This is a genomic window from Blastomonas sp. CCH9-A1, from assembly GCF_001557175.1.
Lineage (GTDB): Bacteria > Pseudomonadota > Alphaproteobacteria > Sphingomonadales > Sphingomonadaceae > Blastomonas > Blastomonas delafieldii_A.
In genome coordinates this window covers 1-56,223 of record NZ_LSHM01000025.1, presented here as the reverse complement: position 1 = coordinate 56,223, position 56,223 = coordinate 1, and the positions used below count along the sequence as shown (strand labels likewise).

Below are 56,223 nucleotides of genomic sequence, written 5' to 3'. Positions count from 1 at the left end.
CAGGCGCATCGCAAATGGGGGCGGGTGGCAACGCTCGCCTTTATCGGGGCAGGCATATTGGCCATCGCGATGGCGCTGCTGTCGCTTTACGGGCCGGAAAAGCGGCTGCCGATGATCACCGACCGCGTGCTGTTCGACGGGCTTTTCGGCTGGATGATGCTCTATCTCGGCATGTTGACCATCGGCTTTGCGGTCTATGGCCTTGCCGTCGTCCGCCATCGCGCCAACCGCGCGGCCTTGCGTGCGCCGCATTATCTCGCACTGTTCGGCGCGGTGATCGCCTCGGCTGCGTGGTGCGGCTATTACGGCCTGATGATCGGCCAGCCGCTGATGGCCGCGCTTGCCGTGGTCGGGCTGACCGCTGTGGCGACGCAGCTCTTCTATGTCTGGCGACCCAGCGCCCCGGCGCGCGCGCATGTGCCCGAACATTTCCGCGCGCTGCTCGGCATGGGCATATCGGCCTATACCGCGTTCCTGTCGGTCGGGCTCATCCGGCTGGTGCCCGATCATGTGTTCAATCCCCTGATCTGGGCAGTGCCCAGCGTGATCGGGGTGAGCCTGATCCTGCGCTATACGCTCGCCAACCGGCCGAAGGCGGGCAGCGCAACCAGGTCCGTGCAGCGGCGGCAAGCATAGGAGGCGCGGATGAAGGACTGGATCGTCAACAATCTGGGCATCATCGAGATGCTGATGTCGGGCGTGCTGGTACTCGGCTTCTGCGCCTGGCAGTATTGGAGCGTGAGCAGGCCCGACAAGGGGGAGTAGGGGGATCTACGCCTTCATCCCGCTGGTCGGTCCGGGGCTGCCCATCGCGGTCCGCTAACGTCATCCTGAACTTGTTTCAGGACCCATCGTGCCCGATCAAGCCGAAGCCGCGTGGGGAGAAATGGGTCCTGAAACGAGTTCAGGGTGACGGAGGTGACATCGCGACGTTCAGCGCGGGGCCTTCGACAAGCTCAGGCTGAGCGGAGTGGGGTGCGGGTGCCGGGCGGGCAGGGTGCAGGAGCTGGCCAAGTTGCGTGGAGCGCACCGAGCCCGCCTCGCCTCCTACCGCTCCTTCTTCTTGGTCGGCGCGTTGAAATCCGCCGGTTTGCCCGCGATCCAGGTCAGGAACTTGGCGATCTCGGGATGCTGGCGCAACGCTTCCACATCCTCGCCGATCCGCCCCAGTTCGGCATTGGTGAAATGCGCGTGGATCGTGCGGTGGCAGATCGGGTGCACCGCCACGCGCGCCTTGCCGCCCTTGGCCTTGGGCACCGGATGGTGCCACTCGATCAGCTCGCCAAGATCCCGACCGCACAACCAGCATGGCTCGGGCGGCGGCGCTTCGGCTTCGTCTTCCTCGTCTTCCCAGGCGCGGCGTTTGGGCATCAGCGCATCAATCCGCCGTCGGACCGTTGCCTGGGCCGAGCAGATCGATGACCGCGGTCACCATCGCCTCGGTCGCCAGCGTGATCGATTCGCGCGGGGCTACCTTGAAGAAAGGGCTGTGATGCGCCGGCAGCGTCAGCTTGCCCGCCCTGGCCACATCGATATCCGCCTGCGGCGTGCCGCCGACATTGAAATACAGGCCCGGCACATCGGTATTGGGCGCGACGAAATAGGCGAAATCCTCCGCGCCCATGCCCGTTTGCGGTTCATTGGTCAGTAGCGCGTCCTGGCCAAAACGTTTGGCGAAGATCTTCGTGATCCGCTCGGTCAGCGGCTTGTCGTTGACCGTCACCGGGGTCGATTCAAACCCGACCTTGACTTGCGGCAACCTGTCCTCGGGCAGGCCATTCAAGCGACCGACATTCTCGGCAATGCGCTTGATCCCGTCGAGCAGCTTCTTGCGCACCGCATTGTCGTTCGACCGCACGGTAATCTGCAGCTCCGCCTTGTCCGAGATGATGTTGTGCTTGAAGCCTGAATGGAACGAGCCAACCGTCACTACCCCGGCTTCGAGCGGCGAGATTTCGCGCGAGACCAGGGTCTGCAGCGCCATGACGATTTCCGCGCCCATCAGAATCGGGTCCTTGCCCATATGCGGATAGGCGCCGTGCGTGCCGACGCCGAAAATGGTGATGTCGACCGAGTCCGATGACGAGGCGGTGAGGCCCGGCTGAATCTCGATCTTGCCCGTGGGCGTCCCGGCGGAGACGTGGAAGGCGAGCGCGTAATCGGGCTTGGGGAAGCGGGTATAGAGGCCGTCCTGCATCATCTTGGCCGCGCCGCCGATGCGCTCTTCCGCCGGTTGCGCGACGAAAACCACGGTGCCCTTCCACTGGTCCTTCATCGCGGCAAGGCGGCGCGCGGTGCCGATCATCGAGGTGATGTGCGTGTCATGGCCGCAGGCGTGCATCACCGGCTTTTCGGTGCCGTCGATATCTACCTGTTTGACCTTGGAGGCATAGGGCAGGCCGCTATCCTCGGCGAGTGGCAGGCCGTCCATGTCGGCGCGCACCATGATCACCGGGCCGTCGCCATTCTTCAGGATGCCGACCACGCCTGTCACGCCGACGCCTTCGGTCACCGTGGCTCCGGCGGCGCGCAGCTCGGCCGCGATGATCTTCGCGGTGCGGGTTTCCTTGAACGACAGTTCGGGATTGGCGTGGAAATCGAGGAACAGCTTTTCGAGCTTCGTGTCATAATCGCTCGCCACCGCCTTGCCGAGCGCATCCTGTGCGTGCGCCGCAGATGCGCCGAGTGCGAGCGCCATGGCGCTGCCGATCAGGCCGATAGCCGTTGCTCTGTTCATCGATTTCCCCTTTTTCCCCAAGGCGTTCCTGCCCCATTTGCGCGACTATAGCGCCTGTCATCGCGGAATCTATCGTCATTCCCGCGAAAGCGGGAATCCCGCTTCTGTCCGATAGTTGAAGCGAAGCGGGACCCCCGCTTGCGCGGGGGTGACGATGTTGGGGGTCTCCAGAATTCAGCTCAATCCGCCGGACCTACCTTGAACGCGCAAAGCTTGTTGCCGTCAAGGTCGCGAAAATAGGCGCCGTAAAACGCCTGGTCACCCTCGGGGCCGCGCAGGCCGGGTTTGCCCTCGCAGGTGCCGCCGAGTTCGAGCGCCTTGGCGTGGAGCATGTCGACCTTGGACCGCGCATCCATGGCCAGTGCGATCATCATGCCGTTGCCCACCGTCGCCGGCTCGCCATTATAGGGCCGGGTGATCGCGATGCCCGGCGTGCCCCAGGCGGTGCCGAACAGCGTGAAGCCGTTCTCTTCCATCCGCATCAGCTCGCTGCCGCCCAGCGCGCCGACCAGCCCCGCATAAAAGCCGCGCGCCTTGTCGAGGTCGTTCGATCCGACGGTGACATATCCGATCATTTTTTTCTCCTGTCCGTCTGGCCCGACTCAGGCCAGTTGCAGAACGAAACTTATCACGGACATATGTCGAGGCAATGACCTATCGGGTAATCCTCCGCATTTCCGGTGCTGATCCGCACCACGCCCTCGCCGCTTGCACGGTTGACCCACAAACCTGCGCGCAGCCCATAGGCCTCGCCCGGATGGCCGATCCACACCGATCCGTCGGGTTTCTCGATCCGCTGCACGCCGAGCCCGAAGGCCTGGAAATAACCGCGATCGTCATCGCCATTGCTGCCGTCGAAGCGCCATTGGGCGCGGGTGAGCTCGGCGAAGGACTCGGGGGTGAGCAGCCCGTCGCCGCCGTTCAGCAGCATCTGGCCCAGCCGCGCGAGTCCTCCGGCAGAAATGCGCATGCCACCCTGCGGGCTGAACGCCGATCCGTTTTTGCCGGGTGCGTACAACTCAATATCGCAGCGGCCATCGCTGGCGGGCACATAGGCGCACTGATCGGGCGCGCCGATCCAGTCGTCGCGCGCGATCGTACCATCGGGATTGTAGAGCGTGATCGCGGTCTTCGCGCTGCCCGGCTTGCAGCCCGACCAGTTATAGCAGGCGGGAATGGCAAGCGGATCGAACACTTCCTCCGCCATGATCCGGTCGAACCTTTTGCCGCTCGCTGCCTCCATCACCGCCGCGATGACGGGAAAGTTGACATTGGCATAGCGGAAATAGCCGCCTGGGGCGTGGTCCGCATCCCAGGCCTCCGGCCTAGCGAGCAGATCGGCAAGGCTGGCATCGAGCGGAATGAAATAGCCCGCATCGTCCTTCAGCCCCGACTGGTGCGACAGCAGCAGCCTCAGCGTGATCTTCTGCGCCGGATATCGGGGGTGGGCAACGCGCCAGCCGAGATAGAGCGACACGTCGCGGTCGAGGTCGAGCACGGCCTTGTCGACCAGCCGCATCACCGCGACCCCGACCGCGAGCTTGGAGATCGAGGCGATGCGCACCGGATCGTCGAGCGTCGCCTCGCGCAGGCTCGGGCGGTGCGCAAGGCCGGTGACCTTGCCGCGATCGAGCCGGTCGGCGGTGAATTTCAGCTCGATGCGGACATTGTCATCGGTCTGGGCGTGGGCGGGGGTGTTGGGCGCCGCTGCCAACATCACCGCCAGCATCGTCATTCCCGCGAAGGCGGGAATCCCGCTTTTGCGCCACATCTGCTCTAAGAAGCGGGACCCCCGCCTGCGCGGGGGTGACGAGACAGGCTTCATTGGATCGGCAATCAGGCCTTGCATTCGCCGATGCGCTTGCCGCTGTTCTTCGCCTTCATCGTCATGCTGCCGAACTCCTTGGAGCTCATCACCATATCCATCTGCATGTCATAGCTGGTCGCGGTATACGTTCCGGTCAATTTGATGTCACCTTGCTGGCCCGGCTGCTTGCCCTTGCAGGCAATGACTGCATTGACCTTGCCGTCGGACAGATCGAGCGTCTTGTAGGCACATTCACCACTATCGGCTCCGGCGAGGAAGTCCGCGCCAGGCTTGCTGGCCTGTTCCTTGGTCAAGCAGTTCTTCACGGCTTGCGGTTTGCCGACCTGCTGCTTCATGGCGTCCTGAAGCTGGGGCGGCATCTTGCTCTTGGCAAAATCAACGTCGAGCATCTCGACCTTGTTCTCCCACTCGCCGGGGCTGAACTTGATCGATTCGGCTTCTCTGGCGACCTCTTCCTTGCTGATCTTGCCGTCGCCATCCTTGTCTGCGCCGCCGCCGCCGCTGCACGCGGCCAGCGCCAGCAGCGGCAGGGCCAGGATCGAAACAGTCTGCATCTTCATGGGGAATTCTCCGTTGGGGCCAGGTGCCATCAGGGGATGCGCGACCGCATGTCCGTGTTGGCAGGCGACCCTAAAGATGCACCCCGGCCAATGCAATCGCATCCCCGCCCTTGCACCGGTGGCCACTGGTCCGCATATCCTTGGCCATGGCTGAACTGGTAATCCGACGCGGGCTGGAAGAGCCGCAAACCGATGGCACCTTCGTGCCGCACAAGCCGCAGCGGCCCGAAAAGGCCGAGGGCGGGAAGCGCTTCAAGCTGGTCAGCGAATACACGCCTTCGGGCGACCAGCCGACCGCGATCAAGGAGCTGGTCGACGGCATCAAGGCGCAGGACCGCGACCAGGTGCTGCTCGGCGTCACCGGATCGGGCAAGACCTTCACCATGGCGCAGGTGATCGAACAGACCCAGCGGCCTGCCTTGATCCTTGCGCCGAACAAGATCCTCGCCGCGCAGCTTTATGGCGAGTTCAAGAGCTTCTTCCCCGAAAACGCGGTCGAATATTTCGTCAGCTATTACGATTATTACCAGCCCGAAGCCTATGTGCCGCGCTCGGACACCTATATCGAGAAGGAGTCGAGCGTAAACGAGGCGATCGACCGGATGCGGCATTCGGCGACGCGATCGCTGCTCGAGCGCGACGACGTGATCATCGTTGCCTCGGTGTCGTGCATCTACGGCATCGGCTCGGTCGAGACCTATTCGGCGATGATCTTCGACATCAAGGCGGGCGAAAGCGTCGACCAGCGCGAGCTGATCCGCAAGCTGGTCGCGCTGCAATACAAGCGCAACGATGCGAGCTTCACGCGCGGCAATTTCCGCGTGCGCGGCGATACGCTCGAGCTGTTCCCCTCGCATTACGAGGATGTCGCCTGGCGCATCTCGTTCTTCGGCGACGAGGTGGAATCGATCGCCGAGTTTGATCCCTTGACCGGCAAGCCCGGCGCGAAGCTCTCCCAAGTGCGCGTCTATGCGAACTCGCACTATGTCACGCCGGGTCCCACGATGCAGCAGGCCGCAGCCGCGATCCGCTTCGAGCTCACCGAGCGATTGAAGGAGCTCGAGGCCGAAGGGCGGCTGCTCGAGGCGCAGCGGCTCGAGCAGCGCACCAATTTCGATCTCGAGATGATCGCCGCGACCGGAAGCTGCGCAGGCATCGAGAACTATTCGCGCTTCCTCACCGGGCGCCTGCCGGGCGAGCCGCCGCCGACATTGTTCGAATATCTGCCCGAAAACGCGCTGCTGTTCATCGACGAGAGCCACCAGACCGTGCCGCAGATCGGCGCGATGGCGCGCGGCGACCATCGGCGCAAGCTGACGCTCGCCGAATATGGCTTCCGCCTGCCGAGCTGTATCGACAACCGCCCGCTGCGCTTCAACGAATGGGACGCGATGCGCCCGCAAACGGTCAGCGTTTCGGCCACGCCCGGCAATTGGGAGATGGAACAGACCGGCGGCGTGTTCGCCGAACAGGTCATCCGCCCCACGGGCCTGATCGACCCGCCGGTCGAGATCAAGCCGGTCGAGGAGCAGGTCGACGATCTGATCGCCGAGTGCAAGAAGGTCGCCGCCGCAGGATATCGCACGCTCGTCACCACGCTGACCAAGCGTATGGCCGAGGATCTCACCGAGTATATGCACGAGGCGGGGATCAAGGTCCGCTACATGCACTCGGACGTCGAGACGCTGGAGCGCATCGAGCTGATCCGCGATCTGCGCATGGGCGTGTATGACGTGCTGATCGGCATCAACCTGCTGCGCGAGGGACTCGATATTCCCGAATGCGGGCTGGTCGCGATCCTCGATGCCGACAAGGAAGGTTTTTTGCGCAGCGAAACCTCGCTGATCCAGACGATCGGTCGTGCTGCGCGCAATGTCGAGGGCCGCGTGATCCTCTATGCCGACCGCATCACTGGCAGCATGGAGCGCGCGCTCAACGAGACCAACCGCCGCCGCGAGAAGCAGATCGCCTATAACGAGGCGCACGGCATCACGCCTACGACGATCAAGCGCAATATCGGCGACATCATCGCGCATGTCGCGAGCAAGGACAGCGTGCTGGTCGACACCGGCGTCGACGACCGCCCGCACATGGTCGGCCACAACCTGCGCGCCTATATCGAGGACCTCGAAAAGAAGATGCGCGCCGCCGCCGCCGATTTGGAATTCGAGGAAGCCGGACGCCTGCGCGACGAAATCCGCAAGCTGGAGGCGGAGGAACTGGGGCTGCCGGTAGAGCAAAGGGTGGCCGCGCCCAAAGGCAGGGCGACCGAAGGCAAGCCGGGGACGCGCAAGATGCGATACGGGAAAACGCAACGGAAGTTTTGAGAGATAAGTTATCCACGAAAGCGGATCCACTATGACATAAGCTTGGCTTTACGGAGAAACACCGATGGTCAAGCCCAGCAAACTCTATCAGCAACTCGTCGCAGGCCGTGCAGGCATTATTTCGTTCCGAGATTTCGTGCGGTTGCTCGAAGCGTTCGGCTTTCGTCACCACCGCACCGATGGCAGCCACCATGTCTATGGGCATCCAAAGCTCGAACGGCCGCTGATCATCCAGCCGATCGGCAAGGATGCCAAAGCCTATCAAGCCGCCCAGTTTCTTGATATGGTTGAGCAGGCAGGCCTTGAGATGGATGAATGATGCAGCACCATTATCACATCAACGTATTCTGGTCGTCAGAGGACAATTGCTGGATCGCCGACGTTCCCGACCTCAAGCCTTGCTCCGCGCACGGAGACACGCCGGTCGAAGCGATTTCAGAGGCCGAAGTCGCTATCGGGATGTGGCTCGATTACGCCCGCGAAAAGGGGCACCCCATTCCCGAACCACGCTATCGCCCAGCGATATATGCGGTCAGGGCAGCCTGATTCTTGGATATTAATTCTCCAGCCTATCCAAACATGGCTTTGGCTTGCGCGCTACATGACGGCGGTAACCGCAGGTGCTGGAAAACTGCATAAGCTTGGCTTTACGGAGAAGCCAGGATGATACGTTCCAGAAACCGAGAAGGTCTGGCTCCGCTCACCCAGCCGCAAGCTGCCGCCGGACATTCAGCAAACTGCCTTGCGCAAGCTTTTGCAGATCGATTCCATCGAGCAGCTTCAGGAATTGCGCGTCCCACATGGCAACAGGTTTGAGCAGTTGAAAGGTTATCAACCGTTGCGATATCGTCTCCGGATCAACGACCAGTGGCCGATCACGTTCAACTGGTCTGACGGAGACGCGCATAATGTCCGGATCGAGGACTATCATTGAGGATGATGACCGGCTGGACAACGTCCATGTCGGCTCGATCCTGCGCGAGGATTTCCTGATCGGCAGCGAAATTCCAGCGGTTGAAGTGGCCGATGGGGCCGGCATCCCGCTGGAAACCATAGACGCCTTGCTTGCGGAAATCCGGCCGATCGATGCGGATATCGATCTGAGGCTGGCGCGCTATTTCGGGATGTCCGAGGGCTTTTTCCTCGGGCTTCAGATTGATTTCGACGTCGAGGAAGCCAAGCGGGCGATCGGCAGCGAGCTCGACCGCATCGTTCAGCGCGCCGCCTGAGGCTCTTGCCATCCGCCGCGAAAAGCGGCACCCCGTGATCCAGCGGGTCGCACCGTGGCTCCGTGCATTCCGGCGGGGCAAGACTGATCGGACGTCCTGCATGGCCTTGCAATTTTTCTCCCGTTTCGCCGTCGGCGCAGCCGCGCTGGCTTCGCTCGCTGCGCCCGCGCATGCTCAAAGTTTGTCGGACAAGGAAGGCTATGACGCCCTGCTCAGCTGCGCGGCGTTCTTTTCGGCGGCGGCCGCCATCACCGATGGCGACAAGAAGACCAGCGGCGAGGCGACCGAGCTGGCGACGGCGTTCATGACCGGCGCGATGCTGCTCGCACCGGGCGGCAATCAGGACCGCGCCGAAAAGGAATTGCAGGAGCAGACCGAGGTCTTCGCCGTTGCGATGGTGGCCGACGACAAGGGCATGACCCAGGATCTCGACGAGCTGGCGGATGGTTGCAGCACGTTGGGCGAGAACTATCTGCCCGAGGTCATCGCACGCGCCGGCGAGTAGTGTGCAGCCTCAGCCGACCAATGCGGTCAATGTATCGACGGTCAGCACCTGGGGCAGGATCACCGGCGCCTGGCCCGGCGCATACCAGACATAGAGCGGCACGCCCGAGCGGCCCTGTGCTTCCAGATAGCGGCTGATCTCGGCATCGCGCCGGGTCCAGTCGCCTTCGAGCACCACCACGCCCGCCTTTTTGAACGCCGCTGCGGTCGCCTCGCGCTGGATTGCGGCGGCCTCGTTCGCCTTGCAGGTGATGCACCAGTCGGCAGTGAAATAGGCGAAGACCGGCCTGTTGGCGGTTCGGAGCTCGGCGAGCTTCGCCTCGCTGAACGGCTGGGCGGGAAGAGTGGCACTCGCGGCGCGGGCCGATCCGTTCGGCGCGGCCTCGGTCGGCAAGGCGACGATGGCAGCGACGGCAACCGCCAGCGACGGGACAAGTGCGATCCAGCCACTCCTGCCCGCGCCCTGCCGCGCGCCCAGCCACCAAAGCAGCAGCGCCAGCGCCATCGCGGCGGCAAGGCCGAACAGCACGCCGTCATTGCCGGTCTGCTGGCCGAGCAGCCAGACCAGGGCCAGCGCGGTGAGGAACATCGGCACCGCCATGATCCGGCGGAAGGTGCCCATCCACGCGCCCGGACGCGGCATCATCCGGCGCAAGGCGGGAATGAAGCCGATCGCCAAAAAGGGTAGCGCGAGGCCGAGGCCCAACCCTGCGAACACGAGCAGCGCGGCGGGCACGGGCAGGATCAGCGCGGTGCCCATCGCGGCGGCCATGAACGGCGCGGTGCAGGGCGTCGCGACAAAGGCTGCGAGCGCGCCGGTCCAGAACGATCCCGCAGCGCCCTGTTTCTGCGTCAGGCTGCCCCCCGATGATACGGTCGCGAACTCGAACAGCCCAGCGAGGTTGAACGCTATGGCGGTGACCAGCAGGAGCAGCGCCAGAATGATGCGCGGGTCCTGCAGCTGGAACGCCCAGCCGATCTGCTCTCCGCCCGCGCGCAGGGCAAGCAGCAGTCCACCCAGCCCGAGGCACACCAGCACGATGCCTGCAGTATAGGCGAGTGCATCGCGCCGCGCCGCGCGTTCGTCGCCGCCCGCCTTGGCCAGGCTGATCGCCTTGAGGCTGAGGATCGGGAAGACACACGGCATGATGTTGAGCAGCAGCCCGCCGAGCAGTGCGCCGCCGAGTGCGGTGGCGAGCAGCACGAGCATGTCGCCCTCGGCCGGGGCGGCGCTGGCGGCGGTGTCGATCCGCGTCCCGCCGGGGATGACGGTCCCCGGTTTCGCTACCAGATCGAGCCCCATATGCTCGCCAATGCGCAGCACGCCGCCGATTTCAGCAGCATCGCTGCCCGCGACCTCGGTCTCGACGATCAGCCGGTCACCGTCGCGGAAAAAGGCCTGGGGTGCGCGATAGCTGAGCGCCTTGTCGGTGCGCGCGAAGAAATGCGGGGCGTCGATCGCACCGGCGGCGGGGAAGGGGATGGCGATGCGCAGGATCTTGCCGGCGCGGGCAAATGTCGCTTCGGAGCCAAGCGGGGCGGGCAGCCGCTGCCGCCAGGCGTCGAAGCGGGCCCGCGCAGCCTTGTCGATGCCGCCCTTGCCGACGGTCAGCCGAGTGGTCAGCGTCGCGCTTTCGGGCACGCAGATCTCGTCGGTGCACGCCAGCCAGTCGGCCTTGACGCTGATCGGCAGCACCGTGCCTGGCGCGAGCGCGGGATCGAGCTTCAGCGCGACCAGCGGCGCATAGGGACCTTCATAGACGTGGTTCATCAACCCCGCGATGATCAGCGTCTCCGGCACGGGATAGCGAAGCTCGCCAACCGTCACACCTTTCGGCAGCGTCCATTCGAGCGTCATGCCGAGCCCGGCATCGCCCGGATTTTCCCAATATCCGTGCCAGCCCTTTTTTGGCGTCATGGCAAAGGCGAGATCGACGGTGCTGCCGGGCGCAGGATCGGCGCTTTCGGCGACCAAGGACGCGGCGATATTGTTCGGCCCGCGCTGGAGCGGCTGGGCGGCAGCGGGCAGGGCAAGCGCCAGCAGGAAGATAGCCCAAAGGGTCCGGAAAACAGCCAGCATCATCGCCGCCATGTAGAAGGTTTGCGGGCCAAAACCAATGGCCGTTCGGTGAACGTTTCGCTTTGCGGAACCCGGTGGTTACCGCTGGTCGTAGGCGCTCAAACCCTTGCCCAACCGGTTCTCGCCCAGAGGGATGCGGTCACGGCTCCAGTTGGCGACGAACCAGGTGGCGCGATCGACGCCGGGGGCAAGGCTGGCGTCATTGCCGTAGATCTGCAGCCCTGCGGAGCTGTAGCTGCGACCTTCGGCCGCGACAGCGATGAACGCCGACCAGTTTTCCTTGTTCTGACCCTGGACGAAGATGTTGCGGGTGATCTCGCCGCTCGCGCCGCCGGGCAGGTCGATCATGTAGTTGGTGCCATTGCCCTGGCTGTCGTCGAAGCTCGAATCGGTAATCGATACCTGCGCAGCACGGCTCTTCACATAATGGCCGCCCTGGCCGCGTTCGAAGCGCGAGCGGGTGACGGTGAGCGATCCGTAATCGCCGATATAGATCGAATGCGCGCAATCCGACGCGCAGATGCCGAGGCCCGAAAAGCTCGACTTGTCTATGACGATCCGTCCGCCCGGATTCTGGGCCGTGAGAATGCCCTGCTGGCTGTTGCGGAACAGGCTGTTGAAGACGCTGAGATCGCCCCATTCCAGCCTGATGCCGGCACCGTTCTCATCGGGCACGCCGATATTCTGGAAGATCAGCCCCTCGACCCGCGCGCTGCGGCCACGCAGCACCAGCGTCGCCTTGCTTTCGCACACACCGCCGTCGAAGATCGCGGTGCCGGGGGTGGCGGCGCGATAGGTGATGTTGCCCGCCTCCTGCACCGCGCAATCGCGCCAGATGCCGGGCGCGACCTCGATCGTGCCGGTGCCGCCGCCGATCTTGTTCACGGCATCGGAAAGCGAGCGATAGGTCTTGCCGGTCTCGGCGATGCGATAGGGCATGGGACGCTGTTGCGCGAACAGGGGAAGGGCACTGATCAGGGCCAGCGCGGCGACAAGGATGATGCGAAGCGTGGTCATGCCCAATGTCATACCATGCTCGCTGGGAAATGCCGGACTTTAGAGGGTTAACGCGGGCGCCGTCCCGTCACGGCACAGGCGCGGGTTCATCGGTTACCGGCTCGGCCTCACCTTCCATCTTGTGCCTGCGCCCATAGACCAGATCGAACAGCGGCGAGGCCATGAACGTCGTCACGATTGCCATGATGACGAGCATCGAGAACAGCGCCGGGCCGATAATCCCGCGCTGCAGGCCGATATTGATGATGATCAGCTCCATCATCCCGCGCGCGTTCATCAGCGCGCCGATCGCCATGGCGGTGGCATTGTCCTGGCCCGTGATGCGCGCTGCGGCGTAGCAAGCGACGCCCTTGGCCAGGATCGAGGCCGCCAGAATGCCCATGGCGATAGCGAGCAGCTCGGCATTGTTGACCACGGTCAGCTGCGTGTTCAGCCCCGAATAGGCGAAGAACATCGGGATCAGCAGCACCATGATGATCGGTTCGAGCTGGCGCTGCAATTCGCTCGACAGCATCCCGCGCGGCATGCAGATGCCGAGCAGGAACCCGCCCAGCACCGCGTGGATGCCGATATAGTCCATGGCAAAGGCGGCGAGCATGAACAGCACGAGCACAGCGGCGAGCATCGAGTGCGTCACCTTGCCGTTGCGTTCGGTGATGCGGCCCAAAGGCGCGAGCAGCGTGCGCCCGAAAATCAGCATGAACGCGGCAAAGCTCGCACCGCCGACGATTGCCTTGATTGCGACGCCCGGCCCGTCGCCGAAGCTTGCCAGCACGATCGCGAGCACCGTCCAGGCGGCGGCATCGTCGATCGCGCCGGCAGAAAGGGTGAGGCTGCCGAGCTTGGTGTCGGTCAGTCCGCGCTCGTGGATGATGCGCGCGAGCATCGGGAAGGCGGTGATCGCGATGCACGCGCCCAGGAACAGCGTTGCCTGGAACTGGTTGACGTCGCTGGCGAACAGGCCGGGCACGTTCTGCAGCCGGGGTGCAAGCAGCATCGCGACGATGAACGGCACCGCCATGCCGGTGAAGGAAACAGCCGCCGCACTGCCGATCTGCGCGCGAAAATGGTCGGAGCGAAAGCCAAGGCCGACCAGGAACATGTACAGCCCGACGCCCAGCTGCGCGCAGACGAACAGCACGTTCTTGGTTTCGGGCGGAAAGATCGCGGCCTGCAGGTCGGGGAGGAAAAAGCCGAACAATGACGGGCCGAGCAGCACGCCCGCCATCATCTCGCCCACCACCTGGGGCTGGCCCAGCCAGCGCCGCACCGCATAGCCGACAAGCCGGCAGGTGCCGATGATCAGCGCCATCTGCACGAAGAAATATGCGCTGAGTTCAGACGGTGTCACGCGCCGATGCCCCTCCCGCAAACCCGTCGCAGCAGGGCTTGCGGCGGGAGTTTGCGGTTTAGCGGTCCAGAGTCAATCGCCTGCGATCAATCCAGATTGGGACGCAGCCAGCGCCGCGCGGTGTCGAGATCGACTCCGCGCCGTGTCGCATAGTCGGCAAGCTGGTCCTCGCCGATCCGCGCGACGCCGAAATAGGCACTTTCCGGATGGCCGAAATAGAAGCCGCTCACCGCTGCGGTGGGCAGCATCGCGAAGCTTTCGGTCAGCGTGATGCCGGTGGCGTCGGTCGCTTTCAGCAGATCGAACAAAACCGGCTTCTGGCTGTGATCGGGGCAGGCGGGATAGCCCGGCGCCGGACGGATGCCGCGATATTGTTCCTTGATCAGTGCCTCGTTGGTCAGCTGTTCGCCCGCCGCATAGCCCCACAGGGTGGTGCGGACATGCTGGTGCAGCCGCTCGGCAAAGGCTTCGGCCAGGCGGTCGGCCAGCGCTTTCAGCAGGATGTCGTTATAGTCGTCATGCGCTGCCTTGAAGCGTTCCAGATGCTCGTCGATGCCATGGCCCGCGGTGACCGCGAAACCGCCGATCCAGTCGCCCGCCGGATCGATGAAATCGGCGAGGCACATGTTCGCACGGCCCTCGCGCTTGGCGATCTGCTGGCGCAGGAAGGGCATGCGGATTTCCTGGCCATCGGCATGGATGAACACGTCGTCGCCGTCGCGCCGGCACGGCCACAGGCCGACGACGCCCTTGGCGGTCAGCCATTTCTCGGCGATGATCTTGTCGAGCATCGCATTGGCATCGGCAAACAGCGAGGTTGCGCTTTCGCCGACAATTTCGTCGGTCAGGATCGCGGGGAAATTGCCCGCCAGCTCCCAGGCGCGGAAGAACGGCGTCCAGTCGATGCATTCGCGCAGGTCCGCCAGGTCCCAGTCCTCAAAGACGTGCACGCCCGGCTGCGCCGGTGCCGGCGGCTTCTGGCTCATATCGGCGACGAACGCATTGGCACGCGCGACATCGATCGGCGACAGGTCGTTCTGCCCCTTGTTCGAACGTGCCAGGCGCACCGCCTCATATTCTTCCGCCACCTTGGCGATGAACGGTTCGGCGAGCGTGCCGCTGACGAGGTTGGAGGCGACGCCGACGGCGCGGCTCGCATCGAGCACATGCACCACCGGGCCTTCGTACGCCGGCGCGATGCGCAGTGCGGTATGCACCTTGGAGGTGGTCGCGCCGCCGATCAGTAGCGGAATGCGCATCCCGGCCTTCTGCATTTCCTCGGCCACGGTCACCATCTCGTCGAGCGAGGGGGTGATCAGGCCCGAGAGGCCGATGATGTCGGCCTGGTTGTCGTTCGCGGCCTTGAGGATGTCGTGCCAGGGCACCATCACGCCGAGATCCACGACCTCATAGCCGTTGCACTGCAGCACCACGCCGACAATGTTCTTGCCGATATCGTGCACGTCGCCCTTCACCGTGGCCATGATGATCCGGCCCTTGCCCTTGGCGTTCGGGTCCTTTTCTGCCTCGATATAGGGGAAGAGGTGCGCGACCGCCTTTTTCATCACGCGCGCGGACTTCACCACCTGCGGCAGGAACATCTTGCCCTCGCCGAACAGGTCGCCGACGACGTTCATGCCGTCCATCAGCGGCCCTTCGATCACCTCGATCGGGCGCGCGGCAGCGAGCCGGGCTTCCTCGGTATCCTCGACGATATGCGCGTCGATGCCCTTGACCAATGCGTGCTCCAGCCGCTTGACCACCGGCCAGCTGCGCCATTCGGCGGCTTCCTTCTCGGCCTTTTCGTCCTTGCCGCGGAAGGTCTCGGCGAGCGTGATCAGCTTTTCGGTCGCGTCATCGCTGCGGTCCCAGATCACGTCCTCGCAGGCTTCGCGCAATACGGGGTCGATATCGTCATAGATGTCGAGCTGGCCAGCATTGACGATGCCCATGTCCATGCCTGCCTTGATCGCGTGGTACAGGAACACGCTGTGCATCGCGCGGCGTACCGGTTCGTTGCCGCGGAAGCTGAACGACAGGTTGGATACACCGCCCGAGATATGGACGTGCGGGCAGCGCTGCTTGATGTCGCGGCAGGCCTCGATAAAGTCGATGGCATAGCGGCGATGCTCGTCGATGCCGGTGGCGACCGCGAAGATATTGGGGTCGAAGATGATGTCTTCGGGCGGGAAACCGATGCCGGTCAAGAGCTTGTAGGCGCGCTCGCAGATCTCGACCTTGCGTTCCCGGGTATCGGCCTGGCCGACCTCGTCGAACGCCATGACGACGACGGCGGCGCCATAGTCCATGCAGATGCGAGCGTGCTTGAGGAACTCTTCCTCGCCTTCCTTCATGCTGATCGAATTGACGATCGGCTTGCCCGATACGCATTTCAGCCCTGCCTCGATCACCGACCATTTGGACGAGTCGATCATGAACGGCACGCGCGCGATATCGGGCTCGGCGGCAATGAGCTTGAGATAGCGCGTCATCGCGGCATGCGCGTCGAGCAGGCCTTCGTCCATGTTGATGTCGATGATCTGCGCGCCGCTTTCGACCTGCTGGCGCGCGACCTCGACCGCCTCTTCATAGCGGTCTTCCATGATCAGCTTCTTGAACCTGGCCGATCCGGTAACGTTGGTGCGCTCGCCGATATTGACGAACTGGGCAGTAGACTGGGTCATCTTGTCACTTTCGCCCTCTCCCCTTCAGGGGAGAGGGTTGGGAGAGGGGAACATGCGGAAGAGGGTTGTGATGTGCCCCTCTCCCTTCGCCGCTACGCGGCTCTTCCCTCTCCCCTCAAGGAGAGAGGGCATATCGGACTCAAGCCGCCATCGTGAAAGGCTCCAGGCCGGAAAGGCGCGTCTGGACCGGCAGGGCCGGGATGGCGCGCGGCGGGGCGCTGGCGACGGCGCGCGCGATCGCGCCGATATGCGCAGGCGTTGTGCCGCAGCAGCCGCCGACGACGTTGATCAGGCCGTCTTCCAGCCACTGGCCGATCAGCTTGGCGGTATGCTCGGGCAGCTCGTCATACTGGCCGAGGTCATTGGGCAGCCCGGCATTGGGATAGGCCATGATCAGCGTATCGGCCTGGCGTGCCAGCGCGGCGAGATGCGGGCGCAGCAGATCCGCGCCGAACGAACAGTTGAGCCCGACGGTGAGCGGTTTGATGTGGCGAACGGCGTGCCAGAAGGCCTCGACGGTATGGCCCGAAAGATTGCGTCCGGCCATGTCGGTGATCGTCATGCTGAGCATGATCGGCACCTCGCGGCCTGCGGCCTCTGCGGCATCGCGCGCAGCCATCGCGGCGGCCTTGGCGTTCAATGTGTCGAAGATCGTCTCGATCAGGATGAAATCGACCCCGCCTTCGACCAGCGCGTCGCACTGTTCGCGGTAGACGTCGCGCATCGTGTCGAAATCGACCTCGCGAAAGCCCGGATCGTTGACGTCGGGCGAGAGCGAAAGCGTCTTGTTGGTCGGGCCGATCGCGCCTGCGACGAAGCGCGGCTTGCCGTCGCGCGCTTCTGCCGCATCGGCTTCCTCGCGCGCGACGCGGGCGGATTCGATATTGATCTCGCGCACCAGATGCTCCGCGCCGTAATCGGCCTGGCTGATGCGGTTGGCGCTGAAGGTGTTGGTCTCGATGATGTCCGATCCCGCGTCGAGATAGGCGCGGTGGATGCCGGCGATGACCGACGGGCAGGTCAGCGCGAGAATGTCGTTATTGCCCTTCTGGTCATGGGTGAATTCCATGCCCCCGCGAAAATCGGCTTCTTCCAGCCGATGCGCCTGGATCTGGGTGCCATAGCCGCCGTCGAGCATCATGATGCGCGTGGCGGCGATCGACTTGAGCTTTTCTGCGGGGCTCATGCGGCATTCTCCTGAAGCACCGGAGCGGCGGCGACCTTGGGCGCGCGCAGGCCCAGCAGATGGCAGATCGCAAAGCTCAGCTCGGCGCGATTGAGGGTGTAGAAATGGAAGTGGCGCACCCCGCCCGAATAGAGGCGGCGGCACATTTCGGCAGCGACGGTGGCTGCAACCAGCTGGCGCGTGGTCGGGTGATCGTCGAGTCCTTCGAACAGGTCGTTCATCCATTGCGGGATTTCGGTGCCGCAGGCCCCTGCGATCTTGCGCGTGGTCGCGACATTGCTCACCGGCAGGATGCCCGGCAGGATCGGCGCGGTGATGCCCGCGCGGGTGTAGGCATCGCGGAAGCGGAAGAAGGCTTCTGGCGAGAAGAAGAACTGGGTGATCGCCTGATCCGCCCCGGCATCGAGCTTGCGCTTGAGATTGTCGATATCGCTGTCGGCGCAATCGGCATCGGGATGCGTTTCGGGATAGGCCGCGACCGAAATCTCGAACGGCGCGACCTGCTTGAGACCCTTCACCAGTTCCGCCGCATTGGCATAGCCCTGGGGATGCGCGACAAACTTCTCGCCCATGCGCGGCGGGTCACCGCGCAGCGCGACGATGTGGCGCACGCCCGCATCCCAATAGCTCTGCGCGATCGAGTCGATCTCGTCGCGGCTGGCATCGACACAGGTGAGGTGTGCCGCGGCGGGGATCGCGGTCTCGGAGGCGATGCGCGCGACCGTGGCGTGCGTGCGTTCGCGCGTCGATCCGCCGGCACCATAAGTGACTGAGACGAATTTGGGGCCGAGCGGGGCAAGCGTGGTCAGCGTGTCCCACAGGGTCGCCTCCATCTTCTCGGTCTTGGGCGGAAAGAACTCGAAGCTCACTTCGACATCACCGGCCAGCCCCGCGAACAGTGGCGCGCCCAGCGCCTCGCGCGCTTCGGCCAGTTGTTTGAGAGAGAGGGTCATGCAGCGGCCTTTCTGGGCGTTACGTGTGTCTGATCATGGGGCTGGATGCGGGCCGGCTCGCCGCGATGCTGGCCGAGCCAGATCTTCACGGTCAGCGTGCCGCCAGAGAGACTGCGCGTATCGATCAGCGCGAAGCCGGCATGGCCGAGCAGCGCGGTCATGGTGTCGTCGCCAAAGCCCAGGCGCGCGTGCGCATCGCGCTCGCGCAATTCCTCGAGCGCATGCGGTGCGAAATCGACAATGGCGATGCGCGCGCCGGGCGCCGCGACCCGTCCGGCCTCATCGAGCACGGCCTGCGGGTTCTGTGCGTAATGCAGCACCTGGTGCAGCAGGATCGTGTCTGCTGCCGCATCGGCCAGCGGCAGCGCGTAGAAATCGCCCTGGACCAGATCGACCGAGCCGCTCTGCAGATGCTGCAGCTTCGCGCGCGCCAGGCGCAGCATTTCCGGGCTGCGGTCGATGGCCGTGCTGTGATCGGCGGTCGGGCCGAAAAGCTCGATCATGCGGCCCGTGCCTGTTCCGATATCGAGCAGACGGCCCAACGGGCGTTCGCCGATCATCGCGGCGAGCGCGGCCTCAACCTCGGCCTCGGGTAGATGGAGCGATCGGATCGCGTCCCATTCGCCGGCATGCTGCGCGAAGAAATCGGCGGCGCGCGCGTCGCGGACGCTGCGAATCGCCTGGAGCTGTTGGCGGTCGCTGGCATGCTGCGCGGCCAGCGCCTCGCCCACCGCGTCCTCGCGGCGCAGAAAGGCGTCGAGCAGCCTGGCGGCCTCGTGGTCGCGGCGCGGCAGCGCGGGGCGCAGGAAGACCCAGCTGCCTTCCTTGTGCCGCTCGGCCAGCCCCGCCTCTGCCAGGATGCGAACATGGCGCGACACGCGCGGCTGGCTCTGATCGAGCACCTGCGCGAGCTCGCCAACCGAAAGCTCCATCAGCTGCAGCAGCAGCATGATGCGCAATCGGCTGTCGTCGGCCAGTGCCCGGAAGAGCGTTCCCATGTCCATGAGGGGTCATATAAAGAAATCTTTATATGTGGTCAATCGGGCTTGGGAGACGGCGGTGCGCGGGCATCAGACTGGGCCAGACGTAAAGCCGTGTCTCGCTTTGTCGCTTATCCCAACCAAAAAGATTGCAAAGGCGGAATTTGGGCGCTAGATGCGCGCGTCCGACAGTGGGGGCTTGGCTGAAGCTTGTCGGCACGGTTGTGACGTGTTTAACTCCTTTTGGGCTGGTTATCAGCCATTTAGACAAGGACGGAAGTTCAAGATGAAGAGCATTATTTCGATCGCATCGGTTGCCGCACTCTCGCTGGCTCTGGCTGCTTGCGGCGCGGAAAAGACCGAAGAAGCTGCCACCACCGAAGCGACCGCTGAAGAAGCTGCCGACGCTGGCATGGAAGCTGCTGAAGCTGCTGGCGACGCCGCTGCTGAAGCCACCGAAGCTGCTGGCGAAGCCACCGAAGCTGCTGCTGAAGGCGCTGTCGACGCTGCCGAAGCTGGCGCCGACAAGGCTGCTGCTGCTGCTGGCGAAGCCAAGGACGCTGCCAAGGACGCCGCTGCCGCCGCTGGCGAAGCTGCCAAGAAGTAATGCCTCGCTTCTTCGGAAGCTTGGATAAGATACGGGCCGTCGGCGCTTTGGCGCCGGCGGCCTTGTCGTTTGGGATTATGGCGTTTGGGCTGGCCTCGTGCGGGCCTGCCGAGAACGACCCGGGCCCGGGTGGCGTGACCGTGGGCGAGGCCCGCGCGCTCGACGAGGCCGCCGAAATGCTCGACGAGCGTCAGGCCAATCCGGATGCGGCGACCGAGCCGAGGGGCGACGCTGCGCCGAACGAGAGCGACCGCTGAACGGTTCCGCTTTGGTCCGCCGGGCGCTATGACCCAGGCATGACCGATACGCCCCTTGATCCCCCCATGACCTATGCGCGCTATCTCGCGCTCGATTCGCTGCTGGCCTGCCAGCACCCCATCTCGTCGGAAGATGACGAGATGCTGTTCATCATCATCCACCAGACCAAGGAATTGTGGCTCAAGCAGATCATCCGCGAGCTGCAGCTGGCCAATGCGCAGGTCGCCTCCGGCGCGCTGATCCCTGCGTACAAGGGGCTGGCACGGGTAAGCCGCATCCAGGCGGTGATGACGCTGAGCTGGGATATCCTCTCGACCATGACGCCGAGCGACTATTCGCGCTTCCGCGGCGTGCTGGGGCCCAGTTCGGGCTTTCAGTCGGACCAGTTCCGCACGGTCGAATATCTGCTGGGCCTGAAGGACGGCGCTTTTCTCAGATATCAGCAAGACCGGCCAGAGGCGCTGGACGCCATGCAGCAGGCGCTGGCCGCGCCCAGCCTGTGGGATAATGCGATCGCCGCGCTGGCCCGCGCCGGCTTTGCCATTCCCGATTCGCTGCTGGAGCGCGATTTTGCAAAGCCGCACGCACCCGATCCGGCGGTGGAGGACGCCTTCCTCGAAGTGTATCGCCAGCCGGCACGCTATTGGGATCTCTATCAGCTCGCCGAAAAGCTGGTCGATCTCGACGACGCGATGGCGGCCTGGCGGCACAAGCACGTGCTGACGGTCGAGCGGATCATCGGCATGAAGCGCGGCACCGGCGGTACCGCCGGCGCGGCCTATTTGCACACAACGCTGCCCAAGCGCGCCTTTCCGGAATTGTGGTCGCTGAGGACGCGGCTGTAGTCACATGGCACCCCCTTCGTCATTCCCGCGAACGCGGAAATCCCGCTTTGATCAAGTCGTTGCGCCATAGCGGGACCCCCGTCTGCGCAGGGGTGACGATGAAAATGGGGCGGGGGAACTGGGGCAGGTTCCTTGCGCGACAAATCCCCGCTAAGCCTGGCTCCATGACCACCACGCCTCTCCCCGACACCGAAACGCGCGGCCTGCTCTCCATGCTGCCTGCCGCAGCGCGGCCTTATGCGCTGCTGGCGCGCTTCGATCGACCGATCGGCTGGTGGCTGCTCTACTGGCCCTGCGCCTATGCGCTTGCATTGGCGGGCGGTCTTCGCGCGCACTGGCCGCTTCTTTTGTGGATGCTGACGGGCGCGATCGCGATGCGCGGCGCGGGCTGCGTTTATAATGATATCGTCGACCGCGATCTCGATGCCCGGGTCGCCCGTACCCGCGGACGTCCGCTGGCAAGCGGGGCGGTGAGCCTGAAGGCCGCCTGGGCCTGGCTGATCGGCCTGTGCCTGATCGGGCTGGTCGTGCTCGTGCAATTGAACCTCACCGCCGCTCTGATCGCGATTGCCTCGCTCGCGCTGGTCGCCGCCTATCCGTTCATGAAGCGAATCACCTGGTGGCCGCAGGTCTGGCTGGGGCTGGTGTTCAGCTGGGGCGCGCTGGTCGCCTGGGCGGCGGTGACCGGTTCGGTCTCGCTTGCGGGCCTCTTGCTCTATGGCGGCTGCATCACCTGGGTGATCGGCTATGACACCATTTATGCGCTGCAGGATGTCGAGGATGATGCGCTGGTCGGCATCAAGTCGAGCGCGCGCGCGATGGGCAGCGCGGTGCGCCCCGGCGTCGCGCTGTGCTACGCGCTCGCGATTGCCGGATGGGGCGGCGCGATCTGGCTGGTGCGGCCCGATTGGGTCGCGCTCCTCGCCTTGCTGCCGGTGGCGGTGCATCTCGCCTGGCAGATTCTGACGCTGAAGCCTGCGGACCCTCAGGACCCGCTCGCCAAGTTCCGCAGCAACCGCAATGCCGGGCTGCTCGCCTTTCTTGCCTTTGCCGTGGTCGGGCTGGCGGGGTGATCCGATGACCTTCGAGGTAATGGCGGCGGTTCTCGCGCTCGGCTAGTTTCGTCCGCATGAAGAACGAGACCCGAACCCATGAACCCGCCGGAGCGCAATTGCGCCAGTGGCGCGAACGCCGCCGCCTCAGTCAGCTGCAACTCGCGCTCGAGGTCGAGATGTCGACCCGGCATCTGAGCTTCGTCGAAACCGGGCGCGCGCAGCCGAGCCGCGACCTGATCATCCGGCTGGCCGACTATCTCGATATCCCGCTGCGCGCGCAACCAGATCCTGCTTGCGGCGGGCCTGGCGCCCGAATTCGAGGAGACGGGGCTCACGGCGCCCGAAATGGCCGAGGCGCTGGCGGCGGTCGAGCATCTGCTGAAGGCGCACGAGCCGTTTCCGGCGCTGGCGGTCGATCGGCACTGGAACATGGTCGCGGCCAATGGTGCGCTAGCGGTGCTGACCGAACAGATCGCGCCGTACCTGCTCGAACCACCGGTCAACGTGCTGCGCCTCGCGCTGCACCCCGATGGCCTCGCGCCGCAGATCGTCAATTACGAACAATGGCGCAGCTATATCCTGCACCGGCTCGATCGCGATATCGAGCTGACCGCCGATTCGGGGCTGGCCGAGCTGCGCGACGAGCTGGCCGCCTATCCGGGTTCGGCCAATGACAACGCCCCGCCCGGGCGCGCGCCGATCGCGCTGCCGATGATCATCGATACCGTGGCGGGCAGACTGTCGTTCATGAGCACGGTGACGATCTTTGGCACCCCGCGCGACATCACCCTGTCCGAACTCGCGCTCGAGACCTTCTTCCCCGCCGATGCCCACACCATGCAGGTGCTGCGGTCGCTTGCCGGTTCGTGATGGAAGGGGAGGGGGACGGCAGGGGGTTCGCGAGACCTGTGAAGCGAACCACCCTGCCGGAAGTGAAGATGACTGTGCGCGTACCAGTGCACGCGCTATGCCAGAAAGCGGGAAGCGCGCTTTTACATGCACCTAAGTGGTTAACGCATCGCTACGAACACTGCGACTTGTAAAAACTTCCGACAATGCCGACACGCGCGCATCGGCACGTGCTGATCGCACGGTCTGTAGCGGCGTTAGCCTGATCCCATGTTTCCGTAGCGTCCATTCAATGAATGAATAAGAGTCTGTGCGAGGAATGTAAAACAGTTGGATCCATTTTCTTCCCAATAGACTCAAATTGCCCAGCGAACATGCCCACAAAATCTTGAGTCGGCTAAGTTATGTAGGATAGCCGAACTTGCCAATCTGATCCCGGCCACTAAACGGCGCGCCCTTCTGCAATCGATTGCCAAGTGTGGTGCGGTATGACTGTGGACGCTTTTCTCGATTACGTTGACTGGCTGGATGCGGATGCGGAACTATGGATCGATCCACCCCGTTCCAGCGGCTATCGACTGTGCTCTCTAATCTGGCCGTTTATCGATCAGTTGGGAGATATGGATCATGCAAACGGTATCGAGCCAGAATTCGAAGCACTGTTTGCAGAACGGCTCGACCACAAGCTGGTTCTGTGGTCCTGTTCTGATAGTGCCTGCCTGCCGCCCCTCACCACAGGCGAGCGGGTGCTGCTGATGGATCGGTTAAGCCAGTTCCTGGCCATTGCAATCACCAATTCGGCTTTCGGCCAGACCATGCCCAGTCCACCGCCGGGCTGGACCGAAATGCAGCAAACCATCGGAATCATGCTGCTCTACATCCATGGGATGAAGCTCGCTGCATGAAGACAGTGGCACCCCGAAAAACGCGAAACATGGTTAGCAAAACCCTAAAGTCGAAGGCCGCATTGCCGTTATTTCAGGCATCATGACAAGGCAGCAAGGAGACTCAGCGATGATCGGGATTCTGGCGCAAAAGGGCTTGAGCCTTTTCGGACGCATGCCGGTGAAACCCTCGCCCGAGCGCGAGAAGCTGATCGGGCTGCTCGACATGCTGGTCGACGAATGCGACCGCGAGGCCGAACTCGTCGATGATCTTGCCGGCGTTTCCGACGGCTATGGTCCGCTTGCCAGCGAGGCGGCGCGGCGCTTCTACCGCATCGAGCCCGACCGGATTGCGGAACGACTGCTGCGGCATTGAGCCGGAGCGGCCTCTCGCATTTTTCGCGCTTGGCAGGCTGCACGCGATAGGCAATGACATGCAGCATGGCCGACAGCGAACCGCAGCAAACCGATCCGCATATCCAGACCCATGATCCGCGCACCGGTGAACCGCTGGTGACTGCAACCCCGGCCGCGACCATCATCGTCTTTCGCGATTGTCCAGATGGCGGCGCGCCGGAACTGCTCATGGTCGAGCGTTCCTCGCACATGGTGTTCGCGGGCGGTGCGGTGGTGTTTCCCGGTGGCCGCGTCGATGCCGACGATCATGTGATCGCCTCCAGCCTGGACCACGGGCTCGATCCGCACGAAGCGGCCTCGCGCATTGCCGCGATCCGCGAGACGGTCGAGGAAACCGGGCTGGGGATCGGTTTTGCCGCCCCGCCCGAACGCGAGGCCCTGGCGCAGGCGCGCGCGGCTTTGCACGAAGGTGCCGTGTTTTCAGAGCTTTGCCGCGATGCCGGCTGGACGCTCGACCTGTCCGCGCTGACGCCATTTGCGCGCTGGCGTCCGCCCTTCAACGAGCGCCGGGTGTTCGATACGCGCTTCTATCTCGCGCGCTGCGACGAGCACGACCATATTGTCGAGGTCGATGCGACCGAGAACCACCATCTGTTCTGGGCCACGGCCGCTGACGCGCTGGCCATGGCGGACGAGGGCAAGGTCAAGCTGATCTTTCCGACGCGGCGCAACATGGAGCGACTGGCACAGTTCGGCTGCCATGCCGATGCGGTCGATCATGTGGCGCGGTTTCCGGTGCGGATGATCATGCCGTTCATCGAGGAGCGCGACGGCAGGCCGTTCCTGTGCATCCCGGAGAATATGGGATATCCGGTGACCAGCGAGCCGATGGGCAGCGCGATGCGCGGCTGAGCATTCCAGAAAATCGCGGCGCTCAGGGAACCTGAATCGAGCGCGCATCGTAAACGGTTCATCCCAACCGGAGATGAACCATGTTGCATTATGCCCTTATCTTTCTGATCGTGGCGATCGTGGCCGGCGTGCTGGGTTTCGGCGGTATCGCCGGCGCTTCGGCAGGTATTGCCAAGATCCTTTTCTTCCTCTTCCTGCTGTTCCTCGTCGCCAGCCTGGTGATGCATCTTGTGCGTGGTCGAGCGTAACTTCTTGCGCGCAGCATGAATGCACAAAAAAGGCCCGGATCGCTCCGGGCCTTTTTCTTTTTGTGGCAGGCGTTCGTCAGTCGATTGCGCGTTCGGCGGCACGGCCGACCGATTCGACATCGCGGCCCGCACCCTTGACCGTGTTGCAGGCGGAAAGCAGCGATGCGACGAGGCCTGCTGCGAGCACGATGCGGAAAGAGGCGTTGCGGTTCATGGGGATCATCCTTCTTCTTCAATGACTTTTCTTGGTTGTTCGGGGGCATGGCCCGGCCATCTACGCGATCACATGCAACCGGTTGCCGAAAATTCGGTTGGAACCATCCCACGAGCCACGGGTTGATGGGACACGGCGGTGCGGCCGTCGGGTTTGTGAGGACCAACAGCCGCATCGCTGGTTGAGGACCAATCCATGCTGCTTTGGGGGCAGCTAATGAGAGGCGAGTTTATGACGATCATTCAGGACCAATCGACCGAAGCGAATGCCGCCAGCGAGCGGAGCGAAGAGGCCGTGGTGCCGCTGGATGATGCGACGTTCAAGCAGCGGCTTGCTGCAACCATCCCGCACCTGCGCGCTTTCGCGTACAGCCTGTGTGGCAAGATGGATGTGGCCGACGATCTGGTGCAGGACACGATGCTCAAGGCTTGGGGCGCGCGTGCGCGTTTCCGGCCCGACACCTCGATGCGCGCCTGGACCTTCGTGATCCTGCGCAACTGCTATATCTCGCAGATGCGCCGCAACAAGTTTACCGCGCCCTATGACGAGGGCGTTGCCGAGCGCACGCTGACCGCCAATTCGGACCAGCAGGCCCCGCTGCACCTCGAGGACGTGCGCATGGCGCTGATGCAGCTTGGCGCGGACCAGCGCGAGGCGATCATTCTGGTCGGTGCGGGCGGCTTCTCCTACGAGGAAGCGGCGGAGATTTGCGATTGTGCCGTGGGCACGATGAAGAGCCGCGTCTCGCGTGCCCGCGCCGCGCTGGTTGCGATGCTGGATGGCGACTCGCCGATCGGTTCGCGCCGTCAACGCAACGCCGCAGACGAGGCGATGAGCGATATCCTTGGCACGCTCGACAAGCTGAGCGAGGGCGTGACCGCGCTCGCGGCGTGACCATTTCAACTCCGGCATGTGGCCGGGAGCCGCTTGCCGCATGGTCGGGGCGGTCGTGTTCAACCCGGGCGCGATGCTGCGCCCCGATCTTGCAAGCAGCCCTTGGGCTGGACGGGAAGTGAAGACAGTGCGCGGTGCCAGTTCCCTAGATCGTCTGGAGGCAAGTGCCATGCGTACCTCATGTTTCGATCCCATGCTGATGCGCCAGGCACGCATCGGTCGCAGCTTGCGCGAGGTGTATGACGGCGTGGCGGACAGCCCGATGCCCGACCAGTTCGACGCGCTGCTGAGCGAGCTCGACAAGATTGCGGTGCCCGAACGCCGCTGATTTCTATCGGTCTGCGACCTCCAAAGCCCGTCCGGCATTGTGCCGGGCGGGCTTTTTGCCGTCCCTGTTCTGGCTGACAGCGCACAGCAAAAGGGCCGCAATCCCGAGGGATCGCGGCCCTTGCAAGGTGCCTGGTGCGGCGTGCGATCAGCTGATCAGCGCGCGCAGCATCCAGGCATTTTCCTCGTGCTTGCCGATCCGGGCGGTCAGCAGGTCGGCGGTGAACACGTCATCGGCGTCCTCTGCGACCTCGACGAAATCGCGCATGCGCTTGGCAATCGCTTCGTTGTCGGTGATCAGGCCCTTGATCATCGCATCGGCCTGGCGCGGGGTTTCGCTCGAATCGACCACCGACAGCTTGGTATAGTCACCGAACGAGGCAGGGGCGATTTCGCCCAGCGCGCGGATGCGCTCGGCGATCACGTCGGCGGCAGCGTGCAGGTCCTCATACTGTTCTTCGGTCAGCTTGTGAACGCTGTAGAAGGCGGGGCCGACGATGTTCCAGTGGACGCCCAGTGTCTTGAGATAGAGCGAATAGGTGTCGGCCAAACCGTGCTGAAGCGCCTTGGCGACTTCCTTGCGGTCATTGGCTTCGATGCCGGTATCGACATTGTCGGGCTTGGTGGTGGTTTTGGCTGCAGTGGCCATGTCAATTCCTCCTGTTTTGTAACGGAAAGGGGGCCTTGCGGAATGGCAGGGCCTGCCAGGGTGCTTACGTTCAGCGCTCGCGCCGGTTCCCCGCCAGAAAGGCCATGCTGCGCCAGACAGCACCAAATCTGGGATAGTCTTGACAGAAGGTTACAAATGTCGGCTAATCGCAGCAGGAGTGGGGCCATGAATGACGAACTGCAACCATCTGCCGTAGAACGGAAATATACGGATAGCGCGCCCAAGGCACTGGTCGGCTGGACGCATGTCGACATGCCCAACGGCATCGATCTGAGGATCGAATGCGCGCGGTCGCGGATCGCGCTCGAGAATGACGTGATCGAACAGCGCGATATCGTGATGACGCGCAACCAGGCGCTGCTGCTCGCGCGCTACCTGCTCAAGGTGACCGGCCAGACCCTGCCCGAAGAACCGCGTCCGACCTTCTGGGCGCGGCTGCGCAGTGCCTTCGGGGGATCGCGGGCGCCCGTGCGCCGCCAGGCGCGCAAGTTCGCGTCCTGACGCATCCTGCCCCGTTTTTGGGGGTTGATTGGTCCCGTGATCGGCTCTACCCGCCGCAGCGATGGGGCATTTTCGCAGATTGACCAGACATGCCTTGCCGGTGCTGCTGCTGGCGATGCTGTTCGGTGCGTTTGCGCCACGCGGGTTCATGCCGCATTTCGGGCCTGCAGGCCTGACCATCGAGCTGTGCTCGGGCCTGGGCAACAAGGCGGCCACGATTTCCGTCGATGACCCGCGCTACCAGGATTATCAGAAGCTTGCTGCCGCCAGATCCGGCCAGCAGGACCATGACCAGGGCGACGATGCGGACAATCCGATGCCGCCTTGCGCCTTTGCCGGCACGGCGATGCTCGCGATTCCTGCCGATGGCGTGATCGTGCCGCCGATGCTGGCGATCACCGCCATTGCGCCCGCACTGCACCACCAGTTGCTGCGCGCGCGGCACCATGCCGCTACCCCTCCCGCGACCGGGCCCCCGCTGTTTTCCTGAACCATTGACGCCATAGCAGGCCGCCCCTCTGCGCGCAGCACGCGTGCAGGCCCGGCGTGCCCTGCGCATCTGTGAATCCCGCGTTCAGGGACCGAATATTCATGACAAATCCCCTATTTCTGCGCGCCGCCCTGCTGGGTGGTGTCGCCCTTGCCTGTGTTTCCCCCGCTCTGGCCCAGGGAGTCGGCCAGCGCACCGACCCGGTCATCGTCGTTACCGCCAGCGCGACCGGTTCGCCCACCGCGCCCAGCATCGAGGAAGCGCGCAAGCGACTCGAACAGGTGCCCGGCGGGGTCGGGCTGGTCGAGGACACCGTGTTCGCCGAGGATTTCGCGCAGAGCATCGGCGACGTGCTGATCTTCACCCCCGGCGTGTTCGCCGATACCAGCGCACAGCGCGAATCGCGCATCTCGATCCGTGGATCGGGGCTCAATTCGGGCTTCGAGCGGCGCGGCCTCACCGTGCTGCGCGATGGCGTGCCGATCAGCCGGGCGAGCGGATCGACCGAATTCCAGGAGATCGACCCGCTCACCATCCGCTATCTCGAGGTGTTCAAGGGCGCCAACGGCCTGCAGTTCGGCGCGGCTTCGCTGGGCGGCGCGGTCAACATCGTCTCGCCCACCGGACGCACCGCGCATTCGCGTTTTTCGGGACGGATCGAGGGCGGCAGCTTCAACACCCTGCGCGGCAACCTGAGCGCTTCGGGCGTTTCGGGCGATACCGATTATTTTATCGGGCTGACCGGGCTTCGCGATGACGGCTTTCGCGAGCATAGCGACGTGCGCAGCCTTTATGGCCATGGCAATATCGGCTTCAAGCTGGGTGAGAATGTCGAGACGCGTTTCTATGTCACCGCGCTCAGCGACAATTTTGAGCTGAACGGTTCGCTGCGCCTCGCCGATGCGCTGGCCAATCCGCGCGCGGCAGGTCGCCCCGTCACGGTCGGCCCGTTCCGCCCGGGCGGCCAGGTGACGGTGCTCGATCCCTGTCCGGTCGCCGATGACTGGGACCGCAATCTCGATGTGTTCCGCCTGTCGAACCTGACGGCGATCACGCTGGGCAGCAGCACGGTCGAGATCGGCGGCTGGTATGCGCGGCGGAAACTGGACCATGCGATCACGCGCTTTGCCGGCATTATCGACCAGAAGGAAGACGAGTTCGGCGTTTCGCTGCGCGGGTTTGGTGAGTTCGCGCTGATCGGCGATGCGGTGAGCCGGTGGACGCTGGGCGGCTATTACGCCAATGGCGACAACCGCGCGCGGCGGCACCGCAATGTGAACGGCAAACGCGCCGGTCTGGTCAGCGAATCCGACCAGGATTCGACCAGCCTGACGACCTTCGGTCAGCTCGATGTCGGCCTTTCCAGCCGCTTCACTGCAATCCTTGGCGGCCAATTTGTCAGCGTGGTGCGCGATGTGGCGGCGAGGCTGGGCGACGTGTCCGGTCGCGGCGAGTACGAACAGTTCAGCCCGCGCTTCGGCCTGCTCTATAAGCTGTCCGACACCGCGCAGCTCTATGGCAATATCAACCGCAGCTTCGAACCGCCGAGCCTTGCCGACCTGACCTCGGGCGGTGCGCGGCCCTTCGCCCCGCTCAAGGAGCAGCGCGCGACCACGTTCGAGATCGGCAGCCGCGGCCAGGCAAGCTTTATCGCCTGGGACGTCTCGCTCTATCGTAGCGAGGTGGAGAACGAGTTTCTCGACTTTGGCGTGCCGGGCGCGAACGGCTTCGTCTCGTTCACCGACAATGCCGACAAGACCATCCACCAGGGGCTGGAACTGGGTCTCGACGTCTATGTCGCGCGCGAGGCGCTGGCGGCGCGCGGTCAGGCCTTCACCCTGCGCGGGGCCTATACGTTCAACGATTTCCGCTTCGACAATGATCGGGTCTATGGCGACAACCAGCTTGCCGGCGTCCCGCGCCATGTCTTCGTTTCCGAAGCCCGGTTCGAACAGAAGGACAGCTGGTACGTCTCGGCGAACCTGCGCTGGGTGTTCGATGGCCCCTGGGCGGACTTTGCCAACACCGAACGGGCACCAGGCTATGAACTGGTCGGCCTGACCGCAGGCGTCGATGTCATCCCCGGCGTGCGCCTGTTCGGATCGGTCGAGAACCTGTTCGACACGGTGTTCATCTCGAACGTCGCCACCAACGCCAACCAGTCGCTCGAGCGCGCCGCGATCTACACCCCGGGTGTCGGCCGGGCGATCTATGGCGGCATCCAGGCGCGCTTCTGAGCCGCAAGAGAGAGGGAGAACAGCATCATGGCAAACCGTCCCTGGCTCGCGCGCTGGTCGATGAGCAAGCACCAATGGCTGGCGCTGATCGGCGGCATCAGCCTGTTCATCTGGGGGCTGTCGGGCATGGCGCATATCGCCATGGTGCTGTTCGGCCCGCAGCAGCTCGAATTCATGCCGCCGATGCGGCCCATCGACATGGCGGGCGCCGCGCCGGTGGAAAAGGTTCTGGCCGATGCCGGAATCGACAAGGCGCGCGCGGTCAAGGTGGTGGTGGCCGAGGACCGCAATCTGTTGCAGGTGACCGTCACGCCGATGGCCCCGCGCCGCTATTTCCGGCTCGATACGGGCGCGGAACTGGCGAACCAGGATGCGCGCCAGGCCGAGTTCATCGCGCGGCATTTCCTGAAAGAGCAGCGCCCGGTGGCCGAGATCGTGCAGCAGACCGCGTTCGATGCCGATTATCCCTGGGTCAACCGGCTGCTGCCGGTCTGGCGCATCCGCTTTGCCGGGGATGACCGGCTGACCGCCTATGTGCATACCGAAACCAGCAGCCTCGCGGCGGTGAACAACCTCGCCAAGACCCGTTTGCAGAACGTGTTCCGCGCGCTGCACAGCTGGGAATGGGTACCGGAAGGGCTCGACTGGCTGCGCGTCATCGTCATCACGCTGATGGTTGGCAGTCTTGCCGCGCTGGCGGTGACCGGCATTCTGCTGCTGGTCGCCATCCGGCGCGGCAAAAGGCTGGCGGGGTCGAAGGGCTGGCACCGCGCAATGGGCTATGTGCTGGCGCTGCCGCTGCTGATGTTCTCGATCAGCGGTATCGTGCATCTGGTGCAGTCCGCGCTGGAGCAACCGAGCAGCAAGCTGCGCCTCTCACCGCTGGTCGATGTGGCCAATGCACGCTATCCGGTCGAGCGCGACTGGGCCGAGATCGCGCATGGGCTGGACGTCAACGCGCTGTCGCTGGTCGAGGGGCCGCAGGGCCGCGCGCTCTATCGCCTGGGGCTCGCGCAACCGGGCGGTGCAATGCCCAAGGGCGAGCACGATCACAGCGCGCATGAGGGCCACAAGATGCCGATGGGCGATGCTGCGATCCGCAATGCGCGGTTCGAAGGCGTCAGCCCCACTGGTCCTGCGCTCTATATCGATGCTGCCACCGGCAAGCCCTGGGCCGATGGCGACAAGGCGCTGGCGCGCGACCTCGGCCGCCGGTTCAGCGGCGCGCCCGACAGCGCGATCAGGTCGATGGAACTCGTTACCCGGTTCGGCCCGGATTATGATTTCCGCAACAAGCGGCTGCCGGTCTGGCGCATCGATTACGGCGCGCCCGTCAATGCGACGCTGTTCGTCGATACCGCGACTGGCGTGCTCGCCGACCGCACCGAGAACTGGCAGAAGCCCGAGCGTTATCTGTTCAGCTTCATCCACAAATGGAACTTCCTGTTCCCGATCGGCAAGGTCGGGCTGAACGCCGTGGTGGGCAGCTTCATGCTCGCGCTGCTTGGCTTCATGGCCGGTATCGGGCTGTATTGGGACTGGCGGCGCAGGCGCGGGCGTGCACAAAAGCCGCTTGCCCGTTGATATCATTGGCCCCTAGTCTGGCTGGAACAGACTGGGGGTCCGATGAACCGTTCGCTTGCACTCGCCCTGGGGCTCGCTGCCCTGGCCGTTCCGCTTCACGCTCAGGCCGCGCCGCCCGCATCCGCCTCCGCCAGCCCGCTCGCCGGGACCGAAAAGCTCGATGGCCTCTATCCGGTGCATGTCGACAGAAAGGGCGGACGCATCCTGCTCTCGCTGCCCGCCGCCGGGGGCGATGGCGTGGTGGCGCGGATGCTCTATGCGACTGCGCTGCGCACGGGTCTCGGTTCCGCGCCGATCGGGCTGGACCGCGCGGCCCCCGGCCCGGCGCAGATGCTGCTCGTCCGCCGCATGGGCAAGAAGATCGCTTTCGAGCTGGAAAATCCGCGCTTCCGCGCCAGCGCCGGAACACCGGCGGAACAGGCCGCCGCCGCCAATGCCTTTGCCACCTCGCTGATCTGGATGGGCGATGCCGTGGACGGCCCCGATGGCCGGTTGCTGGTCGATATCGCGCCGTTCCTGGCGCGCGACACGCGCAACGTCACCGCCCAGCTCAATTCGAGCGGCGAAAAGGGCTGGAAGCTGGTTGATGGCTTGAGCGCGGCCGATCCCAATGCCGTACGCGCCTTCCCGCTGAATCTCGAATTCGAGGCGCGCCAAACCTATGCCAGTGACACGCCGGGGCCGGAGGTGCGCAACATCGCGCCCGACGCCCGCCAGGTGACCCTTGTCGTCCGCCACAGCCTGATCGCCATGCCCGAAGCCGGCTATGTACCCCGCCAGTTCGATCCGCGCGGAGGCAGTTTCGCGACGCAGATCCTCGATTTCTCCGCGCCACTGGGCGGCCAGATCGTGCAGAATCTCGCCAACCGCTTCCGGCTTGAGCGGCTCGATCCTGCCGCGCCGCGCTCGCGGGTGCGCAAGCCTATCGTCTTCTATATCGACAATGCCGCGCCCGAGCCGATCCGCACGGCGTTGCTCGAAGGCGCATCGTGGTGGAAACAGGCGTTCGAAGCCGCGGGCTATATCGATGCCTATCGCGTCGAGATTTTGCCCGAAGGGGCCGATCCGCTCGATATCCGCTACAATGTCGTCAACTGGGTCAACCGCGCGACGCGCGGCTGGTCCTATGGCTATGCCGTCACCGACCCGCGTACGGGCGAAATCCTCAAAGGGGCGGTGCTGCTGGGCTCGCTGCGCGTGCGGCAGGACATGCTGATCTATGAAGGGCTGGTCGGCGCCGACAGGACGGGCAAGGGTGGCCCCAACGATCCCGCTGAGGTCGCGCTGGCGCGCATCCGCCAGCTCGCCGCGCACGAGGTCGGCCATGCACTGGGGCTGATGCACAATTTTGCGGGCAGTACGCAGGACCGCGCCTCGGTGATGGACTATCCCGCGCCGCGCATCGGGCTGAAGGACGGCGCGCCAGACCTCAGCGATGCCTATGGCGTCGGCATGGGGCGCTGGGATGTGCATGCGATCGACTGGCTCTATGGCGATCCGGTGAGCGGCGATCCCGATGCCGCCGCGCGTGCCAAGGCGGAAGCCGCCGAACGCGAAGGCTTGCGCTTCGTCTCGGACGAAAATGCGCGGAGCGTTTCGGCGAGCCAGCCCTGGGGCAGCCTGTGGGATGACGGTGCTGATCCGGTGGCCGAGCTCGACCGGATGATGCAGGTGCGTGCCGCTGCGGTGGCGCGCTTCGGCCCGGCGGCGCTGGCCCCCGGCGAGCCGGTCGCCAGCCTTCGGCGCAAGTTCGTGCCGATCTGGCTGGTCCACCGCTATCAGGTCGAGGCGGCGGCCAAGCTATTGGGCGGGCTGACTTCCGAATATGCGGTCGGTCCCGCTGCGGCGGCGCAGGGCGCGCCGGTCGCGCCTGCCGAGCAGAAGCGCGCGCTCGATTCGCTGCTGGCGACGCTGCAACCGGCGGTGCTCGACGTGCCGCCTGCGCTGGTTCCGCAGCTTTCCGCCGGGTTCTCGGGCGATTATGATCGCCAGACCGAGATCGAGATCATGCCGATGGCGGGCACCGCCGCATTCGATCCGCTGGTTGCGGGGCAAGTCGCAGCCCAGCAGACCTTGAACGCCCTGCTCGCGCCCGAGCGGCTCGCGCGCATGGGCGAGCAGCATCGCGCCAACCCGGACAGCCCCGGCGTCGATGCGGTTGCCGGGCGGCTGCTTGCGCTGACCGATGCGCCCCAGCCTAGCACGCGGCTTGCCGCTGTGCGCCGGGCTTTGGGCACCCGGATTATCGTGTCGCTGGCCAAGGCGGCGATGTCGGCCGAGGCGGGTGTCGATGCGACGACCCGGATCGACCAGGCGCTGCACGACTGGGCCGAGGCGCAGACGGGCAAGCGCTTTGCCGATCCGGCGGACCGCGCCTGGGCACTCTCGACCGCGCGGCTGCTCAAGGATCGCGATGCGCTCAAGGCGCTGCTCGCCAGCGACAAGGCCGAGCTGCCGATTCCGCCCGGCATGCCGATCGGCGACATGCAAGATTAGGCCTGGCTTTTCAGCCGCACCAGCGCCTCGTCGAGCGATTGCAGGAAGCGCGATCGGTCAGCCTTGCCGAACGGCGGTGGGCCACCAATGCAGTCGCCGCCGGCGCGCAGGTCCGCCATGATCGCGCGCGTGGCGATCGCACCTCCGATCGAGCTGGTGGTGAACGGCTTGCCGGTGGGTGCGATGACGCTCGCGCCCTGTTTCAGGCAGCGGTCGGCGAGCAAGATATCGGCGGTGATGACGATCGAGCGCGCATCGGCATGGTCGGCGATCCAGTCGTCGGCGGCGTCGAAGCGATCGCTTACCAGCTTGCGCGCGATCAGCGGATGCAAAGGGACCCGGATCGGGCTGTTGCTGACGATGGTGACCGGAACGGCATGACGCAGCGCGACACGATAGACCTCGTCCTTGACCGGACAGGCATCGGCATCGACCCAGATCATCATGATTTCATCATTTCCCCAGGGGCAGCCTCGCCGTTCGGTCGGAACTGCCGCGAAGGAATTGGAGGCCCGAGCCGGAATCGAACCGGCGTGCAAGGATTTGCAGTCCTCTGCGTCACCACTCCGCCATCGGGCCACCGTGGGGAAGGAGCGCGCATTGTGCCGGATCGCGGCGAAAGTCAAGACACAAGCGTGCGGAGGAGCCGGATGCGCGATATGTCCAAAGTGGCGCATTTGCTGTATTGCCATGCTAATACAGCCATGCCATAAGCATGGATACGGCGATGTCGATTGCATTTTGCAACCGGAAGGCTATCAAAGCGGAGCGTGCTGTTCCGTTAGCGCTTGCATCGCCGTCCGCATATTCTAGGGCGCTTGGACATGACCGATACACAGACTCTTGCTCCGACCGATTTTGCCGCTGCCCGCAGGCACATGATCGAAAGCCAGCTGCGTCCCAGCGACGTCAGCGATCCCGTCGTCATCGCCGCGATGGCCGTGACCCCGCGCGAGGATTTCGTCCCCGCCAGCCACCGTGCCATCGCTTATATCGACCGGGCGGTGCCGTTGGCCGGCGGCCGCGTGCTCAATCCGGCGCTGTCGACCGGCCTGCTGCTGACCCGCGCCGAACTGTCGGGCAACGACAAGGTGCTGCTGATCGGCTCGGGAACCGGCTATATGGCCGCCTTGCTCGCCGGCATCGTCTCGCACGTGGTTGCGGTCGAACAGGATCGTGCCTTGGTCGAACAGGCCGGCACCGGACTTGCAGGACTTGCCAATGTCACCACCGTCGAATCGGCGCTGGTCGAGGGCCACGCTGCAGGGGCACCCTATAGTCTCGTGATCATCGACGGCGCGGTCGAGCAGGTACCCGATGCCATCGTGGCGCAGCTCGCCGATGGCGGGCGATTGCTGACCGGGCTGGATGAAGCGGGCGTAACCCGGCTGGCCGCAGGTCGCCGTCAGGGTGGTGCCTTTGCTCTGGTCCCCTTTGCCGATACCGACATCGCACCGCTTGCGGCCTTCGCCCGGCCAAAGAGCTATACCTTCTGAAGCACAGGGCCTCGCCATTGGCACCGGCGGTGGACGACAAGAGAACCGGATAGATGAAGACTTCGCTTTGGATGGCCGGTTGTGGTGCGGCGCTGGTTCTGGGCAGCGCGCCCGCTCAGGCGGATACGCTGCGTGATGCGCTGATCGCCGCTTATCAGACGAACCCGACGCTTAACGCGGCACGCGCCCAGCAGCGCGCGACCGACGAAGGCGTGCCGATCGCGCTGGCCGATGGGCGTCCCAGTTCGCAGATCCAGGCGCAATATTCGGAGAATTTCCTCAACCCCGCCAACGCGTTCACCGCACCGGCGCGATCGGTCGCGGGCACGATCAGCATGGATGTGCCGATCTATTCGGGCGGCACCGTGCGCAATGCGATCAAGGCGTCGAAGGTGCGGGTCGAGGCCGGTCAGGCCGATCTGCGCGGTACTGAGGCGACCGTGTTCAGCAACGTGGTCGCCGCCTATATGGACGTGATTCGCGACGAGGCGATCGTCGGGCTGCAGCGCCAGAATGTCGAGGTGCTCGACGTCAACCTCCAGGCCTCGTCCGACCGGTTCGAGATCGGCGATCTGACCCGCACCGATGTCGCCCAGTCCGAGGCGCGGCTCGCGATCGCGCGCAGCGACCTGCAGACGGCGGAAGCGAACCTGATCCGCAGCAAGGAAACCTATATCCAGCTCGTCGGCCGGGCGCCGGAAGCGCTCGAACCGCCGCCACCGCTGCCCAACCTGCCCGATGCGCCCGAGGCTGCGGTGGCGACCGCGCTCGACAGCAATCCCGATCTGGAAGCGGCGCGCGAGCGGGTGAAGGCGGCGGAATTCGACGTGAAATCGGCGCGCGGTGCCCGCATGCCGCGCATCGGGCTGTTCAGCCAGGGCAATTACCAGAATTTCCTCGGCACGCTGGGCAGTACGCTGATCCAGGGCAATTTCGTGCAGCAGCAGTCGAGCGCGTCGGCCGGCGTGCAGCTGACCGTCCCGGTCTATCAGGGCGGCCGTCCCGGCGCACAGATCCGCCGCGCTCAGGCCGTGACCGGTCAGGCGATGGAACAGGAAATCGCCGTCGAGCGCGGTGTGATTGCGCAGGTGCGCGCGGCTTATGCGAGCTTCAACGCCTCGCTTCAGGTGATCGAATCGTCGCAGCGCGCGGTCGATGCGAACACCCTGGCACTGGAAGGCGTGCGCGCCGAAAACAGCGTCGGCAACCGCACCATTCTCGACATTCTCGATGCCGAGCGCGAACTGCTCAACGCGCAGGTGCAGCTGGTGACTGCGCGGCGCAACGCCTATGTCGCGGGCTTCACGCTGCTCGCGGCGATGGGCCGGGCCGAGGCGCGCGATCTGGGGCTCGATGGCGGACTGCTCTACGACCCCGAGATCAATTACGAGCGCGTCCGCGACAAGATCATGGACTTCGATTCGGACAAGGACCCGGTCGCCCAATCGACGCGCACCGTTGACAGCCCTGCGCAAAATGCCGCACTGATCGGCCCGCCCAACCAGTAAGGCTAGGGCAGGGGCGAATCGGATCAGGGGCTTCAGGAATGACACGCGATATCGGCGAGCCGAGCCTTGAGGAAATCCTCGCCTCGATCAAGAAGGTGATCGCGGAGGACAACCGCAAGCCGCGCCGCGCGCCGCCGCAACGTCCTGCGCCTGCGCCCGCCCGGCAGGCGGCACCGGTCGACGACATTCTCGAACTGACCGACAGCGTCGAGCCCGAACCGGCAGCCGAACCCGAAGAGGCGCCGCTGATCAGCCGCGCGGGCGAGCAGTCGATGCGCGAATCGCTTGCCGTGCTCGCAACGCTGACCGAACCGGGCGTCAGCCCGCAGATCGTCCGCTCGGGCGAGACCTCGCTCGAGGGCATGGTGCGCGCGATGCTGCGCCCGATGCTTGCCGAATGGCTCGACAAGAACCTGCCGCCGATCGTCGAGGCGATGGTGGCGAAGGAAATCGGGCGGATCACCGGCCGCAAGGGCTGAGCTTCCCCTTTGCACCCGGCGTGCCCGATGGTAACGCCTGCAACCATGAAGAAGATGCTCCTCGTCGCGCTGGTTGCCAGCGCGCTTTCGCCCGTTCTCCTCGCCAGCCCTGCCGCCGCCCGGCCGATGACGGAAACGGACCTTGCGACCTTCAACCGGCTTGGCGCGCCTGCTGCCTCGCCCGACGGCAAATGGGTGGCGTATCAGCTGACCACGACCGATCTCCCCGCGAACAAGCGCAGCACCGGGCTGTTCGTGCTCGACCTCGCGGACAGCAAGGCCCAGCCGATCGCGGTCGCCGATTCTCCCGGCCATAACGAAAGCGCGCCGGTGTTCGCGCGCGATGGCAAGCATCTGTTCTTCCTGTCGAACCGCTCCGGGACTGCCCAAGTCTGGCGCGTCGCGCTGCCGGGTGGCGAGCCGGTGCAGGTGACGCAATCGGCGGTCGACCTGAGCGGCTTCAGCCTCTCGCCCGATGGCAACAGCCTCGCGGTCTGGGCGGACGTGGCCGAGGGATGCTCGGTCGATGCGTGCGATGCCAGGGCCAAGCCACAGGGCACGGGGCGTGAATATGACCGGCTGTTCGTGCGGCACTGGGATACCTGGCGCGAGCCCGGCACCTATTCGCGCATCTATGCCTATGCGCTGGCGACCGATGGCAAGGTCGCCGGTCCCGCGCGCCCGGTGAGCGGTGGAATCGAAGGCGATGCGCCGAGCAAGCCGTTTGGCGGCGGCGAGGAAATCGCGTGGAGCGCCGACAGCAGCGCGATCGCCTTTGCCATTCGCAAGTCCGATGGCGACGAGCCGCGCTCGACCAATCTCGACATTGTCTGGCAGCCGCTCGCCGATGGCACGGCCGCACAGAATCTGACCGAGACCAACCAGGGCACCGATTCGCTCCCCGCCGCCTCGCCCGATGGCCGCTGGCTCGCCTGGGCGGCGATGGCGCGGCCCGGTTACGAGGCTGATCGCATGGTCGTGCACCTGCGCGACATGAAGACCGGCAAGATCACCAAGCTTACCGAAGGCTGGGACCGCTCGGTCGGTTCGATCGCCTGGGCTGCGGATTCGAAGAGCCTGCTGGTCACCGCGCAGGACCTGCTCGAGCATCCGGTGTTCCGCGTCGATGTGCCCAGCGGCAAGGTCACCCGGCTCACCGAGCGCGGCAATGTGGGCAATGTCGTGCCGCTGGCGGGTGGCGGGATGATCTACACGATCAACTCGGTCTCCGCGCCCGACGATCTGGTGCTGATGGATGCGAAGGGCCAGACGCGCCGCCTGACCAATGTCAACGCGGACAAGCTCGCCGGGCTCGACCCGGTGATGTATGAACAGTTCACGTTCAAGGGCGCGAACGGCGATCTCGTCCATGGCCAGATCCTCAAGCCGCAGGGCGTAAAGGGCAAGCTGCCGGTCGCGCTGCTGGTGCATGGCGGGCCGCAGGGCAGCTTCTCGAACAGCTGGTCCTATCGCTGGAACCCGGCAGTGATGGCGTCGCAGGGCTATGCCGTGGTGACGATCGATTTCCACGGCTCGACCGGATACGGCCAGGCTTTCACCGACAGCATCAACAAGGACTGGGGCGGCAAGCCGCTCGAGGATCTGAAGCTCGGCATGGCGGCCTTGCCGGGCATCGACGCCTCGCTCGACACGGCCAATGCCTGCGCGCTGGGCGGCAGCTATGGCGGGTACATGATGAACTGGATCGCCGGCCAGTGGCCCGACGGCTTCAAGTGCCTGGTGACGCATGCCGGCGTATTCGACCTGCGCGCCATGGCGTTCGAGACCGAGGAACTGTGGTTCGACGAATGGGACCATGGCGGCCCGTGGTGGCAGCGGCAGGACGCGGAAAAGTGGAACCCGGTCAACCACGTGACCAAGTGGAAGACGCCGACGCTGGTCATCCACGGCGAAAAGGATTTCCGCATCCCCTATTCGCAATCGCTCGCCGCGTTCACCGCGCTGCAGCGGCAGGGGATCGAATCCAAGCTGCTGATCTTCCCCGATGAGAACCACTGGGTGCTGAAGGCGCAGAACAGCGTGCAATGGCACCGCAACGTCTTCGACTGGCTGGCGAAGCACCTGAAGGGGCGCGAGGTGAAATAGCATTGGTCCGTACGGCCATGATTGCTATATTCGGGGTCTGGAGGCTTTATGGCTGTAGAGATTGTTGACGGACCGCTGACTGTCAAAGCAGTATCCAAACCGCGGTACAGGACGGTTCGGAAGGATGGCAAATCCTTCCGCGTGCGTGTGGTTTCGGCGGACAGCCCCAGCTTCGGGTCAGAGTTTCAGTCCGCGTTTGCAGCCAATGTGCGGCGTGCAAGGGCAGAAAATCGGCAACTGGACTCCGACGATTGACGATCTCGACCCGCAGCCTGCCCCAACCAAGATTCTGGATCGTGGCGGGACCGAATGGCTGCGGGAAAAGTACTGCTTATGATCGCAGCGATGTCGACGAGTTCGGCGGAACCGTCTGGATCATCAATCCCGATCTGCTGACCAGCAAGATCATGGATGTCGAGCACCTCTCCAGGCAGGATGCCAATCTCGCGTCGGTCGTGCGGATCGAGAAATGGCTGGAAGCCTCTATCGATGCCCACCAGACGATCGGCGTCGAAACCGTTCTTTCCACTGGAAAGTATCGGAGGCTTGTCGAACATGCCACAGCGCGCGGCTTTGAAGTCCGCCTGATCTATGTGTTCATCGCCGATCCGCAACAGCAGCTGGAGCGGATACGGCTACGGGTGGCCAAGGGCGGACATGACGTGCCCAAAGACAAGGTACTCGAACGTCGCTCCAAATCGCTGCGCCAACTCGGATGGTTTTTCGATCGTGCGGATGAGGCCTGGATTTTCGACAATGGCAGTGCGGAGCCGAAGCTGATCGGTCGCAAACAGGGCAACAAGATCTCGCTCAGTTCGTCCGTTCCGCCAGAAATGATGCAGAACTTGCTGAATCCGCTGCCCTGACCCTTACACCAACCTTGCGATGAATGGGCAGGCTTGGCAAAGGCTGGACCCATGACCGACAAGACCGAATTGCCCAAGACCTTCGACCCCGCCGCGATCGAGGCGAAATGGTATCCGCATTGGGAGGCGACGAACGCGTTTCGCCCTGAGCGGCCCGGTGCCGAGCCGTATACCATCGTCAACCCGCCGCCGAACGTCACCGGCTCGCTGCATATCGGCCATGCGCTCGACAACACGCTGCAGGACATCATGATCCGCTACGAGCGGCTGCGCGGCAAGGATGCGCTGTGGGTGGTCGGCACCGACCATGCGGGCATCGCGACGCAGATGGTGGTCGAGCGTCAGCTCGAAGCGGCGCAGGACAAGCGCACCAACTATTCGCGCGAGGATTTCGTCAGCAAGGTCTGGCAGTGGAAGGAGGAGAGCGGCGGCGCGATCACCCGCCAGCTGCGCCGTCTGGGCTGTTCGATGGACTGGTCGCGCGAGCAGTTCACCATGGACCCGCATTTCAGCAAGGCGGTGCTCAAGGTGTTCGTCGACCTGTACAATCAGGGGCTGATCTACCGCGACAAGCGCCTGGTCAACTGGGACCCCAAGCTCAAGACCGCGATCAGCGATCTCGAGGTCGAGACGCGCGAGGTGCAGGGTCATTTCTGGCATTTCCGCTATCCGCTCGCCGATGGCGTGACCCTCGATGATGGCCGCGACCATATCGTCGTCGCGACGACGCGGCCCGAGACGATGCTGGCGGATATGGCGGTCGCTGTGAACGGCACGGACCCGCGCTATGCCAGCGTCATCGGCAAGTATGTCGAACTGCCGATCACCGGACGGCGCATCCCGATCGTCGCCGACGACCATGCCGATCCCGAGCTGGGCTCGGGCGCGGTGAAGATCACGCCTGGGCATGATTTCAACGATTTCGAGGTCGGTCGGCGCGCAGGCATCGCGGCGAGCGAGATGCTCAACATGTTCGATGCCGAGGCGCGGGTGGTGCAGACCGCCGATGGCCTGATCCCGGCGGAATTCATCGGCGTGGACCGGTTCGATGCGCGCAAGCTCGTCGTCGAGCGGATGAAGGCGCTGGGCCGCCTGGTGCCGCATGTCGTCACCGCCAAGGACGGCGAAGCCACCGAGCACGACGCCGAACCGCGCACCATCCAGACGCCTTATGGCGATCGCGGCGGCGTGGTGATCGAACCCTGGCTGACGGATCAGTGGTATGTCGATGCCAAGACCCTCGCCCAGCCGGCGATCGAGGCGGTGAAGACCGGCGTTATCGAGATCGTGCCCAAGAGCTGGGAGAAGACCTATTTCCACTGGATGGACAACATCCAGCCCTGGTGCGTGAGCCGCCAATTGTGGTGGGGGCACCGGATTCCGGCCTGGTATGGCTCGGACGGCCAGTGTTATGTCGCCGAGACCGAGGAGGAAGCGCAGGCGCTTGTCGGCGAAGGCGTGACGCTCGAACGCGATGCCGACGTGCTCGACACCTGGTTCTCCTCCGCGCTTTGGCCCTTTGCGACGCTGGGCTGGCCGCAGGATGGCGCGGACGCGCCGCTGGTTGGCAAGCACTATCCCAACGACCTTCTCATCTCCGGCTTCGACATCCTGTTCTTCTGGGATGCGCGCATGGCGATGATGGGGACGCATTTCATGGGGCAAGCCCCGTGGAAGCGGCTGTATCTGCACGGCCTGGTCCGCGCCGCCGATGGCGCTAAAATGTCCAAGTCCAAGGGCAATACCGTCGATCCGCTCGGCCTGATCGACAGCTATGGCGCGGACGCGCTGCGCTTCTTCATGGCGGCGATGGAAAGCCAGGGCCGCGACATCAAGATGGATGAGCGCCGCGTCGAGGGCTATCGCAATTTCGCGACCAAGCTGTGGAACGCGGCGCGCTTCTGCCAGGCGAACGGCATCGGGGCGAGCGCATCGGTCGCCGCACCGGCGGCGACGCTCGCGGTCAACCGCTGGATCATCGGCGAGGTGGTGGAAACGGTCGCAGCATTGGACAAGGCCCTCGCCGACCTGCGCTTCGATGCGGCGGCGAACGCGATCTATCACTTCGTCTGGGACCAGTTCTGCGACTGGTATCTCGAACTGATCAAACCGGTGCTTTCCGCTGAGGGCGATGCGAACGAAGCCGCCGAAACTCGCGCGGTCGCGGGCTGGGTGCTCGACCAGATCCTGGTGATGCTGCACCCGTTCATGCCCTTTATCACCGAAGAGCTGTGGCACGCCTTGTCTGGACCCGCCCACCCCCGGTCGAACGACCTGATCGTCGCGCAATGGCCCGCGCCGCAGGCCGAGGTGGATGCTGCAGCCAAGGCGGAGACCGAATGGCGCATCGATCTGGTCGGCAGCATCCGTTCGGCCAAGAACGAACTCGGTATCGCGCCGGGTACGCGATTGAAGGCGTTCGTGCAGGACGCCAACGAGCAGACCATGGCCTGGGTCAACGGCTTCTCGACCGGTGCACAGCGTCTGGCGCGGATCGATTTCGCGCCGCTGGATGAGGCTGCACCCCAAGGGGCTAACCTGCAGATCGTGGTCAACGAGGCAACCTTCGTGCTGCCGCTTGAAGGCATTATCGACATCGCCGCCGAAAAGGCGCGCCTGACCAAGGCGCTGGAAGCGGTGAGCAAGGAAGCGAAGTCGCTCGAAGGCCGCCTGTCCAATCCGGCCTTTGTCGAAAAGGCCAAGCCCGAAGCGGTGGAAAAGGCGCGCGCCGACCATGCGGAGAAATCCGCCGAGGCCGAGCGGCTGGCGGCGGCGCTCGCGCGGCTTGGCTGATCGGCGCGCCCCGATCGCCCCCATGGCGACCGGCGCATGAGCCTGTCCTACGCCCGGTTGCTCGCGCGGCGGATCTATCGCTCCTTGTGGTTCACGCCGGCGGCTTATGCGGTGCTGGCGGTGCTGGCGCTGCTGCTTGCCCCGGCGCTGGGCGTGCTGCTGCCGAACGAATTCCACAAGCTGATCGGGCTCGATGGGGTCGACGATCTGCTCGGCGTCCTTGCCAACACGCTGCTGGCGGTCGCGATCTTCTCGCTGGGCATCATGGTGTCCTCGCTCCAGGCCGCGGCATCGGCGGCGACCCCGCGCGCCCGCCCGCTGCTGATGCAGGACCGCACCGCGCAGAACGCGATCTCGGTGTTCATCGGCGGGTTCATCTACGCGATCGTCGGCACCGTCGGGCTGTCGACCAGCTATTTCGGTCAGCCTGCCCGGGTGGTCCTGTTCCTGACCACCTGCCTCGTCATCCTGTCGGTCATCTATGCGCTGATCCGCTGGATCGCACGGCTGAGCAATCTGGGCGATGTGTCCGAGGTCATCGATCTGCTCGAAGACGCTGCCGAAAAGGCCTTTGCCGACCTCGCCGAGCGGCCCCTGTTGGGCGGGGTCGAACTGGTCGCGATGCCCGATAGCGGCGTGCCGCTCTATGCCGAGCGCTTCGGCTTCGTGCAGGCGATAGACGATCAGCTTTTTGCCACCCTGTGCGCCGAGCAGGACCTCGACGTCTGGCTGGCGGTGCGTCCCGGCACCTATGTCGATTCGCGCACGATCCTGCTCAAGACATCGCGCGCGCTGGATGAGCAGAGCGCGCGCGATGCCCGCCGCGCCTTCGTGATCGATGGCGATCGCACCTTCGAAGCGGACCCGCGCTTTGGCCTGATCGTGCTGTCTGAAACTGCGTCCAAGGCGCTGTCTCCGGGGGTCAACGATCCGGGCACCGCGATCGACGTGCTGGGCACCTCGCTGCGCATTCTGGCGGGATGGAGCACGGCGGCGCGCGCCATCCCGGCGCGGGTCACCTGCCCGCGACTGCATGTGCCACCGATCGCCGTCGAAGATCTGGTGTGCGATGCGTTCCGCTGGATCGCGCGCGATGGCGCAGGGCAGCTCGAGGTGCAGATCCGGCTGCAAAAGGCGCTGCGCTCGCTCGCCGCGCATGATCCGGTACATTTCGGCGCGGCAGCACAGGCGATGTCGCACGAAGCGTTTGCGCGCGCGAAGATCGGGCTGGCGCTGCCGGGCGATGTCGAGATTCTGGAGCGGTTCGTGCTGGATTGAGGTTTGCCGAAGGTGGGGCGAGCGTCCTTCCAAAATCCTCCCCGAGCTTGTCTCGGGGAGGGGGACCGCTGACCGCAGGTCAGTGGTGGAGGGGAAGCGGGATGGCACGATGGCGGATCCGAAACGCGCACCCGCTGCCCCTCCACCACCCGCTGCGCGGGCGGTCCCCCTCCCCCAGCGAGCTGGGGGAGGATTTTTCCATGTCGCGCCAAGCCTGCCGCCCACCGCATCTTCCGCACCTCCCCCTTGCCCCGGCGCCCCACGTTCCCTAAACGTTCGACGGTGAACGATCTCGCCCCCGCATCCGAATTCCCGCCGCCCTCGGCCAATGACCCCGCCTATCTGCAGGGGCTGAACACGCCGCAGCGCGAGGCGGTGCTGTCGTCCGACGGCCCAGTGCTGGTGCTGGCGGGGGCAGGGACGGGCAAGACCGCCGCTTTGACCGCGCGCCTTGCGCATCTGATCGCGACGCGGCGCGCCTGGCCATCAGAGATTCTCGCGGTCACCTTTACCAACAAGGCCGCGCGTGAGATGCGCGAGCGCGTCGGCAAGATCATTGGCGAGGCGGTCGAGGGCATGCCCTGGCTCGGCACCTTCCATTCGATCGGCGCGAAGATGCTGCGCCGCCACGCCGAGCTGGTCGGTCTGCAGAGCAATTTCACCATCATTGATACCGACGACCAGTTGCGCCTGCTCAAGCAATTGATCCAGGCGGCGGATATCGACGACAAGCGCTGGCCCGCGCGCCAGCTCGCCGGGTGCATCGACCGGTGGAAGAACAAGGGGCTGAACCCGCACGAACTCGACGCGGCGGAAAGCGAGCTCTACGCCAATGGGCGCGGACAGGAGCTCTACACCGCCTATCAGGACCGGCTGAAGGCGCTCAACGGCTGCGATTTCGGCGATCTGCTGCTGCACATGCTGACGCTGCTGCGCACCGACCGCGCGGTGCTCGAGCAATATCAGCAGAAATTCAAATATATCCTGGTCGACGAATATCAGGACACCAATTCGAGCCAGTATCTCTGGCTGCGGCTGCTCGCCCAGGCGCGCAAGAATATCTGCTGCGTCGGCGATGACGACCAGTCGATCTATTCGTGGCGCGGGGCGGAGGTCGCCAATATCCTGCGCTTCGAAAAGGATTTTCCCGGCGCGCGGATCATAAGGCTGGAGCAGAACTACCGCTCCACCCCGCACATCCTGGGCGCGGCATCGGGGCTGATCGCGTCGAACAGCGATCGGCTCGGCAAGACGCTGTGGACCGAGGTCGATGCGGGCGAGAAGGTGCGCGTGCTTGGCGTCTGGGATGGCCCGGAAGAGGCGCGGCGGGTCGGCGAGGAGCTGGAAAGCCTGTCGCGGCGCGGGATCAGCCTGGACCGGACCGCGATCCTGGTGCGCGCCCAGTTCCAGACGCGCGAGTTCGAGGACCGGTTCATCGCCATCGGCATGCCCTATCGCATCATCGGGGGTTTTCGCTTCTACGAGCGCGCCGAAATCCGCGATGCACTCGCGTACTTGCGCGTCGTCAACCAGCCGGCGGACGATCTGGCGTTCGAGCGGATCTTCAACACGCCCAAGCGCGGCCTGGGCGACAAGGCGCTGGAAAAGGTGCACCGGCTGGCGCGCGCGACCGGGCTGCCGCTCAGCGCCGCCGCTTTCCAGATCCTCGACAGCGACGAACTGCCGGCGCGGGCGCGTACCGCATTGACTGCGTTGATGCGCGGCATCGCGCGCTGGCGCGACCTGCTCTCGACCATGAACCCTGCGGATCTGGCGCGGCAGATTCTCGACGAATCGGGCTATACCCAGGTCTTGCAGGCCGAACGCTCGGTCGAGGCGTCGGGACGGCTCGAAAACCTGTCCGAACTCGCGCGGGCGATGGAAGAGTATGAAAGCCTCGGTGACTTTCTCGAGCATGTCAGCCTGGTGATGGACAACGAGGCTTCGGCGGAAGAGGCCAAGGTCACGATGATGACCATCCACGGCGCCAAGGGCCTGGAGTTCGAGCATGTGTTTCTCGCCGGATGGGAGGAGGGCGTCTTCCCTTCGCAGCGCGCGCTCGACGAAGGCGGGATGGCCAGCCTCGAGGAGGAGCGCCGCCTTGCCTATGTCGCGATCACGCGCGCACGAGCGAGCTGCACGATCGTGCATGCGGCGAACCGGCGCATCTATGGCCAGTGGACCAGCTCTATCCCCTCGCGCTTCATCGGCGAGCTGCCGCCCGAGCATGTCGAGGAGGAAAGCTCGATGACCGGCGGCGCGTCGCTATGGCGCGCTGGCCTTTCCGAGCGCGACGATCCGTTCGCGCATCTGGCGCGCGATCCCGAGCGCGCGGCGCGGCGCGGCCCCGGCTGGCAGCGCGCGGCGCAGGTGCCCGGAGGGTTCAACGCGACGCCGCAGCGCGTCGCCGAGGCCCGGTCGAGCGCGATCAGCTTAGGAAACGCAGGGCGCAGCGATGTCGAGATCGGCACCCGCGTGTTCCACCAGAAATTCGGTTACGGGCTCGTCGCCGAGAAGGAAGGCAACAAGCTGGAGATCGACTTCGAGAATTCGGGGCGCAAGCGGGTGATCGACAGCTTCGTCAGCCTCGCCTGAGGGGCTCGCGGGTCAGATACGCTCTGCCCGCGCCACCGATTCCGAAGCGCGCAGCGCCATGATGATCTGCATCAGATGGCCGACATCGTGCACTTCCAGGTCCGATTCGTAAGTATGGAACGGCTGGTCGCGGTTGGTCAGCTTGAGGTTGACGATGTTCGCCTTGTGATGGCTGAAAATGCCCGCCATGTCGGCGAGCGTACCGGGGCGGTTGTACAGGATCGCGCGGATGCGTGCGGTCGCGCCGTCCGAATCGCCGCCCCATGACAGGTCGATCCAGTCGGCATCCACGCCGCTGACCAGATTGAGGCAATCGATGGTGTGCACCTCGATATGCTGACCCTGGCGGCGCAAGCCGACGATGCGGTCGCCCGGCACCGGGTGGCAGCATTCGGCAAGCTGGAAGGCGACGCCCGGGGTCAGCCCCTGGATCGAGATCGCCCGGTCCTGGCGCGGGAATTCGCGCAGGGCCGTCTGCTCGCTGCTGCTGCCGGGGACCAGCGCGTCCATCAGCGCGACATCCTTGATCTGGTTCTTGCCGATGGCGAGCATCAGATCGTTCTCGTCCTCCATGCCGAGCCGTTCAAGCGCCTGTTTGAGCGCCTTCTTGCCGATCTTGACCGGTAGGCGCCCGGCGATCTCGTCATAGATCACCCGGCCCATGGCGATGGTCTCGTCGCGCTCCTTGTCGCGGACATAGCGGCGGATCGCGGCGCGTGCCTTGCCGGTGGTGACGAAGCCGAGCCAGCTGGTCTGTGGTTCCTGCCCTTCGGATTTCAGGATCTCGACGATATCGCCATTGGCGAGCGGGGTGCGCAGCGGCAGGTTGCGTCCGTTGATGAGCACGCCGACCGCCTTGTTGCCGAGATTGGTGTGCACCGCATAGGCAAAGTCGATCGCGGTCGCGCCTTTGGGCATCTGGTGCAGCGCGCCCTTGGGGGTGAAAGCGAAGATGCGGTCCTGATACATCGCCATGCGGGTATGCTCGAGCAGCTCGTCGGCATCCTGCGCCGTGTCGAGAATCTCGATCAGGTCGCGAATCCATCCCGCCTGGCCGTCCGGCCGGGTGCCGCCCTGCTTGTACGCCCAGTGCGCGGCAAGACCGAATTCGCTCTGCCGGTGCATCTCGTGCGTGCGGATCTGGATCTCGACGCGCATCGACTGGCCGTGAATGATCGCGGTGTGCAGCGAGCGATAGCCGTTGCGCTTCGGCGTCGAGATATAGTCCTTGAACCGGCCGGGGATCATCTTCCACTTGCGGTGGATATGACCCAAGGCGGCATAGCAATCATCGATGCTGTCGACGATGACGCGAAAGGCGATGATGTCGGTCATCTGCTCGAACGACACGTGCCGCTCGGCCATCTTGCGCCAGATCGAATAGGGGTGCTTTTCGCGCCCGCTGATCTCGGCGGTCAGGCCATGCGCGGCGAGTTCCGCTTTGAGCGATTCGGCGATGGTTTCGACCTGGTTCTCGCCGCTCGCCTTGATCTGGTCGAGCCGCCCGCAGATCGTGTCATAGGCCTCGGGCTCGAGCTCGCGAAAGGCGAGCATCTGCATCTCGCGCATATATTCGTACATGCCGACGCGCTCGGCGAGCGGCGCGAAGATGTCCATCGTCTCGCGCGCGATGCGCTTGCGCTTGTCGGCGCTGGAGATGAACTTCAAGGTGCGCATGTTGTGCAGCCGGTCGGCCAGCTTGACCAGCAGCACACGCAGGTCGTTCGACATGGCGAGCAGGAACTTGCGCAGGTTCTCCGCCGCGCGCTCGTTTTCGGTCTGCGCCTCGATCTTGGAAAGCTTGGTCACGCCATCGACCATCTCGGCCACCTTGGGGCCGAACAGCCGCTCGACCTCCTCGATCGTGGTCAGCGTGTCCTCGACCGTATCGTGCAGCAATGCGGTGATGATGGTCTCGACGTCCATCTTCAGGTCGGTCATCAGACCTGCCACCTCGATCGGATGGCTGAAATAGGGGTCGCCGCTGGCGCGCTTCTGGCTGCCATGCTTCTGCACGGAAAACACATAGGCGCGGTTGATCAGCGCCTCGTCCGCATCGGGGTCGTATTCCTTGACCCGCTCTACCAGTTCATATTGTCTAAGCACCTGCTGAATGTCGGTGCTTTGCAAGCAATTGCAACAGAAAAACGCGCCTGTGCGAGGGGCCATGGTCGGGGTCGCCCGGGGCAAGGGACCAGGGCATCAAGGGGGTTCTCGCACAGGCGCGGCAGGTTTGCCGGGCGGCAGGGGCATGCGATGTGGGAGTATCGCAGGTCCTGGTCACCCGACCGGAAGCGGTTCGATCAATCAGCCCTTGGCGTTGCAGGTGGCGAGCTCTTCGCTGGCCATCGCCTCGTTGCGGGTTGTAAAGGCGGTGACATCGCCCATCTTGCGGGACAGACGCGTGCAGGCGTTGATCGGGCGCGAGGTCGCTTTCGATCCGGTGCAGACGGTGCCTTCGCATTGCCACACGACGCCCTGGATGATCTTGGTGGTCTTTTCGACGGGTGCGGCCAGTTCCGCAGTGAAATAGCTGCTGCCCGGGGACTGGGCGCTGGCGGTGCTCGCCTGCATCATCACCATGCTCGAAAGCGAAGCGGCGGCGACAAAAGCGATCTGGGTCAGGGTCTTGGTGAAGCGGGGCATGGCGTGTCCTTTCTAACGGTTTTCCCGGGGAGGAAATCGGGGGGTGCAATTTCAGTTGCGAATCACTACCTATACGAATAGGTTTTGAGTTGCAACTAGAAACTGAATTTTCATTGGCAAGGCCGCATTTTTCGATAAGATGGCGGTTTGAAACTGGATTTGATGATCATGACCCACGGCAACCCCAACAAATTGCGCGAACCGCTCGCCGAGATTGCAGCCTGTTGCAGCCTGCCTCAGGCGCTCGAGACGATGGGTGAGCGCTGGTCGTTCATGATCCTGCGCGCCTCGTTCAACGGGCTGCACCATTTCGAGGAATTTCTGGAAGAGCTCGGTATTGCCCGTAACATCCTGTCCAACCGGCTGACCCGGCTGGTCGAAAGTGGCATCCTCAAGCGCGCGCCCTGTGTCGATGATCGGCGCAAGATCGAATATCGTCTCACCGACAAGGGTCTCGACCTGTTGCCGACGATGATCGCGCTGCGCCAATGGGGCGAGAAATGGGAAAGCGGCGTGCCGTCCAACCCGGTGCTGGTCGACGAGCGCGATCGCCGTCCGATCCAGCCGATCTCGATCCGCGCGCATGATGGCCGCGTGCTGACGCACCACGACCTGTGCTGGATCGATCTGGCCGATCTGAACGCCGCCGATGGCGACGACAATGACCACGATGGCGTGGTCAAGCGCATCGCGAGCATCTGACGCCGCGCACCGGCGCCGATGGCCCGCCCGATTTAGCTCGTCGCGCGGACGATCAGTTCGGGCTCCAGCTGCACCGGTTCGCAGATTTCGCCATCGATCTGGCGGAACACCATGTCGACCAGCATCCGCGCGCCGGCCTGCAGGTCCTGGCGGATCGTCGTCAGCGGCGGATTGGTGTGCGCCGCCAGCATGATGTCGTCATAGCCGACGACAGCAACATCGCCGGGCACCGACAGGCCATGTTCGGACAGCGCCCTCAGCGCGCTCATCGCCACCACATCCGAGGATGCGAAGATGCCGTCGATGCCGGGATTTTCGTCAAGAAACGCGCTCGCCGCGCTATAGGCAGCCTCGGACGTGAGATGGATCGGCAGCGTATGCGCGCTGTGCGACAGCCCTGCCTCGGCACAGGCCTGCAAAAAGCCCTGCTGGCGCTGGCCGAATTCGGGCGGGCTCGGATTGCCCAGGAACAGCAGCTTGCGCTTGCCGCGCTCGATGAGGTGCCGCCCGGCGATATATCCGCCGCGGACATTGTCCGACCCCACGGTGACATGCCGCTGGCCCTCGATCCGTGCGCCCCAGACCATCAGCGCGCGGTGCCGCTCGGCGGCCGCCTCGAGCACCTTCATCTGGTCCGACTGGCCGATGACGATCGCGCCATCGACTCGCCCCGAATCGAGCAGATCGTCCAGCCAGTGATCGCCAGACGGAATGACGCGCGAGAGCAGCAGGTCGAAATTGCGCTCGGTCAGCGCATCGGCGAGATAGCCGAGCATGGTCATGAAGAACGGATCGGACGGGTGCTGATCGACCTCATGGCCCATCGGCATGACCACGCCGATCGCCTGCGCGCGACGCAGGCGGAGATTCTGGGCGACCTGATTCGGCTTGAAGCCGTGCAGGCGCGCCAGTTCGACCACGCGTTCGCGCGTCTTGGCGTTGATGATCGTCTTTCCTGCCAGCGCCCGCGACACCGTGGACACCGACACTCCAGCGAGCTCCGCGAGCTCCTGCATCCCGATCTTGCTGATGGTACGCGCCTTTCCCCAAAGATGCTGCGCCGCCCCCCGCCAATGGTTCTAGACACTTGGCGACGAACCGTCGAGCGTCTTGTCAGCTTCAGCTTGCGTTTTCGCTACTCTCCCTGTATTAATACAGCAACACACGCAAGGAGTATCGTCATGGCCGTCACTTGGAAACACGCTCTGGTTGCGGCTGCCGCCGCTGTCGCGGTCGCAGGCTGCAATATGGTTGACGGTGCCGAGGTGCTGATCGAGGACGAATCGGGCGGTTCGGATGAAGGCTGGTCGTCCAAATGGTCGGGCGAACCTTTCGACCGGATCACGCTGGCCGGGCCGGACAATATCACCTTCACCACCCAGGGCGAGCATGCGGTCAGCGCTTCGGGCGACGACAAGGCTCTGGAAAAGCTGCAATTTCGCGTTCGCGACGGCGAACTGCGCATCCGCCGCAAGAAATCGGCCTTCAGCTTCAGCGATTCGGGCGAGGCCGATATCAAGATCAGCGCGCCTGCGCTTCGCGCGCTGGTGCTGGCCGGCTCGGGCTCGGCAAAGGTCGACCGGATGGAAGGCGACGAGATCGAGCTGAGCGTCGCCGGATCGGGCACGGCCGATATCGCACAGCTGACCGCCAAGAAGCTCGACGGCGCAGTCGCCGGCAGCGGCTCGCTCAAGCTCGCGGGCAGTGCCGACAATACCGACATCTCGATCGCCGGATCGGGCAGCGTGCTCGGCGAACGCTTTTCCAGCCCGACTGTCGATATCTCGATCGCCGGATCGGGCGATGTGACCATGGCTTCGGATGGCTCGGTCGATGCGGCGCTGATGGGCTCGGGCGATGTCACCATCAAGGGCAAGGCCAAATGCAAGAGCAGCTCGATGGGTTCGGGCACGATCACCTGCGGCTGATTCGCCGGCGCGCGCGAGGCGCAAAAGCGGTTGCATGGTCGCCAGCCATGCTAGACACTCGCCCCCGTTCCTGGCTTTGCCGGGGCGGGGGAGAGCGCATTGACTAACAGCGACAATCCGGTGAAGGCCGCCGACCAGCCCGGTTTCTGGGACAGGCACATGATGCCGCGCCTCATCACCTTCTGCTGCGGCCAGCCCGCCATCGCCAAGGCGCGCAGCCGCATCGTGCCGCGCGCCCAGGGCCGGGTGCTGGAACTCGGCTGCGGCGGCGGCATCAACCTCGATCATTATGACCGCGCCCGGGTCACGGCGCTCGCCGGGGTCGATCCTTCGCCGCAACTGCTCGACACCGCGCGCGGCAAGGCGAAGGCGCGCGGCTTCGATTCCGATTTCCGCGCCGGTTTTGCCGAAAGCCTGCCCTTTGCAGATGGCAGCTTCGATACGGTGCTCACCACCTTCACCCTGTGCTCGGTGCGCGATCCTGCGGCCGTTCTGCGCGAAATGCGCCGCGTGCTGGCGCCCGGTGGAACGATCCTGTTCCTCGAACATGGTGCTGCGCCCGATCCCGGCCCGGCACGCTGGCAACAGCGGATCGAACCCGTGTGGAAGCGCATCGCCGGCGGATGCCATCTGACCCGCCCGGTCAGCAGCGCCCTTGCCGGTCAGGGCTTCCGGCTGAGCGGCTGTGACAGCCGCTACATGCCCAAGACGCCGCGCTTTCTCGGCTGGATCGAGATGGGCGAGGCGCGCGCATGAAGCGGTACGTTCCGATTCTCGCTCTGGCACTGCTGTTGCCGCAATCGGCGCAGGCAGCGGACAGGCGCTTCACCCTCTCGCCGTTCGACAAGGTCCGGATCGAGGGCGATGTCGCGGTGGAGATACGCTCTGGCGCGGCGCCCTTTGCGGTGGCCAGCGGCGATCCGCGCGCGCTCGAATCGCTGTCGATGCGGGTCCAGGGCGGCACGCTTTACATCCGCCGGGCGCGCACCAGCCTGCCTACCGAGCGCCGCTATCGCCCGAAGGCCCCCGAGGCGCTGCCGCTGGTGCGGCTCGATGCGCGCAGCGTCCAGTCGCTCACCCTGCTGGGCCATGGCAGTGCGAAGATCGATGCGCTGAGCGGCGCGCGGCCCAGCGCGACCATGGATGGCAACGGCTCGGTCGAGGTCGGCGCGGTCGCGGCCGAGGCGCTGGCGCTCAACGTCAACGGCAGCGGCAGCCTGAAGATCGGCGGCAAGGCGGCCAGCGCACGCGCGGTGATGCTCGGCGACGGATTGATCGAAGGGATGGGGCTTGCCCTGGGCGCGCTCGAACTGATCGGCGAGGGGCCGGTGCGCGCGAAGCTCAGCGTCGCTGGCCCGGCGCAGATCGCAGTGAAGGGCGGGGCGGACATCGCGATCGGCGGCACGCCGCAATGCACGGTGCGCCAGACCGGCGCCAATGCCATCCTGTGCGGCGCAGCCGAGATTGCCGCTGCTGCCCGCTGACAGGGGGCGATCAGCCCTTGCGGCGGTCCATGTACCAGATCACGCCGTGCAGCGCTGCGCCGCCGCCCAGGCCCGCGAGAAAGCCGATCGAGGGCTGGCCCATGAACCCGCCGATGACGGTGCCTGCCAGCGTGCCCAAAGCCATGAATACGCCGCCTGCGCGGGCCGGGGGCTGACGGTTGCCTGATGTCTGATTGACCATGACCGCGCCCTTGCCATGCGCGCGCGGCTTTTGCCACCGCCAATCGCTGCTGACACCGGTTGCAAAGCCTAACGCCCAATTTACCATGCCGGTTGAACCTTCCTGCACGGCCTGCCTGTATCCCCATCCGGACGCGGCGCCGGCAGCTTTGCCGGCACGAGGAAAGAGGACCCGAACGCGCCCATGAACCCGCCCTATATTGGAAGCCGCGAAGCCTATGAGGACGCCTGCAAGCTGCTCTCGCATTATGGCGAGACGGCAGGCATCGAGGCCTCCGACCGGGCCGAGGCAGCGCGGGCGCGCGGCAATCACATCCATTTCTGCCACTGGCGGCAGATCGAGCGGCTGTTGGTGATCCTATCGCTCGATCAGTGCATCGGCACCATTCACTGAGGCGAAACCACCCCGCCGCTAACACACCAGTCGGCGCGGCCCGATAGCGGCACGGCGTCGAACAGCGACGCATCGGTGCCCGTCATCCAGACCTGGCCTGAGCGGTCGGCGAGCTGTTCGTAGAGCGCCGCGCGCCGCGCCGGGTCGAGATGCGCGGCGACCTCGTCGAGCAGCAGGATAAGACGGCTGCCGCGCCGCTCGGCGACCAGATCGGCATGCGCCAGGATGATCGCGATCAGCATCGCCTTCTGCTCGCCGGTCGAACACAGTGCCGCCGCCTGGCCCTTCTGGCGCATGGTGACGATCAGGTCGTCGCGATGCGGCCCTGCGAGCGCGCGGCCTGCTCCGGCATCGCGCGACCGCCCAGATCGCAATGCGGCGATCAGCGCATCGGCCTCGACCGGTCCCTTGCGTTCGAGCGCCAGCGCGGGCTGGGCAAAGGGCCCCACCTCTAACGTCGCGATCTGCGCATCGAGCGCTTCCAGCGTATCGGCCCGGGCGAGCGCGATCGCCGCGCCATGCTCTGCCATCCGCGCTTCCAGCGCGTCGATCCAGCCGGGATCAGCGGGGCGATCGGCGGCGAGCAGCCGGTTGCGCTCGCGCATCGCCGCCTCGTAGCGCGCGGCGTGCCGGGCATGCGCGGGATGCAGCGCCAGCACCAGCCGGTCGAGAAACCGCCGCCTGCCGCCTGCGCTCTCGAGGAACAGCCGGTCCATTGCCGGGGTCAGCCAGACGACGGCGAGCCAGTCGGCCAGGCTGTTTGCTGCTGCCGCAGCGCCGTTGACGCGCACCTGCCGCCGCGAGGGCGCGTCGGCGGCGGTGCCGGTGCCGATGCGCACCTCTTCTTCGGCCAGCGCGGCTGCGACGGTGAACCCGCCCGGCC

General features: G+C 64.8%; 56 protein-coding genes, 1 tRNA gene and 1 pseudogene (1 of these 58 only partly in view). 37 read left to right on the top strand and 21 right to left on the bottom strand.

Translation table 11 applies throughout. The features are described from left to right. Nucleotides 1–636, top strand: partial view of a hypothetical protein gene (locus AX725_RS07130; RefSeq protein ID WP_060978483.1) — the 3' portion only. It extends 96 nt beyond the left edge of the window; 636 of the gene's 732 nt are visible here — the last part of the coding sequence; its start codon lies off the left edge, out of view; its stop codon occupies nt 634–636. A gap of 411 nt (nt 637–1,047) precedes the next feature. On the opposite strand, the gene AX725_RS07125 is transcribed toward AX725_RS07130, so the two are convergent. The 5 genes from AX725_RS07125 to AX725_RS07105 form a co-directional block, all read right to left on the bottom strand. Further along, on the bottom strand, nt 1,048–1,371 hold the full coding sequence (locus tag AX725_RS07125; protein ID WP_060977801.1) for a hypothetical protein: 324 nt from the start codon (nt 1,369–1,371) through the stop codon (nt 1,048–1,050). Nucleotides 1,372–1,378: 7 nt separating this feature from the next. Next, nucleotides 1,379–2,737, bottom strand: a complete 1,359-nt coding sequence (locus AX725_RS07120) for an amidohydrolase (protein WP_060977800.1) — start codon at nt 2,735–2,737, stop codon at nt 1,379–1,381. A 179-nt stretch (nt 2,738–2,916) separates the two neighbouring features. Beyond that, nucleotides 2,917–3,312 (bottom strand): VOC family protein, encoded by a 396-nt coding sequence (locus tag AX725_RS07115; protein ID WP_060977799.1) that lies wholly within the window; start codon nt 3,310–3,312, stop codon nt 2,917–2,919. 53 nt (nt 3,313–3,365) lie between these two features. After that, nucleotides 3,366–4,508, bottom strand: a complete 1,143-nt coding sequence (locus tag AX725_RS07110; RefSeq protein WP_060977798.1) for a serine hydrolase domain-containing protein — start codon at nt 4,506–4,508, stop codon at nt 3,366–3,368. Nucleotides 4,509–4,573: 65 nt separating this feature from the next. Beyond that, nucleotides 4,574–5,251: a DUF3617 domain-containing protein gene (locus tag AX725_RS07105; protein WP_155646021.1), complete on the bottom strand. Its 678-nt coding sequence runs from the start codon at nt 5,249–5,251 to the stop codon at nt 4,574–4,576. A gap of 20 nt (nt 5,252–5,271) precedes the next feature. On the opposite strand from AX725_RS07105, the gene uvrB reads away from it, so the two are divergent. From uvrB to AX725_RS07080, 6 genes are all read left to right on the top strand, one after another. Next, the gene (gene uvrB, locus AX725_RS07100; RefSeq protein WP_060977796.1) at nt 5,272–7,452 is read left to right on the top strand and encodes an excinuclease ABC subunit UvrB; all 2,181 of its coding nucleotides are present in this window, start codon (nt 5,272–5,274) and stop codon (nt 7,450–7,452) included. 64 nt (nt 7,453–7,516) lie between these two features. Beyond that, a complete protein-coding gene (locus AX725_RS07095; protein ID WP_060977795.1) occupies nt 7,517–7,771 on the top strand; it encodes a type II toxin-antitoxin system HicA family toxin in 255 nt (84 codons plus the stop codon). Next, on the top strand, nt 7,771–7,998 hold the full coding sequence (locus AX725_RS07090) for a type II toxin-antitoxin system HicB family antitoxin (protein WP_081097170.1): 228 nt from the start codon (nt 7,771–7,773) through the stop codon (nt 7,996–7,998). Before AX725_RS07095 ends, AX725_RS07090 begins: the two co-directional genes overlap by 1 nt. Before the next feature lie 196 nt (nt 7,999–8,194). Beyond that, on the top strand, nt 8,195–8,386 hold the full coding sequence (locus tag AX725_RS20465) for a type II toxin-antitoxin system RelE/ParE family toxin (RefSeq protein ID WP_208597873.1): 192 nt from the start codon (nt 8,195–8,197) through the stop codon (nt 8,384–8,386). Further along, a complete protein-coding gene (locus tag AX725_RS07085; RefSeq protein ID WP_060977793.1) occupies nt 8,361–8,681 on the top strand; it encodes a HigA family addiction module antitoxin in 321 nt (106 codons plus the stop codon). The genes AX725_RS20465 and AX725_RS07085 overlap by 26 nt, the downstream gene beginning before the upstream one ends. A 100-nt stretch (nt 8,682–8,781) precedes the next feature. Next, nucleotides 8,782–9,186 (top strand): hypothetical protein, encoded by a 405-nt coding sequence (locus AX725_RS07080; RefSeq protein ID WP_060977792.1) that lies wholly within the window; start codon nt 8,782–8,784, stop codon nt 9,184–9,186. Nucleotides 9,187–9,195: 9 nt separating this feature from the next. On the opposite strand, the gene AX725_RS07075 is transcribed toward AX725_RS07080, so the two are convergent. The 7 genes from AX725_RS07075 to AX725_RS07045 form a co-directional block, all read right to left on the bottom strand. Beyond that, nucleotides 9,196–11,268, bottom strand: coding sequence for a protein-disulfide reductase DsbD family protein (locus AX725_RS07075; RefSeq protein ID WP_060977806.1), 2,073 nt, complete (start codon nt 11,266–11,268; stop codon nt 9,196–9,198). A 75-nt stretch (nt 11,269–11,343) separates the two neighbouring features. Continuing rightward, the gene (locus AX725_RS07070; RefSeq protein ID WP_060977791.1) at nt 11,344–12,282 is read right to left on the bottom strand and encodes a right-handed parallel beta-helix repeat-containing protein; all 939 of its coding nucleotides are present in this window, start codon (nt 12,280–12,282) and stop codon (nt 11,344–11,346) included. A 67-nt stretch (nt 12,283–12,349) separates the two neighbouring features. Continuing rightward, a complete protein-coding gene (locus AX725_RS07065; protein ID WP_060977790.1) occupies nt 12,350–13,633 on the bottom strand; it encodes a cation:proton antiporter in 1,284 nt (427 codons plus the stop codon). 86 nt (nt 13,634–13,719) lie between these two features. Further along, entirely contained in the window at nt 13,720–16,317 is a 2,598-nt protein-coding gene (metH, locus tag AX725_RS07060) for a methionine synthase (protein WP_060977789.1), read from the bottom strand. A 139-nt stretch (nt 16,318–16,456) separates the two neighbouring features. Continuing rightward, entirely contained in the window at nt 16,457–17,503 is a 1,047-nt protein-coding gene (locus AX725_RS07055; RefSeq protein WP_060977788.1) for a homocysteine S-methyltransferase family protein, read from the bottom strand. Further along, on the bottom strand, nt 17,500–18,456 hold the full coding sequence (gene metF / locus AX725_RS07050) for a methylenetetrahydrofolate reductase [NAD(P)H] (protein WP_060977787.1): 957 nt from the start codon (nt 18,454–18,456) through the stop codon (nt 17,500–17,502). The genes AX725_RS07055 and metF overlap by 4 nt, the downstream gene beginning before the upstream one ends. Continuing rightward, nucleotides 18,453–19,460: an ArsR/SmtB family transcription factor gene (locus AX725_RS07045; RefSeq protein WP_082730707.1), complete on the bottom strand. Its 1,008-nt coding sequence runs from the start codon at nt 19,458–19,460 to the stop codon at nt 18,453–18,455. The genes metF and AX725_RS07045 overlap by 4 nt, the downstream gene beginning before the upstream one ends. A 262-nt stretch (nt 19,461–19,722) precedes the next feature. On the opposite strand from AX725_RS07045, the gene AX725_RS07040 reads away from it, so the two are divergent. The 10 genes and pseudogenes from AX725_RS07040 to AX725_RS20460 all read left to right on the top strand — a co-directional run bounded on the left by AX725_RS07040 (nt 19,723) and on the right by AX725_RS20460 (nt 25,451). Then, nucleotides 19,723–20,043 (top strand): hypothetical protein, encoded by a 321-nt coding sequence (locus tag AX725_RS07040; RefSeq protein ID WP_060977786.1) that lies wholly within the window; start codon nt 19,723–19,725, stop codon nt 20,041–20,043. A gap of 62 nt (nt 20,044–20,105) precedes the next feature. After that, on the top strand, nt 20,106–20,300 hold the full coding sequence (locus AX725_RS07035) for a hypothetical protein (protein WP_208597871.1): 195 nt from the start codon (nt 20,106–20,108) through the stop codon (nt 20,298–20,300). A 39-nt stretch (nt 20,301–20,339) separates the two neighbouring features. Next, the gene (locus AX725_RS07030; RefSeq protein WP_060977784.1) at nt 20,340–21,146 is read left to right on the top strand and encodes a tryptophan 2,3-dioxygenase; all 807 of its coding nucleotides are present in this window, start codon (nt 20,340–20,342) and stop codon (nt 21,144–21,146) included. A gap of 164 nt (nt 21,147–21,310) precedes the next feature. Further along, the gene (gene ubiA, locus AX725_RS07025) at nt 21,311–22,219 is read left to right on the top strand and encodes a 4-hydroxybenzoate octaprenyltransferase (RefSeq protein ID WP_060977783.1); all 909 of its coding nucleotides are present in this window, start codon (nt 21,311–21,313) and stop codon (nt 22,217–22,219) included. Between the two features lie 56 nt (nt 22,220–22,275). Continuing rightward, nucleotides 22,276–22,416, top strand: a pseudogene (locus AX725_RS21480) (helix-turn-helix domain-containing protein); the annotation flags it as partial. A 130-nt stretch (nt 22,417–22,546) separates the two neighbouring features. Continuing rightward, on the top strand, nt 22,547–23,071 hold the full coding sequence (locus tag AX725_RS07020) for an MmyB family transcriptional regulator (protein ID WP_231733284.1): 525 nt from the start codon (nt 22,547–22,549) through the stop codon (nt 23,069–23,071). A gap of 467 nt (nt 23,072–23,538) precedes the next feature. After that, on the top strand, nt 23,539–23,955 hold the full coding sequence (locus AX725_RS07015; RefSeq protein ID WP_066044126.1) for a hypothetical protein: 417 nt from the start codon (nt 23,539–23,541) through the stop codon (nt 23,953–23,955). 109 nt (nt 23,956–24,064) lie between these two features. Next, nucleotides 24,065–24,310: a hypothetical protein gene (locus AX725_RS07010; protein ID WP_060977780.1), complete on the top strand. Its 246-nt coding sequence runs from the start codon at nt 24,065–24,067 to the stop codon at nt 24,308–24,310. A 65-nt stretch (nt 24,311–24,375) separates the two neighbouring features. Beyond that, a complete protein-coding gene (locus AX725_RS07005; protein ID WP_167348190.1) occupies nt 24,376–25,203 on the top strand; it encodes an NUDIX hydrolase in 828 nt (275 codons plus the stop codon). Between the two features lie 80 nt (nt 25,204–25,283). Further along, the gene (locus AX725_RS20460) at nt 25,284–25,451 is read left to right on the top strand and encodes a DUF1328 domain-containing protein (RefSeq protein ID WP_023839674.1); all 168 of its coding nucleotides are present in this window, start codon (nt 25,284–25,286) and stop codon (nt 25,449–25,451) included. A 76-nt stretch (nt 25,452–25,527) separates the two neighbouring features. On the opposite strand, the gene AX725_RS07000 is transcribed toward AX725_RS20460, so the two are convergent. Further along, complete coding sequence (locus AX725_RS07000; protein WP_023839673.1) at nt 25,528–25,665, bottom strand: entericidin A/B family lipoprotein; 138 nt, start codon at nt 25,663–25,665, stop codon at nt 25,528–25,530. A 231-nt stretch (nt 25,666–25,896) separates the two neighbouring features. Here AX725_RS07000 and AX725_RS06995 point away from each other — a divergent pair, with 231 nt between their 5' ends. Beyond that, entirely contained in the window at nt 25,897–26,559 is a 663-nt protein-coding gene (locus AX725_RS06995; RefSeq protein ID WP_081097021.1) for a sigma-70 family RNA polymerase sigma factor, read from the top strand. Between the two features lie 169 nt (nt 26,560–26,728). Further along, entirely contained in the window at nt 26,729–26,887 is a 159-nt protein-coding gene (locus AX725_RS20885; protein WP_023839671.1) for a NepR family anti-sigma factor, read from the top strand. A 147-nt stretch (nt 26,888–27,034) separates the two neighbouring features. Here the strand turns inward: AX725_RS20885 and AX725_RS06985 are convergent, their stop codons facing one another. Then, nucleotides 27,035–27,535 (bottom strand): Dps family protein, encoded by a 501-nt coding sequence (locus AX725_RS06985; protein WP_060977779.1) that lies wholly within the window; start codon nt 27,533–27,535, stop codon nt 27,035–27,037. Nucleotides 27,536–27,721: 186 nt separating this feature from the next. Between AX725_RS06985 and AX725_RS06980 the strand changes: the two genes are divergently transcribed. The 5 genes from AX725_RS06980 (at nt 27,722) to AX725_RS06960 (ending at nt 34,864) form a co-directional block, all read left to right on the top strand. Beyond that, nucleotides 27,722–28,057 carry a hypothetical protein gene (locus AX725_RS06980; protein WP_060977778.1) on the top strand — a complete coding sequence of 112 codons (336 nt, stop codon included), beginning with the start codon at nt 27,722–27,724 and terminating at the stop codon, nt 28,055–28,057. 79 nt (nt 28,058–28,136) lie between these two features. After that, the gene (locus AX725_RS06975) at nt 28,137–28,547 is read left to right on the top strand and encodes a DUF2946 family protein (RefSeq protein WP_155645842.1); all 411 of its coding nucleotides are present in this window, start codon (nt 28,137–28,139) and stop codon (nt 28,545–28,547) included. A gap of 101 nt (nt 28,548–28,648) precedes the next feature. Then, nucleotides 28,649–30,784, top strand: a complete 2,136-nt coding sequence (locus tag AX725_RS06970; protein ID WP_066114752.1) for a TonB-dependent receptor family protein — start codon at nt 28,649–28,651, stop codon at nt 30,782–30,784. A 27-nt stretch (nt 30,785–30,811) separates the two neighbouring features. After that, nucleotides 30,812–32,368: a PepSY domain-containing protein gene (locus AX725_RS06965; protein WP_060977775.1), complete on the top strand. Its 1,557-nt coding sequence runs from the start codon at nt 30,812–30,814 to the stop codon at nt 32,366–32,368. A 42-nt stretch (nt 32,369–32,410) separates the two neighbouring features. Further along, nucleotides 32,411–34,864 (top strand): zinc-dependent metalloprotease, encoded by a 2,454-nt coding sequence (locus tag AX725_RS06960; protein ID WP_060977774.1) that lies wholly within the window; start codon nt 32,411–32,413, stop codon nt 34,862–34,864. Here AX725_RS06960 and AX725_RS06955 read toward each other — a convergent pair. Together AX725_RS06955 and AX725_RS06950 are read right to left on the bottom strand one after the other, a co-directional pair. After that, nucleotides 34,861–35,310: a YaiI/YqxD family protein gene (locus AX725_RS06955; RefSeq protein WP_060977773.1), complete on the bottom strand. Its 450-nt coding sequence runs from the start codon at nt 35,308–35,310 to the stop codon at nt 34,861–34,863. The genes AX725_RS06960 and AX725_RS06955 overlap by 4 nt on opposite strands. A 59-nt stretch (nt 35,311–35,369) precedes the next feature. Continuing rightward, nucleotides 35,370–35,443, bottom strand: a tRNA-Cys gene (locus tag AX725_RS06950). 245 nt (nt 35,444–35,688) lie between these two features. Between AX725_RS06950 and AX725_RS06945 the strand changes: the two genes are divergently transcribed. The 8 genes from AX725_RS06945 to AX725_RS06910 all read left to right on the top strand — a co-directional run bounded on the left by AX725_RS06945 (nt 35,689) and on the right by AX725_RS06910 (nt 47,985). Continuing rightward, the gene (locus AX725_RS06945) at nt 35,689–36,360 is read left to right on the top strand and encodes a protein-L-isoaspartate O-methyltransferase family protein (protein WP_060977772.1); all 672 of its coding nucleotides are present in this window, start codon (nt 35,689–35,691) and stop codon (nt 36,358–36,360) included. A gap of 53 nt (nt 36,361–36,413) precedes the next feature. Continuing rightward, the gene (locus tag AX725_RS06940) at nt 36,414–37,868 is read left to right on the top strand and encodes a TolC family outer membrane protein (protein ID WP_060977771.1); all 1,455 of its coding nucleotides are present in this window, start codon (nt 36,414–36,416) and stop codon (nt 37,866–37,868) included. A gap of 38 nt (nt 37,869–37,906) precedes the next feature. Then, the gene (locus AX725_RS06935; protein ID WP_060977770.1) at nt 37,907–38,347 is read left to right on the top strand and encodes a DUF2497 domain-containing protein; all 441 of its coding nucleotides are present in this window, start codon (nt 37,907–37,909) and stop codon (nt 38,345–38,347) included. A 45-nt stretch (nt 38,348–38,392) separates the two neighbouring features. Next, entirely contained in the window at nt 38,393–40,453 is a 2,061-nt protein-coding gene (locus AX725_RS06930; RefSeq protein WP_060977769.1) for an alpha/beta hydrolase family protein, read from the top strand. Nucleotides 40,454–40,704: 251 nt separating this feature from the next. Then, on the top strand, nt 40,705–41,319 hold the full coding sequence (locus tag AX725_RS06925; RefSeq protein ID WP_081096989.1) for an ATPase: 615 nt from the start codon (nt 40,705–40,707) through the stop codon (nt 41,317–41,319). Between the two features lie 51 nt (nt 41,320–41,370). After that, nucleotides 41,371–44,112 carry a valine--tRNA ligase gene (locus AX725_RS06920; protein ID WP_060977768.1) on the top strand — a complete coding sequence of 914 codons (2,742 nt, stop codon included), beginning with the start codon at nt 41,371–41,373 and terminating at the stop codon, nt 44,110–44,112. A 36-nt stretch (nt 44,113–44,148) separates the two neighbouring features. Continuing rightward, entirely contained in the window at nt 44,149–45,390 is a 1,242-nt protein-coding gene (locus AX725_RS06915; RefSeq protein WP_060977767.1) for a DUF2254 domain-containing protein, read from the top strand. Nucleotides 45,391–45,672: 282 nt separating this feature from the next. Continuing rightward, a complete protein-coding gene (locus tag AX725_RS06910; RefSeq protein WP_066044132.1) occupies nt 45,673–47,985 on the top strand; it encodes an ATP-dependent helicase in 2,313 nt (770 codons plus the stop codon). A 12-nt stretch (nt 47,986–47,997) separates the two neighbouring features. On the opposite strand, the gene AX725_RS06905 is transcribed toward AX725_RS06910, so the two are convergent. Both AX725_RS06905 and AX725_RS06900 read right to left on the bottom strand, forming a co-directional pair. Further along, a complete protein-coding gene (locus AX725_RS06905) occupies nt 47,998–50,091 on the bottom strand; it encodes a RelA/SpoT family protein (RefSeq protein ID WP_060980244.1) in 2,094 nt (697 codons plus the stop codon). A 201-nt stretch (nt 50,092–50,292) separates the two neighbouring features. Then, nucleotides 50,293–50,631 (bottom strand): DUF8200 family protein, encoded by a 339-nt coding sequence (locus AX725_RS06900; protein WP_060980241.1) that lies wholly within the window; start codon nt 50,629–50,631, stop codon nt 50,293–50,295. A gap of 162 nt (nt 50,632–50,793) precedes the next feature. Between AX725_RS06900 and AX725_RS06895 the strand changes: the two genes are divergently transcribed. Beyond that, the gene (locus AX725_RS06895) at nt 50,794–51,333 is read left to right on the top strand and encodes a winged helix-turn-helix transcriptional regulator (RefSeq protein WP_060980240.1); all 540 of its coding nucleotides are present in this window, start codon (nt 50,794–50,796) and stop codon (nt 51,331–51,333) included. Between the two features lie 32 nt (nt 51,334–51,365). Here the strand turns inward: AX725_RS06895 and AX725_RS06890 are convergent, their stop codons facing one another. After that, a complete protein-coding gene (locus AX725_RS06890; RefSeq protein ID WP_060980239.1) occupies nt 51,366–52,349 on the bottom strand; it encodes a substrate-binding domain-containing protein in 984 nt (327 codons plus the stop codon). Nucleotides 52,350–52,514: 165 nt separating this feature from the next. Here AX725_RS06890 and AX725_RS06885 point away from each other — a divergent pair, with 165 nt between their 5' ends. From AX725_RS06885 to AX725_RS06875, 3 genes are all read left to right on the top strand, one after another. After that, complete coding sequence (locus AX725_RS06885; protein ID WP_060980238.1) at nt 52,515–53,261, top strand: head GIN domain-containing protein; 747 nt, start codon at nt 52,515–52,517, stop codon at nt 53,259–53,261. 99 nt (nt 53,262–53,360) lie between these two features. Continuing rightward, nucleotides 53,361–54,017 carry a class I SAM-dependent methyltransferase gene (locus AX725_RS06880; RefSeq protein WP_099046575.1) on the top strand — a complete coding sequence of 219 codons (657 nt, stop codon included), beginning with the start codon at nt 53,361–53,363 and terminating at the stop codon, nt 54,015–54,017. Continuing rightward, nucleotides 54,014–54,745, top strand: a complete 732-nt coding sequence (locus AX725_RS06875) for a GIN domain-containing protein (RefSeq protein ID WP_060980237.1) — start codon at nt 54,014–54,016, stop codon at nt 54,743–54,745. The genes AX725_RS06880 and AX725_RS06875 overlap by 4 nt, the downstream gene beginning before the upstream one ends. A gap of 10 nt (nt 54,746–54,755) precedes the next feature. Here the strand turns inward: AX725_RS06875 and AX725_RS06870 are convergent, their stop codons facing one another. Further along, complete coding sequence (locus AX725_RS06870) at nt 54,756–54,947, bottom strand: hypothetical protein (protein WP_060980242.1); 192 nt, start codon at nt 54,945–54,947, stop codon at nt 54,756–54,758. 183 nt (nt 54,948–55,130) lie between these two features. Between AX725_RS06870 and AX725_RS06865 the strand changes: the two genes are divergently transcribed. Beyond that, nucleotides 55,131–55,340: a hypothetical protein gene (locus tag AX725_RS06865; RefSeq protein ID WP_060980236.1), complete on the top strand. Its 210-nt coding sequence runs from the start codon at nt 55,131–55,133 to the stop codon at nt 55,338–55,340. Here the strand turns inward: AX725_RS06865 and recF are convergent. Then, a partial coding sequence (gene recF / locus AX725_RS21250; RefSeq protein ID WP_066119083.1) for a DNA replication/repair protein RecF occupies nt 55,334–56,223 on the bottom strand: 890 nt, incomplete at its 5' end. The genes AX725_RS06865 and recF overlap by 7 nt on opposite strands.

Bases quoted from the DNA above. Each gene is read 5' to 3' on its own strand.
- AX725_RS07125 (WP_060977801.1), bottom strand. From the start codon at position 1,371: ATGCCCAAACGCCGCGCCTGGGAAGACGAGGAAGACGAAGCCGAAGCG.
- AX725_RS07120 (WP_060977800.1), bottom strand. From the start codon at position 2,737: ATGAACAGAGCAACGGCTATCGGCCTGATCGGCAGCGCCATGGCGCTC.
- AX725_RS07115 (WP_060977799.1), bottom strand. From the start codon at position 3,312: ATGATCGGATATGTCACCGTCGGATCGAACGACCTCGACAAGGCGCGC.
- AX725_RS07110 (WP_060977798.1), bottom strand. From the start codon at position 4,508: ATGTGGCGCAAAAGCGGGATTCCCGCCTTCGCGGGAATGACGATGCTG.
- uvrB (WP_060977796.1), top strand. From the start codon at position 5,272: ATGGCTGAACTGGTAATCCGACGCGGGCTGGAAGAGCCGCAAACCGAT.
- AX725_RS07095 (WP_060977795.1), top strand. From the start codon at position 7,517: ATGGTCAAGCCCAGCAAACTCTATCAGCAACTCGTCGCAGGCCGTGCA.
- AX725_RS07090 (WP_081097170.1), top strand. From the start codon at position 7,771: ATGCAGCACCATTATCACATCAACGTATTCTGGTCGTCAGAGGACAAT.
- AX725_RS07085 (WP_060977793.1), top strand. From the start codon at position 8,361: ATGTCCGGATCGAGGACTATCATTGAGGATGATGACCGGCTGGACAAC.
- AX725_RS07080 (WP_060977792.1), top strand. From the start codon at position 8,782: ATGGCCTTGCAATTTTTCTCCCGTTTCGCCGTCGGCGCAGCCGCGCTG.
- AX725_RS07075 (WP_060977806.1), bottom strand. From the start codon at position 11,268: ATGATGCTGGCTGTTTTCCGGACCCTTTGGGCTATCTTCCTGCTGGCG.
- AX725_RS07070 (WP_060977791.1), bottom strand. From the start codon at position 12,282: ATGACCACGCTTCGCATCATCCTTGTCGCCGCGCTGGCCCTGATCAGT.
- metH (WP_060977789.1), bottom strand. From the start codon at position 16,317: ATGACCCAGTCTACTGCCCAGTTCGTCAATATCGGCGAGCGCACCAAC.
- AX725_RS07055 (WP_060977788.1), bottom strand. From the start codon at position 17,503: ATGAGCCCCGCAGAAAAGCTCAAGTCGATCGCCGCCACGCGCATCATG.
- metF (WP_060977787.1), bottom strand. From the start codon at position 18,456: ATGACCCTCTCTCTCAAACAACTGGCCGAAGCGCGCGAGGCGCTGGGC.
- AX725_RS07045 (WP_082730707.1), bottom strand. From the start codon at position 19,460: ATGGACATGGGAACGCTCTTCCGGGCACTGGCCGACGACAGCCGATTG.
- AX725_RS07040 (WP_060977786.1), top strand. From the start codon at position 19,723: ATGAAGAGCATTATTTCGATCGCATCGGTTGCCGCACTCTCGCTGGCT.
- AX725_RS07030 (WP_060977784.1), top strand. From the start codon at position 20,340: ATGACCGATACGCCCCTTGATCCCCCCATGACCTATGCGCGCTATCTC.
- ubiA (WP_060977783.1), top strand. From the start codon at position 21,311: ATGACCACCACGCCTCTCCCCGACACCGAAACGCGCGGCCTGCTCTCC.
- AX725_RS07020 (WP_231733284.1), top strand. From the start codon at position 22,547: ATGGCCGAGGCGCTGGCGGCGGTCGAGCATCTGCTGAAGGCGCACGAG.
- AX725_RS07015 (WP_066044126.1), top strand. From the start codon at position 23,539: ATGACTGTGGACGCTTTTCTCGATTACGTTGACTGGCTGGATGCGGAT.
- AX725_RS07010 (WP_060977780.1), top strand. From the start codon at position 24,065: ATGATCGGGATTCTGGCGCAAAAGGGCTTGAGCCTTTTCGGACGCATG.
- AX725_RS07005 (WP_167348190.1), top strand. From the start codon at position 24,376: ATGGCCGACAGCGAACCGCAGCAAACCGATCCGCATATCCAGACCCAT.
- AX725_RS20460 (WP_023839674.1), top strand. From the start codon at position 25,284: ATGTTGCATTATGCCCTTATCTTTCTGATCGTGGCGATCGTGGCCGGC.
- AX725_RS07000 (WP_023839673.1), bottom strand. From the start codon at position 25,665: ATGAACCGCAACGCCTCTTTCCGCATCGTGCTCGCAGCAGGCCTCGTC.
- AX725_RS06995 (WP_081097021.1), top strand. From the start codon at position 25,897: ATGACGATCATTCAGGACCAATCGACCGAAGCGAATGCCGCCAGCGAG.
- AX725_RS20885 (WP_023839671.1), top strand. From the start codon at position 26,729: ATGCGTACCTCATGTTTCGATCCCATGCTGATGCGCCAGGCACGCATC.
- AX725_RS06985 (WP_060977779.1), bottom strand. From the start codon at position 27,535: ATGGCCACTGCAGCCAAAACCACCACCAAGCCCGACAATGTCGATACC.
- AX725_RS06980 (WP_060977778.1), top strand. From the start codon at position 27,722: ATGAATGACGAACTGCAACCATCTGCCGTAGAACGGAAATATACGGAT.
- AX725_RS06970 (WP_066114752.1), top strand. From the start codon at position 28,649: ATGACAAATCCCCTATTTCTGCGCGCCGCCCTGCTGGGTGGTGTCGCC.
- AX725_RS06965 (WP_060977775.1), top strand. From the start codon at position 30,812: ATGGCAAACCGTCCCTGGCTCGCGCGCTGGTCGATGAGCAAGCACCAA.
- AX725_RS06960 (WP_060977774.1), top strand. From the start codon at position 32,411: ATGAACCGTTCGCTTGCACTCGCCCTGGGGCTCGCTGCCCTGGCCGTT.
- AX725_RS06955 (WP_060977773.1), bottom strand. From the start codon at position 35,310: ATGATGATCTGGGTCGATGCCGATGCCTGTCCGGTCAAGGACGAGGTC.
- AX725_RS06945 (WP_060977772.1), top strand. From the start codon at position 35,689: ATGACCGATACACAGACTCTTGCTCCGACCGATTTTGCCGCTGCCCGC.
- AX725_RS06940 (WP_060977771.1), top strand. From the start codon at position 36,414: ATGAAGACTTCGCTTTGGATGGCCGGTTGTGGTGCGGCGCTGGTTCTG.
- AX725_RS06935 (WP_060977770.1), top strand. From the start codon at position 37,907: ATGACACGCGATATCGGCGAGCCGAGCCTTGAGGAAATCCTCGCCTCG.
- AX725_RS06930 (WP_060977769.1), top strand. From the start codon at position 38,393: ATGAAGAAGATGCTCCTCGTCGCGCTGGTTGCCAGCGCGCTTTCGCCC.
- AX725_RS06920 (WP_060977768.1), top strand. From the start codon at position 41,371: ATGACCGACAAGACCGAATTGCCCAAGACCTTCGACCCCGCCGCGATC.
- AX725_RS06915 (WP_060977767.1), top strand. From the start codon at position 44,149: ATGAGCCTGTCCTACGCCCGGTTGCTCGCGCGGCGGATCTATCGCTCC.
- AX725_RS06900 (WP_060980241.1), bottom strand. From the start codon at position 50,631: ATGCCCCGCTTCACCAAGACCCTGACCCAGATCGCTTTTGTCGCCGCC.
- AX725_RS06895 (WP_060980240.1), top strand. From the start codon at position 50,794: ATGATCATGACCCACGGCAACCCCAACAAATTGCGCGAACCGCTCGCC.
- AX725_RS06890 (WP_060980239.1), bottom strand. From the start codon at position 52,349: ATGCAGGAGCTCGCGGAGCTCGCTGGAGTGTCGGTGTCCACGGTGTCG.
- AX725_RS06885 (WP_060980238.1), top strand. From the start codon at position 52,515: ATGGCCGTCACTTGGAAACACGCTCTGGTTGCGGCTGCCGCCGCTGTC.
- AX725_RS06875 (WP_060980237.1), top strand. From the start codon at position 54,014: ATGAAGCGGTACGTTCCGATTCTCGCTCTGGCACTGCTGTTGCCGCAA.
- AX725_RS06870 (WP_060980242.1), bottom strand. From the start codon at position 54,947: ATGGTCAATCAGACATCAGGCAACCGTCAGCCCCCGGCCCGCGCAGGC.
- AX725_RS06865 (WP_060980236.1), top strand. From the start codon at position 55,131: ATGAACCCGCCCTATATTGGAAGCCGCGAAGCCTATGAGGACGCCTGC.